This window comes from Vibrio sp. HS-50-1 (assembly GCF_024747315.1).
Taxonomy (GTDB): domain Bacteria; phylum Pseudomonadota; class Gammaproteobacteria; order Enterobacterales; family Vibrionaceae; genus Vibrio; species Vibrio diabolicus.
On the sequence record NZ_JAMPZF010000001.1, the window covers coordinates 346029 to 402330 of the forward strand.

The 56302-nt window shown below is 45.2% G+C and carries 52 protein-coding genes (1 of these 52 running past the window's edge); 12 read left to right on the forward strand and 40 right to left on the reverse strand.

From position 1 onward, the window contains the following. Positions 1 to 1253, reverse strand: partial view of a serine dehydratase subunit alpha family protein gene (locus tag NDJ01_RS01625; protein WP_203343213.1) — the 5' portion only. It extends 25 nt beyond the left edge of the window; the window shows 1253 of its 1278 coding nt (coding positions 1-1253); it begins with the start codon at positions 1251 to 1253; its stop codon lies beyond the left edge, outside the window. Between the two features lie 15 nt (positions 1254 to 1268). Then, positions 1269 to 1649, reverse strand: a complete 381-nt coding sequence (locus NDJ01_RS01630) for a RidA family protein (protein WP_005397224.1) — start codon at positions 1647 to 1649, stop codon at positions 1269 to 1271. 317 nt (positions 1650 to 1966) lie between these two features. Here NDJ01_RS01630 and NDJ01_RS01635 point away from each other — a divergent pair, with 317 nt between their 5' ends. Further along, the gene (locus NDJ01_RS01635) at positions 1967 to 3226 is read left to right on the forward strand and encodes an amino acid permease (protein WP_031780611.1); all 1260 of its coding nucleotides are present in this window, start codon (positions 1967 to 1969) and stop codon (positions 3224 to 3226) included. Positions 3227 to 3432: 206 nt separating this feature from the next. Then, positions 3433 to 4131 carry an aquaporin Z gene (gene aqpZ, locus NDJ01_RS01640; protein ID WP_258586133.1) on the forward strand — a complete coding sequence of 233 codons (699 nt, stop codon included), beginning with the start codon at positions 3433 to 3435 and terminating at the stop codon, positions 4129 to 4131. A 51-nt stretch (positions 4132 to 4182) separates the two neighbouring features. Here aqpZ and recR read toward each other — a convergent pair whose 3' ends face one another. The 7 genes from recR to NDJ01_RS01675 form a co-directional block, all read right to left on the reverse strand. Continuing rightward, positions 4183 to 4782, reverse strand: a complete 600-nt coding sequence (gene recR / locus NDJ01_RS01645; protein WP_031780610.1) for a recombination mediator RecR — start codon at positions 4780 to 4782, stop codon at positions 4183 to 4185. 30 nt (positions 4783 to 4812) lie between these two features. Next, a complete protein-coding gene (locus NDJ01_RS01650; RefSeq protein ID WP_005380618.1) occupies positions 4813 to 5142 on the reverse strand; it encodes a YbaB/EbfC family nucleoid-associated protein in 330 nt (109 codons plus the stop codon). A gap of 82 nt (positions 5143 to 5224) precedes the next feature. After that, positions 5225 to 7330 (reverse strand): DNA polymerase III subunit gamma/tau, encoded by a 2106-nt coding sequence (gene dnaX / locus NDJ01_RS01655; RefSeq protein WP_258586134.1) that lies wholly within the window; start codon positions 7328 to 7330, stop codon positions 5225 to 5227. Positions 7331 to 7338: 8 nt separating this feature from the next. Beyond that, positions 7339 to 7884 (reverse strand): adenine phosphoribosyltransferase, encoded by a 546-nt coding sequence (gene apt, locus NDJ01_RS01660; protein ID WP_005380615.1) that lies wholly within the window; start codon positions 7882 to 7884, stop codon positions 7339 to 7341. Positions 7885 to 8046: 162 nt separating this feature from the next. Continuing rightward, positions 8047 to 8433 carry a YbaN family protein gene (locus NDJ01_RS01665; protein WP_371131105.1) on the reverse strand — a complete coding sequence of 129 codons (387 nt, stop codon included), beginning with the start codon at positions 8431 to 8433 and terminating at the stop codon, positions 8047 to 8049. Between the two features lie 33 nt (positions 8434 to 8466). Further along, positions 8467 to 8598 (reverse strand): hypothetical protein, encoded by a 132-nt coding sequence (locus tag NDJ01_RS01670; RefSeq protein WP_005380608.1) that lies wholly within the window; start codon positions 8596 to 8598, stop codon positions 8467 to 8469. A gap of 225 nt (positions 8599 to 8823) precedes the next feature. Then, a complete protein-coding gene (locus NDJ01_RS01675) occupies positions 8824 to 9930 on the reverse strand; it encodes a response regulator (RefSeq protein WP_005397213.1) in 1107 nt (368 codons plus the stop codon). 288 nt (positions 9931 to 10218) lie between these two features. Here NDJ01_RS01675 and NDJ01_RS01680 point away from each other — a divergent pair, with 288 nt between their 5' ends. Further along, complete coding sequence (locus tag NDJ01_RS01680) at positions 10219 to 11094, forward strand: LysR family transcriptional regulator (RefSeq protein WP_258586135.1); 876 nt, start codon at positions 10219 to 10221, stop codon at positions 11092 to 11094. Between the two features lie 67 nt (positions 11095 to 11161). Here the strand turns inward: NDJ01_RS01680 and purF are convergent, their stop codons facing one another. From purF to fabB, 10 genes are all read right to left on the reverse strand, one after another. Continuing rightward, entirely contained in the window at positions 11162 to 12676 is a 1515-nt protein-coding gene (purF, locus tag NDJ01_RS01685; protein ID WP_258586136.1) for an amidophosphoribosyltransferase, read from the reverse strand. 37 nt (positions 12677 to 12713) lie between these two features. Next, entirely contained in the window at positions 12714 to 13205 is a 492-nt protein-coding gene (locus NDJ01_RS01690; protein ID WP_065645034.1) for a CvpA family protein, read from the reverse strand. A 61-nt stretch (positions 13206 to 13266) separates the two neighbouring features. Beyond that, positions 13267 to 13854 (reverse strand): SPOR domain-containing protein, encoded by a 588-nt coding sequence (locus NDJ01_RS01695; protein WP_150919186.1) that lies wholly within the window; start codon positions 13852 to 13854, stop codon positions 13267 to 13269. Between the two features lie 14 nt (positions 13855 to 13868). Beyond that, positions 13869 to 15131 carry a bifunctional tetrahydrofolate synthase/dihydrofolate synthase gene (folC, locus tag NDJ01_RS01700; RefSeq protein ID WP_258586137.1) on the reverse strand — a complete coding sequence of 421 codons (1263 nt, stop codon included), beginning with the start codon at positions 15129 to 15131 and terminating at the stop codon, positions 13869 to 13871. Between the two features lie 46 nt (positions 15132 to 15177). Continuing rightward, positions 15178 to 16104: an acetyl-CoA carboxylase, carboxyltransferase subunit beta gene (gene accD / locus NDJ01_RS01705; protein ID WP_005397203.1), complete on the reverse strand. Its 927-nt coding sequence runs from the start codon at positions 16102 to 16104 to the stop codon at positions 15178 to 15180. 197 nt (positions 16105 to 16301) lie between these two features. After that, positions 16302 to 17096: a tRNA pseudouridine(38-40) synthase TruA gene (truA, locus tag NDJ01_RS01710; protein WP_047010110.1), complete on the reverse strand. Its 795-nt coding sequence runs from the start codon at positions 17094 to 17096 to the stop codon at positions 16302 to 16304. Positions 17097 to 17234: 138 nt separating this feature from the next. Then, positions 17235 to 21575, reverse strand: coding sequence for a FimV/HubP family polar landmark protein (locus NDJ01_RS01715; protein ID WP_258586138.1), 4341 nt, complete (start codon positions 21573 to 21575; stop codon positions 17235 to 17237). 197 nt (positions 21576 to 21772) lie between these two features. Then, entirely contained in the window at positions 21773 to 22786 is a 1014-nt protein-coding gene (locus NDJ01_RS01720; protein WP_053808783.1) for an aspartate-semialdehyde dehydrogenase, read from the reverse strand. Further along, on the reverse strand, positions 22783 to 23916 hold the full coding sequence (locus NDJ01_RS01725) for a 4-phosphoerythronate dehydrogenase (protein WP_005397938.1): 1134 nt from the start codon (positions 23914 to 23916) through the stop codon (positions 22783 to 22785). Before NDJ01_RS01725 ends, NDJ01_RS01720 begins: the two co-directional genes overlap by 4 nt. Positions 23917 to 24257: 341 nt before the next feature. Then, positions 24258 to 25469, reverse strand: a complete 1212-nt coding sequence (gene fabB / locus NDJ01_RS01730; RefSeq protein ID WP_006741726.1) for a beta-ketoacyl-ACP synthase I — start codon at positions 25467 to 25469, stop codon at positions 24258 to 24260. A gap of 128 nt (positions 25470 to 25597) precedes the next feature. On the opposite strand from fabB, the gene mnmC reads away from it, so the two are divergent. Continuing rightward, positions 25598 to 27616: a bifunctional tRNA (5-methylaminomethyl-2-thiouridine)(34)-methyltransferase MnmD/FAD-dependent 5-carboxymethylaminomethyl-2-thiouridine(34) oxidoreductase MnmC gene (mnmC, locus tag NDJ01_RS01735; protein ID WP_258586139.1), complete on the forward strand. Its 2019-nt coding sequence runs from the start codon at positions 25598 to 25600 to the stop codon at positions 27614 to 27616. A 76-nt stretch (positions 27617 to 27692) separates the two neighbouring features. Here the strand turns inward: mnmC and NDJ01_RS01740 are convergent, their stop codons facing one another. The 3 genes from NDJ01_RS01740 to NDJ01_RS01750 all read right to left on the reverse strand — a co-directional run bounded on the left by NDJ01_RS01740 (position 27693) and on the right by NDJ01_RS01750 (position 29182). After that, entirely contained in the window at positions 27693 to 28217 is a 525-nt protein-coding gene (locus NDJ01_RS01740) for an NADPH-dependent FMN reductase (protein ID WP_258586140.1), read from the reverse strand. 145 nt (positions 28218 to 28362) lie between these two features. Continuing rightward, positions 28363 to 28626: a YfcL family protein gene (locus tag NDJ01_RS01745; protein WP_005380548.1), complete on the reverse strand. Its 264-nt coding sequence runs from the start codon at positions 28624 to 28626 to the stop codon at positions 28363 to 28365. 25 nt (positions 28627 to 28651) lie between these two features. Continuing rightward, on the reverse strand, positions 28652 to 29182 hold the full coding sequence (locus NDJ01_RS01750) for an elongation factor P hydroxylase (protein ID WP_012841543.1): 531 nt from the start codon (positions 29180 to 29182) through the stop codon (positions 28652 to 28654). Positions 29183 to 29515: 333 nt separating this feature from the next. Here NDJ01_RS01750 and NDJ01_RS01755 point away from each other — a divergent pair, with 333 nt between their 5' ends. Further along, positions 29516 to 30139, forward strand: a complete 624-nt coding sequence (locus NDJ01_RS01755; RefSeq protein ID WP_258586141.1) for a trimeric intracellular cation channel family protein — start codon at positions 29516 to 29518, stop codon at positions 30137 to 30139. 223 nt (positions 30140 to 30362) lie between these two features. On the opposite strand, the gene aroC is transcribed toward NDJ01_RS01755, so the two are convergent. Further along, positions 30363 to 31448: a chorismate synthase gene (aroC, locus tag NDJ01_RS01760; RefSeq protein ID WP_005397911.1), complete on the reverse strand. Its 1086-nt coding sequence runs from the start codon at positions 31446 to 31448 to the stop codon at positions 30363 to 30365. 179 nt (positions 31449 to 31627) lie between these two features. After that, positions 31628 to 32560 carry a 50S ribosomal protein L3 N(5)-glutamine methyltransferase gene (prmB, locus tag NDJ01_RS01765; protein WP_258586142.1) on the reverse strand — a complete coding sequence of 311 codons (933 nt, stop codon included), beginning with the start codon at positions 32558 to 32560 and terminating at the stop codon, positions 31628 to 31630. A gap of 63 nt (positions 32561 to 32623) precedes the next feature. On the opposite strand from prmB, the gene smrB reads away from it, so the two are divergent. Beyond that, a complete protein-coding gene (gene smrB / locus NDJ01_RS01770; RefSeq protein WP_012841540.1) occupies positions 32624 to 33154 on the forward strand; it encodes an endonuclease SmrB in 531 nt (176 codons plus the stop codon). A gap of 97 nt (positions 33155 to 33251) precedes the next feature. Here the strand turns inward: smrB and sixA are convergent, their stop codons facing one another. After that, positions 33252 to 33716: a phosphohistidine phosphatase SixA gene (gene sixA / locus NDJ01_RS01775; protein ID WP_005397904.1), complete on the reverse strand. Its 465-nt coding sequence runs from the start codon at positions 33714 to 33716 to the stop codon at positions 33252 to 33254. Between the two features lie 375 nt (positions 33717 to 34091). Here sixA and NDJ01_RS01780 point away from each other — a divergent pair, with 375 nt between their 5' ends. Together NDJ01_RS01780 and NDJ01_RS01785 are read left to right on the forward strand one after the other, a co-directional pair. Then, the gene (locus tag NDJ01_RS01780) at positions 34092 to 36869 is read left to right on the forward strand and encodes an insulinase family protein (protein ID WP_258586143.1); all 2778 of its coding nucleotides are present in this window, start codon (positions 34092 to 34094) and stop codon (positions 36867 to 36869) included. 168 nt (positions 36870 to 37037) lie between these two features. Then, positions 37038 to 37292, forward strand: coding sequence for a hypothetical protein (locus tag NDJ01_RS01785; RefSeq protein ID WP_005397900.1), 255 nt, complete (start codon positions 37038 to 37040; stop codon positions 37290 to 37292). A 62-nt stretch (positions 37293 to 37354) separates the two neighbouring features. Here the strand turns inward: NDJ01_RS01785 and fadJ are convergent, their stop codons facing one another. Continuing rightward, positions 37355 to 39466 carry a fatty acid oxidation complex subunit alpha FadJ gene (fadJ, locus tag NDJ01_RS01790; RefSeq protein WP_258586144.1) on the reverse strand — a complete coding sequence of 704 codons (2112 nt, stop codon included), beginning with the start codon at positions 39464 to 39466 and terminating at the stop codon, positions 37355 to 37357. Beyond that, complete coding sequence (gene fadI / locus NDJ01_RS01795) at positions 39466 to 40773, reverse strand: acetyl-CoA C-acyltransferase FadI (protein ID WP_005394284.1); 1308 nt, start codon at positions 40771 to 40773, stop codon at positions 39466 to 39468. Before fadI ends, fadJ begins: the two co-directional genes overlap by 1 nt. A gap of 718 nt (positions 40774 to 41491) precedes the next feature. Between fadI and NDJ01_RS01800 the strand changes: the two genes are divergently transcribed. From NDJ01_RS01800 to NDJ01_RS01815, 4 genes are all read left to right on the forward strand, one after another. After that, on the forward strand, positions 41492 to 42067 hold the full coding sequence (locus NDJ01_RS01800; protein WP_029836529.1) for a sigma-70 family RNA polymerase sigma factor: 576 nt from the start codon (positions 41492 to 41494) through the stop codon (positions 42065 to 42067). Then, positions 42060 to 42791, forward strand: coding sequence for a DUF3379 domain-containing protein (locus NDJ01_RS01805; RefSeq protein WP_139060708.1), 732 nt, complete (start codon positions 42060 to 42062; stop codon positions 42789 to 42791). Before NDJ01_RS01800 ends, NDJ01_RS01805 begins: the two co-directional genes overlap by 8 nt. A gap of 297 nt (positions 42792 to 43088) precedes the next feature. Continuing rightward, positions 43089 to 44348: an outer membrane protein transport protein gene (locus NDJ01_RS01810; RefSeq protein WP_203347041.1), complete on the forward strand. Its 1260-nt coding sequence runs from the start codon at positions 43089 to 43091 to the stop codon at positions 44346 to 44348. Positions 44349 to 44657: 309 nt separating this feature from the next. Continuing rightward, positions 44658 to 45983, forward strand: a complete 1326-nt coding sequence (locus tag NDJ01_RS01815) for an outer membrane protein transport protein (RefSeq protein WP_258586145.1) — start codon at positions 44658 to 44660, stop codon at positions 45981 to 45983. A gap of 74 nt (positions 45984 to 46057) precedes the next feature. Here the strand turns inward: NDJ01_RS01815 and NDJ01_RS01820 are convergent, their stop codons facing one another. The 13 genes from NDJ01_RS01820 to NDJ01_RS01880 all read right to left on the reverse strand — a co-directional run. After that, positions 46058 to 46831, reverse strand: coding sequence for a VacJ family lipoprotein (locus NDJ01_RS01820; RefSeq protein WP_005394290.1), 774 nt, complete (start codon positions 46829 to 46831; stop codon positions 46058 to 46060). Positions 46832 to 47046: 215 nt separating this feature from the next. Further along, complete coding sequence (gene ccmI, locus NDJ01_RS01825) at positions 47047 to 48261, reverse strand: c-type cytochrome biogenesis protein CcmI (protein WP_258586146.1); 1215 nt, start codon at positions 48259 to 48261, stop codon at positions 47047 to 47049. Further along, positions 48261 to 48746 (reverse strand): cytochrome c-type biogenesis protein, encoded by a 486-nt coding sequence (locus tag NDJ01_RS01830; RefSeq protein ID WP_005380519.1) that lies wholly within the window; start codon positions 48744 to 48746, stop codon positions 48261 to 48263. The genes ccmI and NDJ01_RS01830 overlap by 1 nt, the downstream gene beginning before the upstream one ends. Beyond that, complete coding sequence (locus NDJ01_RS01835; RefSeq protein ID WP_005380518.1) at positions 48743 to 49297, reverse strand: DsbE family thiol:disulfide interchange protein; 555 nt, start codon at positions 49295 to 49297, stop codon at positions 48743 to 48745. The genes NDJ01_RS01830 and NDJ01_RS01835 overlap by 4 nt, the downstream gene beginning before the upstream one ends. A gap of 1 nt (position 49298) precedes the next feature. Beyond that, complete coding sequence (locus NDJ01_RS01840) at positions 49299 to 51275, reverse strand: heme lyase CcmF/NrfE family subunit (RefSeq protein ID WP_257889481.1); 1977 nt, start codon at positions 51273 to 51275, stop codon at positions 49299 to 49301. Further along, positions 51272 to 51757 (reverse strand): cytochrome c maturation protein CcmE, encoded by a 486-nt coding sequence (gene ccmE / locus NDJ01_RS01845; protein WP_145532753.1) that lies wholly within the window; start codon positions 51755 to 51757, stop codon positions 51272 to 51274. The genes NDJ01_RS01840 and ccmE overlap by 4 nt, the downstream gene beginning before the upstream one ends. Then, on the reverse strand, positions 51754 to 51960 hold the full coding sequence (gene ccmD, locus NDJ01_RS01850) for a heme exporter protein CcmD (RefSeq protein ID WP_005380515.1): 207 nt from the start codon (positions 51958 to 51960) through the stop codon (positions 51754 to 51756). Before ccmD ends, ccmE begins: the two co-directional genes overlap by 4 nt. Before the next feature lie 11 nt (positions 51961 to 51971). Continuing rightward, complete coding sequence (locus NDJ01_RS01855) at positions 51972 to 52715, reverse strand: heme ABC transporter permease (protein WP_005394301.1); 744 nt, start codon at positions 52713 to 52715, stop codon at positions 51972 to 51974. 109 nt (positions 52716 to 52824) lie between these two features. After that, complete coding sequence (gene ccmB / locus NDJ01_RS01860; RefSeq protein WP_006741714.1) at positions 52825 to 53493, reverse strand: heme exporter protein CcmB; 669 nt, start codon at positions 53491 to 53493, stop codon at positions 52825 to 52827. Between the two features lies 1 nt (position 53494). Beyond that, the gene (gene ccmA, locus NDJ01_RS01865; RefSeq protein ID WP_258586147.1) at positions 53495 to 54112 is read right to left on the reverse strand and encodes a cytochrome c biogenesis heme-transporting ATPase CcmA; all 618 of its coding nucleotides are present in this window, start codon (positions 54110 to 54112) and stop codon (positions 53495 to 53497) included. A gap of 287 nt (positions 54113 to 54399) precedes the next feature. After that, a complete protein-coding gene (locus NDJ01_RS01870) occupies positions 54400 to 54894 on the reverse strand; it encodes a DUF2802 domain-containing protein (RefSeq protein WP_041853027.1) in 495 nt (164 codons plus the stop codon). Between the two features lie 14 nt (positions 54895 to 54908). Further along, on the reverse strand, positions 54909 to 55403 hold the full coding sequence (locus NDJ01_RS01875) for a chemotaxis protein CheW (protein WP_005380507.1): 495 nt from the start codon (positions 55401 to 55403) through the stop codon (positions 54909 to 54911). Between the two features lie 35 nt (positions 55404 to 55438). Beyond that, positions 55439 to 56302, reverse strand: an 864-nt coding sequence (locus NDJ01_RS01880; protein WP_258586148.1) for a chemotaxis protein CheW, incomplete at its 5' end; no start/stop codon positions are given.

Sequence of the window (56302 nt, forward strand, 5' to 3'; positions counted from 1 at the left end):
GATTTGTCAGTATACGGCATACCGAAACGAACCATTGAGCCAACATTTCTTATCGTTTGCTCAACTTCTTCGCCTACTATACCTTGATTCTTAACACTGTGGTTACCCATCGCCATCAAATATGAGCGCACCGCCGTTGTCGACGAAGTACACACTTTCATCGCACAAGAGGATTTCGCACCATCGCACACCATACCTGAACTATCGCTGATGACGTTTTGAATGGCGTAGCATGATTGCTCAAATGTACCACCAGCTAAATACACCAGCGCCATAGAAGCTGCCGCACTGGTAACAGTGTTGCCACAAAATGCGGATAACGGTGGGTAATAAGATTTGATGTAAATAGCCCCTAAATGACTCATGATCAATGCGCGTGCCAACTGTTCTTCGTCGTTTTGGAATGCTTCAGCCGCAACTACGACTGGCATTGTAGCGGCAATACCTTGGTTCCCACTGCCGAAATTGCTCATGGCTGGCAACGTCGCCCCTCCCATGCGAGCATCAGACGCCGCAGATGTCATCATCTGTATGCGACTCATTAAGTCATTGCCCAATAAGCCTTGCTCGATGTTGCCTTTTAGCGTGCGTCCAATTTCTAGGCCGTAACCTCGGTCGATACCCTCTTGAGCCAACAAGGTATTAAGCTCTGCAGCTTGGAGAATGAACTTGATCTCTTCAAAAGGCGCTTGAGTGGCAAACTCATAGATTTGTTTGATCGAAATATCCACACCTTCACAAACGGAAGCGGTCGCAACGCGTTGCTGTGATGGGGCATCAAAAATCACGTCGCCATTACGCATGATTTGGAGAATGTTGGTGTGACCGCCACTGATCGTGACCGAAACAACATCGTCACCAGAGGTGAGCGTTACGCTGCAATAAATGAATTCTTGCGTATCCACGCGCGCTACAGTTACTCGCTCTTCATCTATCAATTGTTGCGCAGCAGCGACATCCTGCTCATTAATCCGAGCCAACACTTCCAGTTCTGCTGTTGGGTCACCGGCTAATGCACCAACCGAGGCGGCAATTTTGAGGCCTATCTTGCCCGTTCCGGGTACGAAAACACCCATCGAGTTTTTAAATAGGTTGTCTGAAACACGCACCTCTATCGCATCAATATCGGATGTGCCTAACTCTTTTCTTGCAACTGCTGCCGCGTACGCAGCAGCAATGGGTTCTGTACATCCTAATGCAGGTTTCACAACTTGCTTAATGATTTGGATATATTGTGTCCATTGCTGGTTCATGCTCTGTTCTCCGTATTACTTTTTATGAGCAATCGCTTCGACTTCAATTAACACGCCAAGAGGCAAATCTTTCACTGCGAAGCAACTGCGTGCCGGACAATCTTGTTGGAAAAACTCTGCGTAGACCTTGTTAAACTCGGCAAAGTCATTAATATTCGATAGGTAACACGTTGTTTTTAAAACAGTATCGATACTGCCACCACCAGCCTCTAAAACGTGCTTCAAGTTAGTAAGAGATTGATGACTTTGTGCACTGATGCCGCCTTCAACGACTTTTCCTGTTGCCTTATCAACGGGTAATTGGCCAGAAGTAAAAATCAAATCACCATAGCTAGTGCCATGTGAATAAGGTCCGATAGCAGCAGGCGCGTGTTCAGATGAAATCAATTTTTTCATTTTTAAATCCTCACATAAATTTTATTTTTTATTAAGAAGTTTCTAATTCAACTTCCGTATTAGCGTTATTTTTTCAATTAAACATGAATCAAACAACTAGATCAGATCACAAAACTCGTTAAAAACTCCAATTTATTTGAACTTCTTCGCCAAGATCTCAAATTTATCTGAATTTTCCACAAAAAAATTGGTGATATACATTTTCTCAATTAAATTTGAGAAAAATTCATACTAACAAGAGAAACAATAAAATGAGCGTGACAGCACCTACACAAACCTTACCTATCGGTAAAGAGCCACCGCACGTAAAAGCAGGCATGGCCCTAGACGAGTGGAAAGCCGCGATCAAGTTTGATAGCACAGACTGGGGATGGGTGATCATGAGTATCGGCATGGCAATCGGTGCCGGTATTGTCTTTTTACCAGTAAAAGTAGGCGTATTGGGCCTTTGGGTATTCTTGGCCTCTGCCGTGATCGGCTACCCAGCAATGTACTTATTCCAACGCCTTTTCATCAACACTCTCTCAAGTTCACCAAAGTGCCAAGATTACGCTGGCGTCATTTCCGGCTACCTTGGTAACAAATGGGGGGCGTTATTAGGTGTGCTCTACTTCATCATGTTGGTGATTTGGGTCTTTGTTTACTCAACAGCTATCAACAATGACTCGGCATCTTTCCTACATAGTTTTGGCATCACGGAAGGTTTATTGTCTGAAAACCCGCTATATGGTCTGGCTTTAGTGTGCGCGCTGGTCGCTATTGCATCTCGTGGTGAAAAGATTTTATTTAAGGTCAGTACTGGTCTTGTACTGATTAAACTTTGTACCGTTGCATTACTTGGCGTCATGATGATCGAAAAATGGGATGTAGCGAATGTCGGTGCAATTCCAGAAACAGGCGCTGGTTTGAAAGATGCAATTGAGCTACTGCCGTTTACTCTAACGTCTATTCTCTTCATTCAAAGCTTGAGCCCAATGGTGATCTCGTACCGATCAAAAGAAAAATCGATTGAGGTTGCTCGCTTTAAAGCCATGCGCGCAATGAAAATTGCTTTCGGTATCTTGTTTGTGACCGTCTTCTTCTACGCGATTTCCTTTACGCTTGCGATGTCACATGAACAAGCGGTTAAAGCAGCAGAAGAGAACATCTCTGCTCTTGCGATGGTTGCGCAAGGTATGGACGGCACGACGTTAAAACTAATGAGTTTGATGCTGAATATTTTCTCAGTAATGACTGCGTTTTTTGGCGTGTACTTAGGTTTCCGCGATTCTTGCCAAGGTCTAGCGATGCTGGCTCTAAAAAAGGTCATGCCTGAAGATAAGATCAATAAAGACTTAGTCACCAAGGGAATCATTCTCTTTGCGATTCTCATGGCGTGGGGTGCAATTGTATTGAATCTACCAGTTCTGAGCTTCACATCAGTATGTAGCCCTATCTTTGGTTTGATTGGCTGTTTGATTCCAGCTTACCTTGTCTACCAAGTGCCTTCTTTACACAAGTACAAAGGCGCGTCGCTTTACTTGATTATTGCGACTGGTATTTTGTTGTGCGTATCACCTTTCGTCGCATTTAGCTAAAACCTACTTTGCCTTGGCTGTTACTCAGGTAGTGATGGCCAAGGCAAACTTAAAATTCAACCTCTCCTCTCCTTGCTTTTCTCTCATCCTTGAGAACTATTGCCACATACCGTCCTATTTGCAGTCTTTACGAGACCTCCCTCACACTTTATTGACAATTCTCGACTATGTTCAGCGGGTCATTTAAGTAGAAATTAGGAAATAACATGAACAAGTATTTGGCAGAGGCTTTTGGTACGTTCTGGCTAGTATTAGGCGGCTGCGGTAGCGCAGTGTTGGCTGCAGGTTTCCCAGACGTGGGTATTGGTCTGCTAGGCGTTGCTCTGGCCTTTGGTTTAACCGTTTTAACCATGGCATTTGCAATCGGTCATATTTCAGGTTGCCACTTGAACCCGGCAGTGACGGTTGGTCTTTGGGCTGGCGATCGTTTTGAGACAAAAGACGTTGCGCCTTACATCATCGCACAAGTGCTCGGTGGGCTTATCGCTGGTGGCATTCTTTATGTCATCGCGACAGGACAAGCTGGATTCGATGTTGTGGGTTCTGGCTTTGCCGCCAACGGTTATGGTGAACACTCGCCGGGTCAGTACTCCATGCTTGCTGCGCTAGTTTCTGAAGTCGTGATGACGATGATGTTCCTTATCGTGATCATGGGGGCGACAGACAAACGTGCACCTCAAGGTTTTGCACCTATTGCGATTGGTTTGTGTCTGACTCTTATTCACCTGATCAGCATTCCTGTGACAAACACCTCAGTAAACCCGGCTCGTAGTACAGCAGTCGCAATGTATGTGGGTGACTGGGCAGTTTCTCAATTATGGCTGTTCTGGATTGCGCCTATTTTGGGTGGTGTACTTGGTGCAGTTATCTACAAAAACCTTCTTGGTAAAGAATCGAACGATTAATCGTTCCCAACTCCCAAGATCAAAAAAGCCGCTGAATTCAGCGGCTTTTTATTAAATTCTGTGTCGACCTAACAGCGAGTGTGACAACGTCGTGCCATCGACAAGCTCAAGCTCTCCACCGACAGGCACACCATGCGCGATGCGGCTGGCATCAACTTGGTGTTCTTTACATAGCTCTGCGATGTAATGTGCAGTGGCTTCGCCTTCAACCGTCGGGTTTGTTGCCAAAATCACTTCGGCTATATCACCGCGACGTAAGCGGTAATCCAGCACATCCAGCCCAATATCACTTGGACCAATACCGTCTAGTGGTGACAAATGTCCCATAAGAACAAAGTATCGACCAGAATACTGGCCCGTTGCTTCGACTGCAGCAATGTCTGCCGGGCTTTCTACCACACAAATTTGACCATTTTCTTGGCGTTTTGGGTTAGTACAAATATGACAGACTTCTTCTTCGGTGAAGGTTCGACACTCAGTACAATGACCGATTTCTGTCATTGCCTGGCTAAGCGCATCTGCAAGTTGCAAACCGCCTTTTCTATCGCGCTGTAACAAATGAAAGGCCATACGCTGCGCCGACTTGGGGCCAACCCCAGGTAGACAACGTAAGGCCTCCATCAATTGCTCCAGCATATGACTGGTACGCATTAAAAGTCCGCTTAATTAAATATCAGCAGATTAGAATGGCATTTTCATACCTGGTGGTAGTTGCATACCGCCAGTTACAGAAGCCATTTTCTCTTTTTGAGTTTCTTCAACACGACGGGCCGCATCGTTGAACGCCGCAGCGATCAAATCTTCAAGCATTTCTTTGTCGTCTTCCATCAAACTTTCATCGATGTCAACACGACGTACGCTGTGACTACCAGTGATAGTAACTTTTACTAGGCCAGCACCAGACTCGCCAGTTACTTCCATATTCGCGATTTCTTCTTGAAGCTTTTGCATGCGATCTTGCATTTGCTGGGCTTGCTTCATTAGGTTGCCCATACCGCCTTTACCAAACATGTTTATCTCTCTGGTTTAATGAGGTGTTGCATCAATTAATGGGGTTGTAACCTTAGGTTTTCAACCCCATTCCATTCGATTATTAGATAGGGCGCACACTATCTTTATCAAGCTCTGCAGCAAAACGACGTTCAATAAATTGAACATTTGGATCGTTTTCTAAACTATTCAGAGCTTGCTGTAACTTCTCTTGATAGAGCCTATCTCTAAGTTCAAGTGGTGTTTCTCCACTCTCCCCTATTTCGATGCTCATGTGGCACTCTTCACCTAACACGGTATTAAGTGCTTTAAGCAATTCGGCTTGAGCTCTATCAGTATTCAAATGAGCTTGGCTGCTTCTCAATAGTAACGAAACGGTTGTTCCTTCCTTACTATAATGAGAGTTTAGCGCAAGTTGCTCTACCAGCTTAGGGATCTCCATTAAACTGATTAGCTTCGCCCATTCATTATGTTCTAACGATTCATCGATGAGCTTTTGTGCCATTTCAGGCGTTTTCTCATGCTCAAGTGCCTGCTTGAGCTGCGTAGGTGTCAGTTTTGTATTCACTTTTGTCTCAACAGGCTTGCTTGGACGCCAGCGATACGCTTCCTCAACTTGTGGCTCCGTCGACTTCGGAGCTGAGTTTGGCGACACCTGCGCGGAATTGCCATGCAATTGCGCTACTCGGTCGATAACCGATTCTGGTTGTGCAGATGCCGCTTTAGGCTTTTTTGAGCCACCATTTTGAGGAGTGTTCTGTTGTAGGCCTTGACGCTGAGAACGTAATTGGTGACGTAAACCGCTTAGACCGCCGCGCGCCGGTGTTGAAACGCTCTCTTGCACTTGTTGAGGTGGCGTTTCATGCTGCGGTGCAGGGTTTTCGCTCATCGGCGGCGCCATATCATACTGTGGCGGAACCGCCTCATATCCACTCGCGTGATACTCAGGTTGTGAATTGGATGAAGGTTGAGGCGCCACTTGTGGTGTGCTTTGCGCCGGACTCGGCTGCTGAGTTCGAGGAGCAGCTACTGTCTGAGCTGGTGCAGTCTTTGGCTGACTGGCACTTTGAGCTGGGGCTGAAGCTGGTTCGCAGTTACTAGAAACAACATTTGCCCCACTGTTATTTGATGGGCGGAACGCCATCATACGCAGCACAATCATTTCCAAACCGACTCGCCCATTTGGCGAGAGAGTCAAATCTTCACGACCTTTCAATGCAATTTGATAGTAAAGCTGCACATCTTGCGGGCTTAGTGCTTTACTCAATAATTCGATCTTTTCTGCATCTGGCTGCGCTCGGTCTAGCGACGCTGGCAGCGCTTGATACATCGCAATTCGATGAAGCTGTGTTGCGACTTGCTGCAACAAACCATCCCACTCAACACCATTTGCTGCTAATTGCTGGATTTTATCCATGGCTTGTTGAGGTTGCTTGCTGCTGATTGACTCCAGTAAGTGAATCGCTTGGTCGGTATCAATCGTCCCCAACATGTGGCTGACAATATCGGTTTGCACCGCACCGTTACCTAACGCAATTGCTTGATCGGTCAAGCTGAGAGCATCACGCATACTGCCATCTGCAGCATGTGAAATCATACCCAGTGCTTTTGGTTCTGCCGATACTTGCTCTTGACCCAAAATGTAGTCAAGTTGCTGATGAATATCATCAACGCTGATCGGTTTGAGATGGAACTGTAGACAACGCGACAATATAGTAACTGGCAGCTTTTGTGGATCGGTTGTCGCGAGTAAGAACTTCACATACTCTGGCGGCTCTTCCAGGGTTTTCAACAACGCATTGAAAGAGTGACGCGATAGCATGTGCACCTCATCGATGAGGTACACTTTAAACCGTCCACGAGCAGGCTTGTATTGAACGTTGTCTAACAGTTCGCGAGTGTCTTCAACTTTAGTACGTGATGCCGCGTCGATTTCAAGAAGATCGACAAAGCGACCTTCATCAATTTCACGACAAGTATCGCACTTACCACAAGGTGTCGCGGTAATACCGGTTTCGCAGTTCAAGCCTTTGGCAAACAACCTACCGATACTCGTTTTACCCACACCACGAGTCCCGCTGAACAGATAAGCATGGTGTAAACGGTTTTGCGCCAGTGCGTTTTCCAACGCCGTCAGGACATGTTTTTGTCCGACAACTTGGTCAAACTGATTAGGACGCCATTTTCGCGCTAAAGCTAAATAACTCATTGAATGTATTAATGTCCTTCAAAATCGCAAATGCTGTATACGTTTAGACCTAGTGCTTCTAAACGTTTATCACCACCGATTTCTGGTAGGTTGATAACGAACGCAGCGTGCTCAACTTCACCGCCCAGTTGGCGAATCAGCTTAGTCGTCGCTTCAATAGTACCGCCCGTTGCCAATAAATCGTCGACAACCAGTACTTTGTCGCCTTCAACGATGGCATCTGTATGGATTTCTAGTGTATCAACGCCGTATTCAAGCTCGTAAGATTGAGCAACAGTAGGACGTGGTAGCTTGCCTGGTTTACGCACTGGTACAAAACCAACACCTAGCTCAAGCGCTAAAGGCGCACCAAATAAAAAGCCACGAGCTTCCGTACCCACAACCTTGGTAAAGCCCATATCTTTGTAACGTTCAACAAGAAGGTTGATCGTCGCTTGGTATGCTTTTGCGTCTTCAAGAAGGCTCGTCACATCACGAAATAGAATGCCTGGCTTTGGGTAGTCTTGGATGCTTTTGATGCTAGATTTGATCAGTGAAATTGTTTCTGTAGTCATAATACCGATTTACTTAGATTGGCTCATCGCCCTCTCTAATCGCAGTATCACGAGGGCAACGAACAATAGGTTTTCACCACTATGTGCTTATTTTCGTAACAGTCACAGGCGCTGAAAATACAAACGCCCACTCGAAGAGCGGGCACACTATTCTCTACAATCTTAGTGATTTTCTTCTCTGTCAGCAACCAACTCAATCACAGGCAGACGCATAAACCAGCCGAGTAAAACGATTAGCATCACTAAAAGACCAATTTTCACCCAAACAAGGGGAACAACAACGATTGAAACCATGAAACTAAGTGCAATAAAAATGGCGCCACGCTGTTTTACTTTTGAAGTAACAGCCCGGTGCTTATGCCAATTATCGAGAATCGGTCCAAACGTTTTGTGGTTATGTAGCCAATGATGAAATGCGGGGCTACCACGCATAAAACATGCACTAGCAAGTAGAATGAAAGGAGTGGTGGGTAAAAGCGGAAGGGCTATGCCGGCAATGCCGAGCACAATACAGAGTCCACCAACGGTATTGAAAAAGTAACGCTTAATACGAATGGTGAACTCCGGTACAAAATAGCTAGATTAAAAGCCTGCGTAACCATTCATTACACGAAGCCAGGTTAGCGTTGCAGGTAATGTTGGAATTAAAAGTACTGCAATGAAACCTAAAAAGTAAAAAATATTATAAGGCTCTTTAAAATCTTTGTCTGCCATGATGTATCTTCTCACTAGTTGACTTTGCTTCTCCCAAGGCACAGCGTTAAATTATCGTTGCACAAATGGGTCATTATTGTTTTGGGCGTTGACTATACCTTAAACAGCCAAATCTAAACACCAGCAAAAAGTAAGGTTATTGTTCGAGCATTTGTTGTTTTTTTGTGGTTCTAAAAAGACAATAAGCAGCGCCAAGACGCTGCTTATTGTGTTATGAAGTCAGAATTATACCAGTCGTGATTTTCGGGCAATATTTAAGCTAAAACTTGAAGAGCCTAAACAACCGATGGATAACTGACCAGCAACACCTAGCGGTAAATCTCGGGTTATGAAGTTTTTCATACTTCCTGCCCCTAAACAGTTACCTGCCGCGATATGTTGATTAGTATTTCCGTCAGACCAATGGCTATCTAAACCCGCAGGCAGGATAGAAACGGAGGACGAAGCCAGATCAGCGACACCAAATACAGCATTAACCGCACCAGCGCACTCTGAACACTCGATTCCTTTTTCAATGATCCCTACCATATCCTTCAGATCAGCACTGAAACTCTTCAAATTACGCAGGTAATCGTCAAACAAAGCCCTAACAAGCAATGTCGTCGCGACACCATCATTACTCTGGGAAGCAGAGTCAACGAGATAGAACGCAAATTGCCCGTTCATTAACCAACGATAATCGAACACCAGTGGCATAACGTCCGTCGATTGCAATAAACGGTATGAGCAGCGCCAATCACCTTGAGAAGCATCTTTCTCTGGCAATAAAGCATGCAGTAAATCTCTTGCAGCACTCGGGTTCTGCTGCAAATACTCTAGATGCCAGTGAAGCTCTTGCTCATCTGGGATTTCGCCACCGTCATCGACTCGGAACCACTGACTTGAAAAGTCTCGCTGTTCGGAGAAATGGCTATCGGTATCTTCGAGCGTATTGTCTATCGCCTGAGATAGGTGCTCATAATTACCTATCGGTTTAGGAAGAAAATCTTTAATACCAAATCGCAACGCTTTCGCGACATCGGACATTTCATCCGTGCCGGATACCACGATAAGCGGCAAGTATGGATATTCAAGACTGACTTCTTCGACGAATTCAATGCCATCTAATACCGGCATCGATAAATCACACAAGATAAGATCGGGTTGGCATTCCCTGAGTTGTTGAAGCGCCTCTAGGCCGTTTTCAGCTTCTACTACTTTAAAACCCTGACTTTCTAAATAAGCATTGGTTACTTTACGAAATATTGGATCATCATCCACCAACATAATTAGTTTTTGATTAACCACTTCCTGTGCCGAGACCATTGCCGTTTGACTGTGAGTCTTAAACATACCTTTACACCTCACAAAGCTAAGTCAAAAAACAGATTTATTATTAAGTCATTATTTTTGTTGTGTTTACATCCGGCGAAACGTTGCGCAGCAAGACTTGAGGCCGTTCCGCCTTGTTATAAAACGTAGCTTGAAAACGGCGTTTATACAAATATTACGGGGTATAACAGTATTTACTCAAACAGGGTTGCTGTGTTCAAATGATGCAACATGTTGACTTAAAGCAAGCTTTGATCACAAAGTTAATTATAAATTAGCCGTAATCGGTAATTTAATGTGTCTGGAAATATGAAATTAGATGACTTAAACCTGTTTCGACTGGTTGTCGAAAATGGGAGCTACACCGCAACTTCGCGAAAAACCATGATCCCGGTTGCGACCATCACCCGACGCATTCAAGCGCTAGAAGACTCTGTCAATCTTCGACTATTGAACCGTCACGCTCGCAAACTCTCGCTTACAGAAGCCGGGGAACGTTTTTACCATGAGTGCTCTCCTTTGCTGCAAAGGCTAACCACGGCAACAGAGGAAATCACTGACGACTGCCGAGGAGCATCAGGCAAGATTAAGATATCGGCGCCTTATAACTTAACTAAGCGCATGATGATGCCGATGTTCAACAGCTTTATGAAGCAGTATCCGGACATCAATATCGAACTAACGACAGAAAATAATGCAGACAAGCTTGACCCTACTGAATGGGATGTCATTTTTCGAGTGGGGCCCCAACGTGATTCTAGCCTGATCGCACGTAAGATTGGCGAAGTGAAGGATATTCTTGTCGCAAGTCCTGACTACCTTGCCTCGAATCCAGCACCAAACCACGCAGAAGAGCTCTCTAACCATTCATTGCTAAAAGGCTACCCTCTGATCAAGTGGACCTTAATTAATAGTAAAGGCGAGTCTGTCGTAAACGTTGATCGTGGTCGCTTTCAGGCGAATGCACTAAATGTAGTACGCAGTGCTTGTTCCGAAGGTTTAGGCATCACGCTAATGCCAGATGTCATGATCAAAGAATACATCGAAAGCGGCGATTTGGTACGCATACTGCCAGATTGGAGTGCAAACCCGCGCGACATTTATATGCTTTACAACCACAAAGATCACCTGCCAGAGAAAGTTCGTCTCTTTATCGACTTTGTGATCGCTTACAACATTCACTAATTCGATAGCGAATACAAAAAACCAGAGCCGGAGCTCTGGTTTTTTTTACGCCTCAAGAAAACGCCTATTATGCGCCTTCGTTATGCAGCTCTAGGTTTGCTAAATCCTGTTGGATTTCAAGTTGTGTTTTCGCATCATCGTTACGAAGACCATCTAAGAAGTCTAGGTATTGTTGGTCAATATCACCCGTTACGTATTCGCCGTTAAACACGGATGTATCGAACTGAGTAATATCTTGGTTTCCAAGACCGACTGCCTCAACCAAGTCTTCTAGACGTTGATAAATCAATGCATCAGCACCAATCTGCTTACAAATTGTATCGTTGTCACGGCCATGAGCAATAAGCTCGGTAGCACTTGGCATATCAATGCCGTACACGTTCGGGAATCGAACTTCTGGTGCTGCTGATACCATGTACACTTTCTTCGCACCAGAATCACGTGCCATTTCGATGATTTGTTCTGACGTAGTACCACGAACGATAGAGTCATCCACCAGCAACACATTCTTATCTTTGAACTCCGAACGAATTGCATTCAACTTGCGACGTACAGATTTCTTACGTTGTTGCTGACCAGGCATGATAAACGTACGCCCCACGTAACGGTTTTTCACGAAGCCTTGGCGGTAAGGGATATCGATCGCTTGAGCGATTTGAAGTGCGATGTCGCACGATGTTTCAGGGATAGGAATAACGACATCAATATCAAGATTTGCGTAGTCTTCACGAATACGTTCGCCTAGCTTTTTACCCATTTCAACGCGAGCACTGTATACCGAAATTTTATCGATGAACGAGTCTGGACGAGCAAAGTACACGAACTCGAAAATACAAGGGTTCAGCTTAGGATTATCTGCACACTGCTTCGTGTACAGTTCACCATCAAACGTTGCGTAGATTGCCTCACCAGGTGCAACATCACGAACAAAATCAAAACCGACGGCATCCAATGCTACCGATTCAGACGCAACCATGTACTCCGCTCTGCCATTAACTTCACGCTTACCTAAACATAGAGGGCGAATACCGTGTGGGTCACGAAAGGCAATCATACCATGACCAATGATCATGGCAGTTACAGCGTAAGCACCACGAATTGTGCGATGCACATTGATGACTGCGCGGAATACGTCTTCTGTCGTGACATTTCCTTTTACTGAGTCAATTTCGTGCGCCAGTACATTTAGTAATACTTCGGAGTCTGAAGTGGTATTGATATGACGGCGATCTTTTTCAAACAGCTTTTGACGAACTTCGTTAGCGTTGGTCAAGTTGCCATTGTGGGCAAGTGTAATACCGAAAGGAGAGTTTACGTAGAAAGGTTGAGCTTCTGAAGCGCTTGAACTGCCTGCTGTTGGGTAACGAACATGACCAATTCCGACCTCGCCTTGCAGGCGCTGCATATGTCTTGCTTCAAATACATCCTTGACTAAACCGTTCGCCTTGCGCAGACGAAAACGATTGCTTTCTATGGTACAAATACCAGCGGCATCTTGGCCACGATGCTGTAGCACCGTTAACGCGTCGTAAATAGACTGATTTACAGGCGTAGTGCCCACGATTCCAACAATACCACACATGTCCTAATCCTCGATTTGGCGACAGTAGCTGGCACTACTAGATAGTGCCAGACAGAAAACTTGATGTTGCTTGTAAATGCTCAAAGAAGGGAGCGATCACACGTTTGAACTCAGGAACTAACTGTGACGCTTTCCACCAATCTGAGCTTGGGAATGCAGTAAATGCATCCATAAAAAACAGCACCGCAGAAACAATTAAAACTCCGCGTAAACCACCAAATACCATCCCAAGAAGTCGGTCGGTACCTGATAGCCCTGTTTTTTGTACCAGTTGACCAATGACATAATTCACCACTGCACCAACTACCAAGGTCGCGACAAATAAAGCCGCAATCGCCGCTCCGTTACGAAACATGTCATCTTCGATGTTGGTGAAGTACACCGCCAATTTGGCGTAGTAGTTGCTGGAGATAAAAAACGCTCCAAACCAAATCACCAAAGACAAAGCTTCTTTAGCAAAACCGCGAACTAAACTGATCAGAGCTGAAAATCCGATCACACCTAAAATGATAAAATCTATCCAATTCATGTTTTCTTCATCTTAAGTTGGCGCGCATTTTAACAGAAAAAATGCTGACGCAAACGTTTTCTTATGGATTTAATGGCTTAAATTTAAGCAATTGACCTTTTGAGCCTGTAATTTTTTGTAATTCCTTGACTTGTCGTTCAAGTTTACTTTTTGACACATCAGGACCAACAATCACTCTCGTAAACTCGTTTTCTTTCTTTGTATGAGCTTGATAGCCACGCTTTTGCAAATCAGCGACAAGCGCGACCGCATTTTCGTGATTCTTAAGCGCCATCAACTGAATGATCCAAGCAGAATCTTCATATTGATTTTTTTCTTGCACAGGACGAGTGGCCACCTCAACTTGCTCTGGCTGTTTGATGACCTCTGGTTTAGGCGTTGGGTCAGGCTCAGAAGCAGCCACTTGGGCGCCCTCTTGCTCCTGCACCACCGCTTCAACTGGGGAGTCCGGTAACGCTATGTCGTCTTCCACTGGCTCTAATATTTCGAAGTTTTCCACATCACTATCAAGTTCAGGTTTGATAGGAATACTGGCAAATTCTTCTTTGTAGTGCAGTTTCTTACCATCTAGCACATCGGGAAGAACAATCACTCCGACTGCGACTAGAATGATGGTGCCGACTAAACGACTTTGGAATTTACTTGCCATCAAAATACCTTTGCTTATTTATTCTTTGATTGCCAATGTTCCAATACCTCTCCGACAGTATGGAATGAACCAACCACCAGAATGACGTCTTCTTGCTTTGCGTGGCTTCTTGCATTCTCAAAGGCGTCAACAGGGTTTTCAAAATGAACTTGCCCATCAGGTAAGTATTGGCACAACTCTCCAGCAGTCGCCGCTCTCGGTCCGGTTAGCGACGCTGGATACCATTGTGTTGCAATTGGAGTTAGCGCTTCAATGGTTGCTTTAATGTCTTTGTCATGCAGCATCGCGATCACAATATGGATATTCTTACCCAAATATTGGTGCTTCACTTTCTCTACCAAATACTCAGCAGAGTGCGGGTTATGCGCGACATCAAGGATTATCTCTGGCTCGTGATGCAATATCTGCATGCGCCCTGCCAGGCGAGCATTATTCAAGCCATTGACAATGTTTATGTCAGTGATTTGCAATTCCGATGCTCCTAACGCCATCAATGCTGTTGCCGCATTTTGTAGCGGTAACGATGGGACAGGTAAATCCTCTAACGCAAATGCACCACTGCTCCACTTCCAACCATTATTAGTTAGTTGGTAATCATACTGAATACCAACTTGGAAGAACTCAGAGCCAATATCGTCAGCATGAGCCGCCACGGTCGCCGGTGGCGTTGGTTGACCACAAATTGCTGGCTTCCCTGAACGGTAAATGCCTGCCTTTTCAAAACCAATGACATTGATGTCATCACCAAGCCAATCCACATGATCGATAGCTAAGCTCGTAATAACAGAAACATCATGGTCAACAACGTTGGTGGCATCTAGACGGCCGCCAAGTCCTACTTCAAGTAAGATAACGTCAACTTTCTCTACTTGGAAAATACGTAGCGCAGCAAGCGTACCGAATTCAAAGAGGCTAAGGCTGATATCACCACGCTGCCTTTCTACATAGTCGAATGCTTCACAGTGCTTTGCATCTACAACGTCGACGCCATTAATGCGTACACGCTCGTTGTAACGAATCAGGTGCGGAGAGCTGTAAACACCGACTGAATAGCCAGCATCGAGTAAAATAGCTTCCATTAACGCACACGTTGAGCCTTTGCCATTGGTGCCGGCAACAGTGATTACGGTTGGAGCTGGTTTGGTAAGATTGGCTTTGTTTGCTACCGCTTGGACACGGTCTAAGCCTAGATCAATTGCTGAGGAATGAATATTTGCTAAATAATCAAGCCACATCTCTAATGAAGATGTGGCTTGAGGAATTGGGTTTTGGGTCATCTAACTTTAACCATTAAATTCTTTGGTTTTTATGTTAGTTGATACTTTACCCTTTTTCGTCCGCTTCTGGTACAGAATATGGCTCTTCATTTGGAGATTCGTTAACCGAAACCACCAAAGGAGACTTGTGGTTAGTCATCTTAGCGATTAGACCACCCACACGCTGACGCATTTCACGACGGTCAACGATCATATCAATCGCACCGTGATCAAGCAGGAACTCACTACGCTGGAAACCTTCAGGAAGATCTTCACGCACTGTTTGCTCGATAACACGACGACCAGCAAAGCCAATCAGCGCCTTAGGTTCACCGATGTTGATATCACCCAACATAGCCAAACTTGCTGATACACCACCCATTGTAGGGTCAGTGAGAACCGAAATAAACGGCAGACCTTTTTCTGATAGACGCTCAAGCGCAGCACTGGTTTTTGCCATTTGCATAAGAGACATCAATGCCTCTTGCATACGAGCGCCACCACTTGCTGAGAAACAAACAAGTGCACAATTGTTTTCAATTGCTGCATCCACCGCTTTTACGAAGCGAGCACCAACAACTGAACCCATTGAACCGCCCATAAAGGAGAATTCAAACGCACACGCCACAAGGGGTAGACCAAGCAGTTCACCTTGCATCACAACTAGCGCATCTTTCTCTCCGCTGTTTTTTTGTGCTGCAGAGATACGCTCTTTGTATCGCTTAGAATCTTTAAATTTCAGTTTATCCTGTGGCTCAAGTTCGGTACCTAATTCAACTCGATTGCCTTCATCTAAAAACGTTTCCAAACGACGACGCGCTTTCATGCGCATGTGATGGTTACACTTTGGACAAACTTCTAGGTTACGCTCTAGTTCAGCATGGTATAAAACCTGTTCACAAGAGGTACATTTAGTCCACACACCTTCTGGGATAGAAGCTTTGCGTGAACTTACTAGGTTGCTTTTCTCTAAAATCTTTTCAAGCCAACTCATGGAAGACCTTTTCTCTCAACTCTTCCGCTTCATTGCGAAAGATATAAATTCGACATAATACCGACGGATTAAACCATATCTTGCAGCTACTGTAGATAAAAAACTGGTTGTACCTATTTTTGATATCATAAATAGCGTATGTTTTCCGCTCACATTCAATGTAAACACTACCGATATTTTGAAATAAGTTTGTAAAATTAGTTCAAATTATCTGGCAAAAACAGTGGACCGATCGGCACTTCAGGTAACCCAAATTCTTCTGGATAGTCTACATCTACCAGGTACAGACCTTCCGCTTTCGCTGTCGCACCCGCTAGTTTGCGATCTTTAGCCTCTAGCAACCATTTGATCCATTCAGGGCTCTCTTCACCACGTCCAACCTTTATCAAGCTACCCGTGATGTTACGAACCATATGATGCACGAACGCATTGGCTTTAATATCAATAACCACATAGTTCCCATGGCGCGTAACGTTCAGATGCATCAAGTTTCGAAATGGGCTACGAGACTGACAATGCGCCGCACGAAACGACGTAAAATCATTTTCACCAAGCAGATACTGCCCTGCCTCATGCATTTTTTTCTCGTCGAGCTCACCATGATAGTGGCTCACACCAGAGTTTAAGATACCAGGTCGTAAAGCATGATTGAAAATAATGTAACGATAACGGCGCGCTGTCGCTGAGAATCGTGCATGGAAATCATCTGGGACTTCCTTAGCCCAACGAACCGCTATATCACTCGGCATGTTCGCGTTTGCGCCCATAGTCCAAGCTACCATTTTTCGAGTAACGTTGGTATCAAAGTGCACAACTTGTCCTGTGCCATGCACGCCAGCGTCTGTCCGACCAGCACACTGCACTTCAACTGGGTGATTAGCAACAACGGACAATGCTTTCTCTAGCTCTTCTTGGACACTTTTCACTTCTCTTTGGCGCTGCCAACCAAAGTAGTTTGTACCGTTGTACTCGATACCTAATGCGATTCTCATCTTAACCTTCGAACTCTAAAATGGGGCGGGAAGTATATACTCAAGTCACCTCAAGTTGCCAGTTTCAACAAGGATGACGTAGAGGTTGCACCATACTAGCGAGACACAAAAAGGGTAGCTAACGCTACCCTTTTCAATTTATCGGCCATTAATGGCATCAATCAGGCTCTTTGCTTCGCGGCGAATATCATCTTCACCGTAAACAATCGCCTCTTCTAGTAATTTTATCGCCCCTTGAGAATCGTTCATCTCGAGATAGATTTTAGCAAGGTCCAGTTTTCCAGCAGCTTCAGCGTTGCTATCTACGTCAACATCGCCGATCTCACCGATAACATCTGGAAACTCGTTCAATCCGACATCAAGCTTCAGATCTTCCTCTTCGAACTCACCACCTTCTTTATCGACCTGAGCCATCAATTCATCAATCGTCATAAATTGATTTTTCTTTGGGTCGAAGTCATCCAAGTCGCTTTGCTCTGCCCAGTTTTCTTGCGCGATCTCTGGCTGACTTAGTGCATCACTCGAATTCCAAACATCACGCTGGTCCTCAGGCACATCTTCCGTAGAACTTACGCTATCGGCAGCGGGTTTAAAGCCATCCCAATCATCTCCAACATCAAGCATGGTTTCAAAATCCATACCTGCGCTTGCGATGGTGTCACTGTCTAACTGACCTTCAAATACCTCTGAACTTGCGTCTTCAGCAAGAAGGTTAGCCATTGAAGATTCATCATCTAAGTCACTTAGCGACTCACCCTCTGTCGCCGTTGGCTGCACTTCTGGTTCAGTATCAAAACCGTTTTGCTGCGCAAAGACTTCAAACAAAGCATCATGATCGTTATCGGCTTGAAGAGTTGGTCTCGATGTCTCAGTTTCAACATTAGGAGTCTCTGGCGCACTCTCATTCATTGATGCGAGAACATCTTCCTCATTGAACTCAGGAAGATCTTGGTCGTCAAAACTTAGCTCTTCATCCTCACCGGAGATTGGTTCTATATCTGCAGTCTCAGAGCTCGGTAATTCTGGCTCTTCTTCCATAGATGCCAAGGCGTCTTCTTCACTGAACTCTGGTAGATCGAGTTCATCAAAATCGAACTCTTCTTCTGCTTCAGTCGCCGACTCAGCTTCAGAGCGCTCAGGCTCGATAGATTCTGGTTCATCTAACGTAGGTTCGCCTGCCATGGACGCCAATGCATCCTCTTCACTAAACTCTGGCAGTTCTAGTTCATCGAAATCGAACTCTTCTTCTGCTTCAGTCGCCGACTCAGCTTCAGAGCGCTCAGGCTCGACAGATTCTGATTCTGGGTCATCAAACTCAGATTCGTCGGCCATAGACGCCAATGCGTCCTCTTCGCTGAACTCTGGCAGTTCGAGTTCATCGAAATCGAACTCTTCTTCTGCTTCAGTAGCCGACTCAGCTTCAGAGCGCTCAGGCTCGATAGACTCTGATTCATCTAACGTAGGTTCGCCTGCCATGGACGCCAATGCGTCTTCTTCTGCTTCAGTCGCCGAATCAGCTTCAGAGCTCTCAGGCTCGATAGACTCTGGGTCATCAAACGTAGGTTCGCCTGCCATGGACGCCAATGCGTCCTCTTCACTAAACTCTGGCAGTTCGAGTTCATCGAAATCGAACTCTTCTTCTGCTTCAGTCGCCGACTCAGCTTCAGAGCGCTCAGGCTCGATAGACTCTGGGTCATCAAACGCAGGTTCGTCCGCCATGGACGCCAGTGCGTCTTCTTCACTGAACTCTGGTAGATCGAGTTCATCAAAATCGAACTCTTCTTCTGCATTGGTTGCCGACTCAGTTTCTGATGCTAGTTCTGAACTTTCTGGCTCACTTTTGTTACCCGAGTTTTGTTCTTGTTCTGGTTGAGTTTCACTTTCTAGTTCAGGCTCATCCAGTAGCCAATCTTCTTCTTGTGGCACACCAAATTCATTTTCTACTGTATTTGGTGTCGGAGTGAACGCTGGAGCGTCTTCTACTGTCTCAACTTGAGGCGGCACTTTAGCATCAGGCTCTACTGATGCATCTTGCGTTGACTTAGAATTGGCATCCTCTTCTTGTTGTGGCGAAGATTCCTCTATCTCAGCTTGCGGCTCTTCAACTTGTTGTTGCGCTAAATCATCTTCAGTATCAAATAGCGCATCCAGTTCAGCAGAAAAGTCCGCGTTTTCTTGCTCTGTAGGCTGAAGCTCTTCACTGTCTGACTCAAACAAGTCGTCTAGCTCGCTCATTAAAGGATCGTTCTCTGGTGAGAGGTCCTCTAAATCACCCAGAAACTCATCGCTGCTAAATGACTCTGAATCAGTTTCTGGCTCGGTTAATGGTTGCTCTGGCGCTGTTTGTTGCGGATCTGGTTGACTGTCACTTAATAAAGCATCGATGTCCAAACCAGACTCAATTTCCGGCTCTTCATGAGCAGGCTCTGACTCGGCTATTGAAGATGGTTTTTCGTCGCCGTCTGGTTCGCCAAAACCAAGTGAAGCGAGTAACTCTTCCTCTTCCGATTTAGTCTGTGCAGGGCTTTCGTCCTCTCGAATCAGATCATCAAACGGGTCTAACTCAGTCTCAGTTCCTGTCTCTTCATCAAGTTCTGGTGTGACGTCATCAATGATTTCATCCAGTAAATCTGTGCTATCTGCATCTAACTCTTCAATCGAGTCATCACCTTCAAAACCAGAGAGTGCTTCTAGCTCATTCAGTGGGTCAAACTCGTCGTCTGTTTCATCTTCGTCAAAATCGATCAGTTCATCGAGTAAGTCCGTACTGTTTTCATCTAGAACGGCGTCTTCGCTGGCGTCACCTTCAACTTCTGTCGACTCAGTAACAGGCTGCTCGTATTGAGCTAATAGCTTATCGATATCGTCATCAGATGCCTCTCCTGCGCTGAAATCATCATCCGATACGGGCTGTTTTAGTTCAGGTTCATCGGTATCTAGGTCGAAGTCGTCATTGCCAAGTTCCGCAAACAAGTCATCAAGCATATCCTGATCGACAGTGTCACTTGGTAACTCTTCTGACGGCTCATCTGCTGCAAGTAGTTCCGCAAATGCGTCATCTGAGAGCGAATCTGCTTTCTCGTTCGTATCATCTGAAAGATCGAAGCCAGCCTCATCGTCATCGAGCACTTCTAGTTCTGGAGCAACCTCATCTAAGGCTCGCTCCATCTCTTCTAAACCAAGCGCTTTTTCTTCGCCGTTAACTTGGATACCATTGTTTGATGACTCAAGCTCATCCAGACCAACATCCAGGTCGCCGTCATCACCGATACCCGCAAATGGGTCATCGTCCCCTTCTAGGTTGAAATCCAGTTCTTCATCGTCAAGGTTGGCAAAGACGTCTTCTTCTAAATCTGGCTTCTCTTCTTGTGTAGCCTGAGTATTTATATCTTCATCTGCGAACAACTCATCATCAAGTGTGAGTTCTTCATCCAGCTCGTCCGTCGCCGCTAAACCAATTGGCGCAGCTAATGGATCGGTTTCCTGCGGCGATTGCGCAGCAGGCTCTTCCTCTTTGTTTTTAGAACGGCGACCAAGCAACATCACAACCAACAGTGCCAGCAATGCACCTGGAATAAGCGCCGCTAAGCCGACAAGCCAACCATTAGACAAAATCTTGTCAATCGTACTTGGCTGCATGCGTTGTTGCTCAGCAAGGCGCTGGCGCTCTTCAGCAAGCAGTTTCTCGACTTCCGAGCGAATGCGTTCTTCGTCATTCAGCTCATTTTTCAAGGTTTCAACTTCGCTTTGCACTTCTGACAACATTAAGCGAAGACGATGGTTCTTCTCTTCCAATGACTCTAATTCACTTTGTGAGCCTTGAAGTTTGTCTTTTAACGCACTGACCTGCTTTTCACCCTGCGGAGAGGTGTTCACAGGTGGCGCAGGAATAACTGGTATTGTTTTTTGAACCGGTTTTGGTTCCGCAGCTACAGTGGTTTCTGGTTTAGGAGCAACAGGCTTGGGTTCTACTTTTATTTGTGGCTTTGGTTGCTCGGCGACGCGTTGCGCTGGCGTGGCTCTATTTGTCGGCTTCGGCTGTTTTAACTTAGCCTCGTGCGCCTTCATAATCGCAACAGCTTGCTCTGTAGTCGCGCTTTGCACTTGCTCTAGAGACGGTACTCGCAGTCGACTCCCTGGGATCAACTCATGAATGTTTTGGTTCTCAAACGCTTGAGGGTTAATTCGATAAATGGCAAGAAGCGTTTGTTGAACGGTAACACCGCGTGAAGGTCTTAATTCTGAAGCGATCGACCATAGTGTTTGATTTTCACCAGTCGGACCAAAGAAACGTGACGGCTGAGTATTTGCAGGAGGAGCAGGTAATGCTCGCTCAATATCTTCAGCATAGCTCGGAGATGATTGCACTTCACCAGACGGTCCAACAAGACGAATTCCTTCGGCTTGAACCACTGATGATGTCTGAGTCGCGCTCATCAACACAAGGGCTGCTAACAAACGCTTATAATTTTGACGCATAGAAGGCTCAGTTTTGTGCTAAATACAATTTGAAATGGTGATCGGTTAAATATATCGGATATCACATGCAAAACTATAGCGTTGAGAATAAAAAATGTGTGGCTCTCGCCATATTCGTACTAATCTCACACTATTTTGTTCCGTTCGTACAAAAAAGCCTCGCACAGTGCGAGGCTTTGAAATGAACTGTAAGTGACTTAGTAGTAATCGCGGATCAGAACTTCAGCGATTTGTACCGCGTTAGTTGCTGCGCCTTTACGCACGTTATCCGCCACAACCCACAAGTTTACCCCACTGTGGTGGCTGATATCGTTGCGGATACGACCAACCATAACATGATCTTTACCGCCCGCATCACGCACTTGTGTCGGGAAGTCATCACCGTGGAAGACTTCAATGCCTTCTGTTTGCTCAAGTAGATTAATGACTTCTTGTGCATCAATTGGAGAGCGAGTCTCAATGTGAAGCGCTTCAGCATGACCATAGAATACCGGCACACGCACACACGTTGGGTTTACTGTGATTGATGGATCGTTAAAGATCTTCTGTGTTTCCCACACCATTTTCATTTCTTCTTTGGTGTAGCCATTTTCCATCATCTGATCGATTTGTGGAATACAGTTAAACGCAATCTGTTGAGAGAATTGCTTCTTATCCGCGGGCAGACCGTTTAGAAGCTTAGCCGTTTGACCTGCTAGTTCGTCAATGCCCGCTTTACCCGCACCAGATACGGATTGGTATGTAGATACGTTAATACGCTCAATACCCACTGCATCGTGAATTGGTTTTAGTGCCACCAGCATTTGAATGGTCGAACAGTTTGGGTTCGCGATGATGTTACGGTTACGAAACTCTGCAATCGCTTCTGGGTTTACTTCTGGCACAACAAGAGGAATGTCGTACTCGTAACGGAAGTGTGAAGTGTTGTCGATAACGATAACACCTTCATCTGCCGCGATTGGGGCCCATTTTTCAGATAGTTCACCACCAGCAGAGAACAACGCAATATGAGCTTGAGACCAATCAAACTCTTCAACGTTCTGTACACGAACCGTTTTGCCATTAAAGCGATAAGTCTTGCCTTCGCTACGCTCACTTGCCAATAAGTGAATGTCACCCACTGGGAATTTACGTTCTTGAAGCACTTCTAAAATTGTTTCACCGACCGCACCGGTCGCACCTAAAATGGCAACATTATATTGCTGGCTCATTGACTTACCTCAATCTGAAAACCTAGTTCTGCTAATGGAGCAAGGTTACATGTTTTGTTACCCACTAGCGTGACAGCGCTGTATTCACGGCGATCCCAGTAGTTTTTACGCATCAGGTCAAAAGCACCTGGCTTACTGATCTCACGACGGAAAAGAGCGTCATCTCTACGCACATCATAGATTAACTGCGTGATGTTATGCAGTGTTGCTTCATCCCAAGCTCTGTCCAATACCATAGTAGGAACAGGCGCGGTTGGCAGTAAATCGCTGGCATGCGCACGTAATTCGTTATTTAAGAACTCACAGTAGCTGTTGAAAATCATCGTCGTACCGCGAGCTTTCCCTTCCAAGCCGTAGCCTGCAACGTGAGGGGTTGCGAATGCTAGCAGAGGCAGAAGCTCCATATCAACCTCTGGTTCAAATTCAAATACGTCAAGCGCTGCGGTAAAACCGTCGTTTTTCAAAAGACGTTGCTTCAATGCCTCGTTATCAACGATTGGACCTCGCGCGGCGTTAATCAAAATCTGATCACCACGAAGCGAGTTTAAAACCGTTTCATCAATTAAATGATGAGTTGGATATAGGCCATCTTTGGTGATTGGCGTATGTAGTGTAATGATGTCTGAGCTTTCAATCAGTTCTGTCAACGGAGTAAAGCTACGAGGATCACCAGCCTCTTGTTTGAATGGGTCATTGATGAGAACTTTAATCCCCATGCCTTTCAAACATTTCTCTAGGTAGCTACCTACTTGGCCTGCACCAATAATACCTACCGTCTTGTCAAATACCGAGAAGCCTTGTTGCTGAGCGAGCACCATCATTACGCTGAACGCATACTCCGCCACACCCACTTTGTTACAACCCGGCGCAGCGGTGAAGAATATACCTTTCTCTTTTAAAAGCGCTTGGTCGACATGATCCATACCTGCTGTTGCGGTACCAACAAACTTTAGCTTGTTTGCTTTGCTGATTAGATCGGCATTCACTTTGGTTACCGAGCGAATCATTAGGGCATCAACATCCACTAAATCATCAGCCGTCAGTGTACGACCTGGTTTTAGAATCACTTCACCGAGTTGGCTGAATAGCTCTTCAGCGTACGGCATATTTTCATCAACAATAATTTTCATAGCGCCAGCGTTTTAACATCCATTTGTATGAGTTCGTTTATTCGCAAGATGCGAAACTAAAACGATTGTGCCCTTTTCCCGAAAAATCTCAAGAAATAACCCTAATAAACCTCAAGGAGATTGGCTCCAAAGAAATCGTTTAACGGGAAGCAACGTAATAAGCAGAAATTGAGAAAAGAAAAAGCCCGGCTAAATAGCCGGGCAAAGTTCCAGAACAAAAGGATCCTATCCCGCTCTCCATGGGATAGAGTCTGCGTCTGTTCGATCAGTGTGACTGATCAAGCTCTGGAAACTGGATTGTTGGCGCTGTTCTCACTCACGTGGCGCGCCAACAAATTCAGTTAACCTTGGTACTTTTTAATAACCAAAGTTGCGTTTGTGCCGCCAAAGCCAAAGCTGTTTGACATTACGGTTGTTAACTCTGCATCACGTGCTTCTGTCACGATGTCCAGACCTTGAGCTGCTTCGTCCAAGTTTTCAATATTGATGCTTGGAGCAATGAAGTTTTTGTCTAGCATAAGTGTTGAGTAAATCGCTTCGTGCACACCAGCGGCGCCTAGTGCGTGACCAGTCATTGCTTTTGTTGCAGAGATTGCTGGGCTGTTCTCACCAAACAATTGTTGGATCGCACCAAGCTCTTTCACGTCACCAACTGGTGTCGACGTGCCGTGCGTGTTGATGTAATCCACACCGTCAACGTCTTGCATCGCCATCTTCATACAACGGATCGCGCCTTCACCTGATGGTGCTACCATGTCGTAGCCATCTGAAGTCGCACCGTAACCTACGATCTCACCGTAGATTTTCGCGCCACGTGCTAGAGCGTGCTCAAGTTCTTCGATAACCAGCATGCCGCCACCGCCAGAGATAACGAAACCATCACGGTCCGCATCATACGTACGAGATGCTTTGTCTGGAGTATCGTTGTATTTCGTTGACAGCGCACCCATGGCGTCAAACATCATGGTTTGAGACCAATCAAGCTCTTCACCGCCACCAGCAAAAACAATGTCTTGTTTACCAAGTTGAATAAGCTCCATCGCGTGACCGATACAGTGTGCAGAAGTAGCACATGCAGAGCTCATTGAGTAGTTCACACCACGAATCTTAAATGGCGTAGCAAGACAAGCGGAAACCGTAGAAGACATAGTACGAGGAACCATGTAAGGGCCAACTCGTTTTACGCCTTTTGCGCGCATCGTGTCTGTCGCTACCGTTTGGTTGTATGCAGAAGCACCGCCAGAACCCGCAACGATACCGGTACGATCGTTTGAAACCTGATCCTCTGTAAGACCAGCGTCTGCGATTGCCTGCTCCATTGATAGGTATGCATAAGCAGCCGCATCACCCATAAAGCGCATCTGCTTACGGTCGATGTGTTCCGCCGGGTTGATTTTTAGGTCACCCCATACTTGCGAACGAAGACCGTGTTCTTTGAACTGCTCAGATGCAGTGATGCCAGATTTGCCCGCTTTAAGAGACGCTAGAACTTCTTCGACGTTGTTACCGATACTTGAAACAATACCCATACCGGTGATTACGACTCGTTTCATTATGACATTCCTATAATTCAAAAATCCGCTAGATGATAACTAAGATAGTCAACAAAAGTGGTCAGCTTTCCCATAAATTCGTACAATCGCCCCATTCTTACCGCGCCAAATCACAAATTTGCACCATTATGACTTCAATAAAAAACGCAGAACTTGGTTGGAACGAAGCTGGTACTCCGGTTTCAGACCAATTTGATGATGTTTACTTCTCTAACGTAAACGGTCTTGAAGAGACACGCTACGTTTTCTTAAAACAAAATCATCTCCCAGAAAGATGGCAGGAATTTGACCAAAGACGTTTTGTCATTGGTGAAACAGGATTTGGCACGGGATTAAACTTCTTAGCAGTATGCCAGTGGTTTAGTGAGTTTCGTCGTCAGCATCCAGACGCAGCATTGAAAGAGCTGCATTTTATTAGCTTTGAAAAATACCCGCTAAGCCAAGCAGATTTAAAGAAGGCGCATGAAGCTTGGCCTGAGCTAGCTGAGTACGCGGAAAAGTTACAAAAGCACTACCCTGTCGCCGTACCTGAGTGTCACCGCATTGTGCTTGAAGATGGCGCAATTACACTCGACCTTTGGTTTGGCGACATCAAAGACTGCATGCCGCAAGTCCCATACAACGAACAAGGTTTGATTGACGCTTGGTTTTTAGATGGATTCGCGCCAAGTAAAAACCCAGAAATGTGGAACCAAAATCTGTTCAACAACATGGCTAAGTTAGCCAAGCAAGACTGTACAGTTGCCACTTTTACCGCAGCGGGCTTTGTGCGTCGAGGATTGAACGAAGCAGGCTTTGCAATGAAAAAAGTCAAAGGCTTTGGCACCAAGCGAGAAATGATCGCAGGTTCGATGGAACAACGTGAAAAGCAGTCGAACCACCTTCCGTGGTTCAATCGCACGGCGTCCAGCAATCTTGATTCGATTGCCATAATCGGAGGTGGTATTGCCAGTGCAGCGTTGGCAAAAACGTTGGTTCGTCGTGGCCAAAACGTCACGCTTTACTGCAAAGACACTCAACCAGCCGAAGGAGCGTCGGGGAATCGTCAAGGGGCCGTGTATCCCTTGTTGAACGGTCCTCATACTGGTGTTTCGCGTGTGTTTGCGCCTGCATTTTTGTTTGCAAGACAATTTATTGAACAAGCTGCGGAGTCGGTTACATTCGATCACGATTGGTGTGGTGTAACTCAGCTAATGTGGGATGAAAAATCTGCTGATAAGCTGGAAAAGATGCTTGCGGGTAATTTTCCTTCTGAATTGATTCAAAAACTGTCCGCCGAGGAAACTGCGAATACTATCGGATTACCTATCGATATGTCGTCTGTGCACTACCCAATGGGAGGGTGGTTGTGCCCTGCCGAGCTAACTCGTGGGTTAATCAAACAGTTAGAACAGACATCGTTACTCTCAACGAAGTTTGAACATCACGTTGAAGCATTAAATTGGGATGAAGAGCATCAGCTTTGGACACTAACGGTCAATGGTCAAACATTTGAGCACTCAACCGTTGTGATTGCGAATGGCCATGAGCTCCAGACATTGAGCCAAACCGCTTCCCTGCCGATGGGACAGGTGAAAGGGCAAGTCAGTCATGCTCCGGCAACCGAAACGCTGAGTCAATTGAAAACGGTATTGTGTTACGACGGCTACATGACGCCTGTTAACCCAAACAATCAGCACCTGTGCATAGGCGCAAGCTACGATCGCAGTCACCTAGACTACGAATTTGATGAAAACGCTCAGAAGGATAACGCAGAAAAATTAGTTAAGTGCGTACCGAACCAAGAATGGCCAAAAGAGGTAGATATCAGTGGCAATCGATCTCGCCAAGGTATTCGCTGCGTGAGCCGAGATCACTTACCATTTGTCGGAAATGTGGGTGACTTTGAGACGATAAAAACGCAATACGCCAACTTACAAAATCAAAAAGCAGAAGAGGTAGAAACCGTTCATCAGTTCACTAACCTATTCTGCTTCTTAGGTTTAGGATCTCGTGGGCTGAGCTCTGCACCATTGTTAGCTGAAGTGTTGGCCTCGCAAATCTGTGGGGACCCGCTGCCATTACCTGTTGATGTATTGACCGAACTTCATCCAAGTCGAATGTGGGTTCGTAAACTAAGAAAAGGCAAAGCCATTACTGAGCTGTAAGAGTATTCTCTCGTTTACATTCCCGACGCAAATATGTGTCGGGAATCACTAACTCATTAAGTCACTCGTGTTGAAATTACTTCAGCTGTGCAATTGCCTGTTTCACTTGTTCTGCCACTTCCGGATTTACCGCCTCACCAGACTCCACGTCAAAGTTCTCGTAGTAGCTCGGCACAGATAGCGATGCTTTCACATCTGCTCCGAAAAATTGCGCGGAACCTGTTGCCGCCGCAAGAACGCTCTGTGCGCCACCCGGGCCAGGAGAAGTTGCTAAGTAAACGACCGGCTTGTTTTGAAATACGTTGCGCTCAATGCGCGTCGCCCAATCAAACAGGTTTTTATACGCTGCTGGGTATGAGCCGTTATGCTCTGCGAAGGAAACAACAATAGCGTCAGCCTCAGCCAAATCACGTAAAAATGCGACAGCACCTTCAGCTTGACCAATTTCTTTCTCTTTGTCTTCGCTAAACATCGGTACTTGATAATTGTTTAAGTCTAAAACGTTCACTTGAGCGTCTTCGACTTGGTTTGCTGCGTATGTAGCAAGTAGTTTATTGATTGAGGTAGAGCTGGTAGAAGCACCAAATGCGACAATTTTCATGGTTGTAATCCTTTGTTCACGTTTTATGCTAACCAGCATAAAAGTTGAACAGTTTCGCTACAACCACAAAAATTTTATGGAGAGGTTCGAATTTTTCGAAGTAGTAAATGACTTGGACTAATAAATGGAGAACGACGTTCAGAGATTAAGCCTGAGCCTGCAGTTCTTGCCACAAGTCACTGACAATCACGCGATCGGCCGGGCTTAATTCGGTACGAGCGTCTTCCAAACTGCTCTCAATGCGTGACTTCAGTTCAGTAATATCGCTAATGCCTTCTTCTTCACAAGATGCCGCAGACAAAGAGATGTGACCACGTAGATAACCACCAGCAAACAATTCATCGTCAGATGCTGTTTCAATTCGAGCATCAATCAGTTCCAGTAGTTTTTCTTCAAATTCAATAATCATGGTGTATCTCTGAGGTTATTTGAGGTTATTTAACGCAAAAGTCAGACGCTTCCAGAGGCTTGGTTTGGTAAAACGCACGCAGAGCATCCGAAAGCATTTTCACTCGCAAAGGCAAGCCAGCTTCCAAAATACCCAACACTTCTTTATGCACTTTCTGCATAAAGCCGAGCCTATCTGGTTCAAAATCGCCGTGTAGATTGTCACAACTCACCGTAAAAGGGAAGCCAGCACTTTGTGCCAGAATCCATTCATAAGCTTGCGGACGCACTTCAACTTTCTCAAACTCCGCTTGAACTTCTGCCGTGCGCCCATCAGGTTCATACCAATAGCCAAAATCTTCCAGCAAACGACGCTCTGGCCCTGCCACACACCAATGCGAGATTTCGTGTAATGCGGAGGCATAAAAACCCCGAGCAAAAATAATCCGATGATGAGGATGCTCATCATCAGCAGGAAGATAAATAGGCTCATCACCACCTAACTCCAATTTCGTATTAAATTGGTCTAAAAAGGTGTCATTGAAAATGGTGATAAGGTCTTGGTATTCGTGGGTCATCGTCGAGTTTGTACTTCAGTTTGACATGCGCTGCGTATTGTCGCTGTTTTTATCTATAAGGTAAAGGTGCTCCCACAGTTTTGGTTATTAGTTGAATTTATCTGAACATCGCTTTCTCCATATAATTTCTCATTCGTCAGCGTACTCATTTGCTACTACACTCTCGCCTTATTTTGATGCTGCTCAAACTGCTGTTTTTTAAGCGGTTTGATTACAGGCATGTTGCTGGTTTTAATCACTTTTTAAGAATGATAAAACCTTTTGTAAGTGTTGTTGCTGCGCCTACGATGATTCACGTAGAACGTAGTGACTTTTTACGTTGAGTGTCTCCCTATGTTGCTAAGTGTGTTGTATATCATTGGTATCACGGCTGAAGCCATGACAGGTGCGTTGAGCGCTGGTAGAAGAAAAATGGACTGGTTTGGTGTTATGTTGGTGGCCAGTGCAACGGCCATTGGTGGTGGCACCGTACGTGACATTTTACTGGGACACTACCCTCTTGGTTGGGTAAAAAACCCAGAGTTCCTAGCAATCACGTGTGTTGCGGGTGTACTTACCACAGGCTTAGCGAAATGGGTGATTAAGCTAAAAGGTCTATTCATCCGCCTTGATGCGTTAGGTCTAATCGTATTCAGCATCATCGGAACTAAGATTGCGATGGGCATGGGCTTACACCCTGGGATCTGTATGGTTTCAGCGCTAGTAACGGGTGTATTCGGTGGGCTACTCCGCGACTTAATCTGTCGCCAAACACCGTTGGTACTGCATGAAGAACTTTACGCTTCTGTCGCTCTTATCGCATCAGGAATGTACTTAGCGCTATTAGAATTCAATGTTCCCGATGTCACTGCCACTATTGTTACACTGGTTACTGGTTACATGTTGCGTATGGCTGCGGTACGCTTTAAGTGGCGTCTCCCTTCTTTCAATTTGGAAACGGAAGGCTCACTCCATTAAGCAAAAACTACTTAAACAAAAAAGGTTACCTGATAAAATTGTGCCACCCGCGATTAAGTGAGTGGCATAATTTTATATTCAGTCATCCTGAACAGCGACGAAGGAGCATGATTCAGGATCTATTATCCGAGCACTCTGTTGTCAGAGATGTTTCTTTCTCTTTTCATCGCGCTGAAATTAGATTCCTAGTCTCGCTATAGCTCGCTGGAATGACACAAAGCTCTTAAATCTTCGGTGTTTCAGTTGTTACGCCATGGTTTTGACCACGATGACGCAGCAAATGATCCATCACCACAATCGCTAGCATCGCTTCAGCAATTGGTACGGCACGAATACCCACACAAGGATCATGACGGCCTTTGGTGATCAACTGAGTTGGCTCACCTTCTTTTGTGATGGTCTCACCCGGAACGGTGATGCTTGATGTTGGCTTAAGCGCAATGTTAGCCACAATGTCTTGACCAGTTGAGATACCGCCAAGAATACCGCCCGCGTGATTACTGCCAAAACCTTCAGGAGCAAGCGTATCACGGTGTTGACTGCCTTTTTGGTTTACCACATCAAAGCCATCACCGATCTCAACGCCTTTCACCGCATTAATGCTCATTAGCGCGTGCGCGATGTCTGCATCCAGACGATCAAATACAGGTTCACCAAGACCAACAGGTACGTTAGTTGCCACAACCTGAATTTTCGCGCCAATTGAGTCGCCTTCTTTTTTCAGGTCACGGATAAGTTGGTCAAACGCTTCTACTTTGTCCACATCTGGGCAAAAGAACGCATTGTTTTCGATTTCGTTCCAATCTACCTTGTCGATAGAAACATCACCCATTTGTGACAAGTACGCGCGAATCTCAACACCAAACTCATCTTTCAAGTATTTCTTCGCGATTGCACCCGCCGCCACTCGCATTGCGGTTTCACGAGCAGACGAACGGCCGCCACCTCGATAGTCACGGATGCCATACTTTTGGTGGTAAGTATAATCAGCATGACCCGGACGGAATTTATCTTTGATGTCCGAGTAATCTTTTGAGCGCTGATCGGTGTTTTCAATTAGCAAACCGATCGATGTGCCTGTGGTTTTGCCTTCAAAAACACCAGAAAGAATTTTAACTTCATCCGGTTCACGACGTTGTGTGGTGTAACGTGATGTGCCTGGACGACGGCGGTCGAGATCGATTTGCAGATCTGCTTCTGTAATTTCTAACCCCGGAGGACATCCGTCTACGATACATCCCAGTGCGATACCGTGACTTTCCCCGAATGTCGTCACTCGGAAATGTTGTCCGATACTGTTTCCTGCCATTACTTCCTCAAGTTTTTATCGCTACGCCCTCTCAAACCAGAGCGCAACTGCTTTCCAATTCTTCGTGGATTCATAGTGGCTTTATTACGTTTTGATGTAAAGAGTTAATCTCGGCGAGTTATGCATAAAAAAACACCGAGCATAAAGCTCGGTGTTTTGACGTTTAGTGCAAGACCCTATTAGTCTTTGTACAGTTTGAACTCTTCTGCACACTCAACCAGCTGGTCACGCGTTAGCATGAATACGCCGTGACCGCCGTTCTCGAACTCAATCCAAGTGAACGGAATCTGTGGGTACTGTTCCATCATGTGAATCATTGAGTTGCCGACTTCACAGATAAGAATACCGTTATCTGTTAGGTAGTCTGGTGCATTTGCAAGAATACGACGCACAAGTTTTAGGCCATCCGTACCGGCTGCTAAACCAAGCTCTGGTTCGTGAGTGAACTCGTCTGGCAGGCTGTTCATGTCTTCTTCATCCACATATGGTGGGTTAGACACGATCAGGTTGTACTTCTCTTTTGGTAGGTCGCGGAACAAGTCAGAGCGAATTGGGAACACTTGCTGCTCCATGCCGTGATCTTGTACGTTTTGCTCCGCGACTTGTAGAGCGTCTGTAGAGATATCAATCGCATCCACTTCAGCTTCAGGGAATGCGTGTGCACATGCAATTGCGATACAGCCGCTGCCTGTGCATAGGTCCATGATGCGCACTGGCTCTTCCACCAACCAAGGTTGGAATTCTGCTTGAATCAACTCACCGATTGGAGAACGTGGCACAAGTACGCGCTCATCAACGAAGAATTCAAGACCGCAGAACCAAGCTTTGTTGGTTAGGTATGCAGTTGGTGTACGCTCGTTGATGCGTTTTACTACACGCTCAACAATACGCAGACGCTCGCTGGTCGTTAGGCGAGAGTTTAATACGTGCGGAGGCACATCAATCGGCAAGTATAAGGTTGGCAGGATAAGCTGAACCGCTTCATCCCACGCATTATCAGTACCATGACCGTAAAACAGGTTCGCTGCGTTAAAGCGGCTTACCGTCCAACGAATCATATCTTGAAGGGTATGCAGCTCCGATACCGCTTCTTCTACAAAAATCTTATCCAAAATTGCCTCCGAAAAGCGCTACAATACTGCCAATAAAAGTTTATTAATGAAATTGTTTACCTAATGAGCAAAAAAGACACCGAACACGATGACGATTTCGCCTTGTTTCAGGAAGCAGTACAGGGCGTAAAAAAGTTGCGACAGGATACCATAATCCAGCAACCAAAAAAAAATACTAAGCAAAAAGAAATCAAGCGCTCCAACCGTGAAGCGAGTGATTCTGAATTTTACTTCTCCGACGAGTTTGTCCCTCTCTTAAATGAAGAAGGCCCAACTCGTTATGCACGTGACGACGTCTCCACTTATGAAGTTAAACGTCTACGTCGCGGCGTGTATGTACCGGACGTATTCCTCGATATGCACGGCATGACACAACAAGAAGCTAAGCGTGAACTTGGTGCGATGATCGCCTACTGCGTCAAAAACGAGATTCATTGTGCGTGTGTGCAACATGGCATTGGTAAACACATCCTGAAACAGAAAGCGCCACTTTGGTTAGCACAACACCCAGACGTAATGGCTTTCCACCAAGCGCCGCTAGAATTTGGCGGTGATGGTGCGTTGTTAGTTTTGCTATCGATTCCAGAAAAGTAACTAGCTCACTGTAGAAGCAATTAAACAAAAAGGCAGGAAATTTCCTGCCTTTCTTCACTCTATATCTAATGTTTAAATGCTTATTTGGTTTCGACGCTTATGGCGTAATATGCCACAGCACTTCACCGTTTTGCGTTTGTAGATCGTATTCAATACACACTAGACCTGATGTAGGAAACATCGGTGGTGCCATGTCTTTTACAAACTCTGAAGTGAGATAGCCAACCAAAGGCAAGTGAGAGACAAGCAGAAGCGAGTCTAGTTTTTCCACTTCAATCAATGCACTTGCAAAATCAAATACATGCTCAGATTGACCGTAAGGTGTAATATCTTCACAAGTTTCGATGCTTTTTGCAGCAAAATACTCGCTGATCTCTTGCCAAGTTTGTTGAGCTCTAATGTACGGACTCACCAACACTTTATCGAATTGCGCAAAGCCTTGTTCTTTACAGGCTCTCGCAACCGCTTCTGATTCGACTCTGCCTCTTGGGGTTAATTGTCGTGCTGCGTCTGAATCTGCAAAATGCTCGGCTTCGCCGTGACGCATGATGAATATTTTCATGTTATTTCCTAGGGATAGCTAACGCTACCAAAAGGTTGACTGCTATCTTTATTAGATAGACGGGGCTAACTTTAATAATGACGAAACAAAAATACTGATATAATTATCTGTTCATTATACCAATTCGCTTGCTAAAGATAGCGACTTTCTTAACAATCTATTAAAAAGAATGTACTCAGTTCATCACAGTATTTAACTGTGCTATGAGTTCAGAGCATTCATTCAAACAGTTCTTCCCCATACGCAAACGCGATGGGCCTGTGCAGAAGTCTACGAATAACAAAAATACGGCAAGCAGTATTTGTCGAAACGCAAACTTTGCGCCCCCTAGCTAGGGGTTCATAATTACTGTAATGCGAAATCTGGAGACGCATCGTGCATCTAAGTCCTAACGATTCAAATCAATACCGCTACATTACCTTGAGCAATGATCTGCGTGTACTGCTGATTCATTCCGAGACAGCTCAACAGTCAGCAGCTGCTCTAGCAGTGAACGTTGGACACTTCGACGACCCAAACGATCGCCAAGGTCTGGCACACTATTTAGAACATATGCTTTTTTTGGGTACGGAAAAATACCCTAAAGTGGGCGAGTTTCAAAGCTATATTAGCCAGCATGGAGGAACAAATAACGCTTGGACGGGTACTGAGCACACTTGTTTCTTTTTTGATGTTACTCCGAATGCCTTTGAAAATGCCTTAGATCGATTTAGCCAATTCTTTACCGCACCATTGTTTAACGAAGAAGCTTTAGACAAAGAACGCCAGGCTGTCGACTCCGAATACAAACTCAAACTTAATGACGATTCTCGCCGCCTGTATCAAGTCAACAAAGAAGTCATCAATCCAGATCACCCTTTCTCTAAGTTCTCAGTCGGCAACCTAGATACATTAGGTGACCGAGATGGTAAATCCATCCGCGACGAAATTGTCGAGTTTCACCACTATCAATACTCTGCCGATCTCATGACGTTGACGCTCTTTGGGCCGCAGTCGCTCGATGAACAGCAAGCGTGGGTAGAAGCCATGTTTGCCAATATCCCAAACCACCACCTTCGTGGAAAATCGATTGATGTCCCCATTAGCACCAAAGAAAGTACCGGGGTTTTAGTTCAAGTTGAACCAATCAAAGAATTTCGAAAACTCATTCTCACCTTCCCAATGCCAGGGATGGATAAGCACTACGGCGTTAAACCACTCTCTTACTTCGCGCATTTACTCGGCTATGAAGGCGAAGGCAGCTTAATGCTCCAGCTAAAAAATGAAGGCTGGATTACTTCACTTTCTGCAGGAGGCGGCGCTAGTGGTAGCAACTATCGAGATTTTACGGTTAGCTGCACACTCACCCCACAGGGTCTCAACCACGTTGACGACATCATCCAAGCGGTTTTTCAATACCTCTCGATGATCAAACAAGACGGCCTAGATGAATGGCGCTATCTCGAAAAACAAGCGGTGCTTGAGTCGGCGTTTCGTTTCCAGGAACCATCTCGACCAATGGATTTGGTTAGCCATCTTGTTATCAATATGCAGCATTATCAGCCAGACGATACCATTTATGGCGACTACAAAATGGCGGGCTATGATGAACAACTGCAGCGTTCGTTGCTGCAATACTTAACCATCGATAATGTTCGCGTAACCCTGATTGCAAAAGGACTGGAATACAACCGTACTGCCGAATGGTACTTTACTCCGTATTCCGTCACGCCTTTTAGTGATGAACAACGCCGCTTCTATCAACAAATCGATCCAAGCTGGCAGTTCGTCTTACCAGAAAAGAACCCTTATATTTGCTACGATCTCGATCCCATGCCGTTCGAAAATGGTGGTTCACTACCAGAGTTAATTGAAGATCTCGAAGGCTTCCGGCTTTGGCATTTACAAGATGATGAATTTCGCGTGCCAAAAGGCGTTGTATATGTCGCTATCGACAGCTCTCATGCTGTTGCATCACCGAAGAACATTGTCAAAACTCGCCTATGTGTCGAGATGTTCCTCGATTCGCTAGCAAAAGAAACCTATCAAGCGGAAATCGCAGGGATGGGTTACAACATGTATGCTCACCAAGGCGGGGTTACCTTAACCCTCTCAGGGTTCAGCCAAAAACTGCCTCAATTGTTGGAAATGATCCTGCACCGTTTTGCTTCTCGAGATTTCAGCCCTGCACGCTTTGAAACCATCAAGCAGCAACTGTTACGTAACTGGAGAAATGCTTCACAAGATCGTCCTATTTCGCAGCTGTTTAACGCACTTACAGGGCTACTTCAACCCAATAACCCGCCTTTCGCAACCTTAGTCGAAGCGCTAGAAGAAATCGAAGTCGATGAACTCTCGGTATTCGTAGAATCAATTCTTGCAGAACTGCACGTTGAAATGTTTGTTTACGGAGATTGGCAGCGTCAACAAGCGCATGACATGGCGACGACCTTAAAAGATGCCCTAAGAGTAAAAGAGCAGCGTTATGAAGAGGCGCTCCGCCCACTCATCATGCTGGGAAAAAACGGCAGTTTTCAACGTGAAGTACATTGTAACCAGCAAGATTCGGCGGTCGTTATTTACCACCAGTGTGAGGATATTGAGCCTCGTAGCATTGCTCTATACTCATTGGCGAACCATCTCATGTCGGCAACATTTTTCCACGAGATCCGCACAAAACAGCAATTAGGTTACATGGTGGGCACTGGCAATATGCCACTTAACCGTCATCCGGGTATTGTGCTTTATGTGCAGTCACCCAATGCAGCGCCTGCCGAGCTGGTTACCTCAATCGATGAGTTCTTAAATGCCTTTTATATGGTGCTGTTAGAACTGAACGATTACCAGTGGCATAGCAGTAAGCGCGGCTTGTGGAATCAAATAGCGACGCCGGACACCACACTGCGAGGTCGTGCTCAGCGTCTTTGGGTTGCAATAGGAAACAAAGACACCGAGTTTAACCAACGTGACAAGGTACTTGCTGAACTGAAGAAATTGACCCGAGCAGACATGATTCGCTTTGTCGTTAATGAGTTGAAACCTCGCACGGCAAACCGATTGGTCATGCACTCTCAAGGGCAATCGCATTCGGACGCTCCGCGCATCCACTTAGGGCAAGAAATTGGATCGATTGAAGAGTTCCAACTTAGGCCAAAAGATTGCGGCTTAGGATGATCTAATTGCGCAGTAATAAAATTATCGATTAATAACTATATACCTACAAACCAATGAGATTGTGGGTCTCATAAATAGAATCGACACCATAATTGGCAGAAAATTGAAATTACGCCATTGCGGCTTATGCTCTAATTACCACACTAAAAATAAATTAATGAGGTAATCATGAAAAAAGCACTACTACTTGCGGCTATTTTACTGCCACTGGCATCTGCACACGCTGAAATCTCGGTGAAAGGTGATGGCTTTGAGCTAAGTAACGACTGTGTCCGCCTAAGCGGAGACAATGTTTCTATCAAATCAGATGATTGCTCTTCAAAACAGTGGAAAGATAAAGACAACAAAGGCAACAGCAGCGTTCACGGGGACGACAACCCAGGTAAAGGCCACAATAAAGATAAGAAAGACAAGAAGAAGTAACTATTTCTTATTTATGAAAAAGGCTTGCCACTGGCAAGCCTTTTTCTTTACCGAAGCAACGTTTAATAGAATGTGGTTCCTTCTCCAGCTCGAGTAAGCAAACCATCACACGGTGCGTAACGATCGCCATACTTCGATGCAAACTCATTCATTTTCTCAACCAGTTCTTTAATGCCAAACTGATCCATATAACGGAATGGACCGCCCAAGAATGGAGGGAAACCAATGCCAAATATTGCACCAATATCACCATCACGTGGCGAGCGAATGATGCCGTCATCCAAACAACGTACCGCTTCATTCAGCATTGGTAGTACACAGCGCAACGCAATATCGTTATCGCTCAGCTTAGATTCAGGATCGAGCTTAAGCAGCTTGTAGATGGATTTATCGACATCTTTCTTCTTACCTTTGTAAGTGTAGAAACCTTTCCCGCTCTTACGTCCTTTGCGACCGTCATTCAATAAGATATCGAACACGTCAGGGCCTTTGAATCGCTCACCTAACTCGTTGACTAGAATCGGCATGATCTTCGCGCCAATGTCGACACCGACTTCATCCAGTAAGGTAATCGGGCCGACAGGGAAACCAAAATCAAGCAACGCCGTATCAATCTTTTCGATCGGTTCGTTAGCCAGCAGAATATGCGCCGCTTCGTTCATGTATGGCGCAAGAATGCGGTTCACGTAAAAGCCCGCTTTGTCTTTCACTACGATCGGGGTTTTACCTTGCTTTTTAGCAAGTGCAACGACTGTTGAAATGGTTTCATCTGATGTCGTTTCATGCGGAATCACTTCCACCAACGGCATTTTTTCTACCGGGCTGAAGTAATGCAAACCCACTACGTTTTCTGGACGCTCCGCTTTTTCTGCAATTTTGTGGATTGGTAACGAAGAAGTATTGGTCGCAAAGATGGTTTCCGGCTTGGCATTCGCTTCAATATCCGCCACCATTTTTTGTTTAAGATCTAAGTCTTCAAAAACGGCTTCAATTACGACATCAATATGATTAAAGCTGGTAAAATCGACACCGCCAGACAGTTGCAACATTTTCGCTTGCAGATCGGCTTTTGATAGAATGCGACGTTTACGCTGTTTCTCGAATAACTTGTAGTTGTAGTTGAGTGCGTTTAGAACGCCATCGTTGCTGACGTCTTTGATGCGAACAGGTACCTTCGCTTTTGCAACAGACACATGGCTGATTCCTGCGCCCATCAAGCCACCGCCAAGCACGCCAACTTTATGAACTGGCGCGGGTTTCGCATCCGTACCATTTTCTTTCTTCATTTCCGTTGTCGCAAAGAAGATAGAACGAAGCGCTTTTGACTCTGAGCTCATAACAAGCTCACCGAAGCGTTTCGCTTCAAGCTCTTGTCCTTGGGCGAAACCTTTCTCTAAACCATGCTGAATAACGTCTAAAATCGCGACCGTTGCAGGATAGTTACCACGGGTTTTCTGATTGGTTTTCTTCGCTGCCTGTTCAAACACAAACTTGCGCCCTAACCCGCTACCCGACATCACTTTTTCTTTCGTCGATAGCTTTTTCGTACCCTTGTTTTTACCTTTGTCGATAAACTGTTTTGCTACGTCGAGCAAAATGGTGTCAGGGACACAGGCGTCAACCACACCCAGCTTTTTAGCTTTCTTTGCGCGAAGCTGTTTACCCGTCAGGATCAAGTCCAGTGAAGGTAACAGGCCAATCAAACGCGGTAGACGCTGAGTACCACCAGAACCAGGCAATAAACCAAGTTGTACTTCTGGCAGACCTAAACGCGTTTTATCTGAATCCGTACAAATACGATAATCACATGCAAGAGCAAGCTCTAAACCACCGCCCAAACATGGACCGTGAATAGCGGCAACCACAGGATATGGTAAGTCCGATAGCTGCTGGAATAGCTCTTGACCTTGCCTCGCTAATGCTTCTGCTTCACTTGCGGTCGTGCACGCTTCTAGCATGCGAACATCGGCCCCCGCGACAAAGTTGTCCGGTTTTAGGGAATGAATGATCATCCCTTTGATGCCACTGGCGTCTTTTAGCTGAGCAAAGATTTCTTTCATTTCATCAGCAAAAGCCGCCTGTAGCGTATTCATTTTTTCATTAGGTACGTCAATCGCTAACCAAGCAATATTCTGCTCATCAACTTTTAGACTAAATGCTTTTTGCTCGCTCATTACTCAACCTCCAGAATCATTGCTGCACCAAGACCGCCAGCTGCACATGCGGTATTCAATGCAATACCGCCACCACGGCGTTTCAGTTCACGTAGGGTTTGCGTCATCATTCGTGCACCTGTCGCCGCGAATGGGTGACCGTAAGCGATTGAGCCACCAAGCACGTTAAACTTATCCATGTCGATTTCACCGATCGCTTTCGAACGACCTAGATTTTCTTGAGCAAACTTATCTGAAGCAAACATCTTCACATTCGCCAATGCTTGCGCAGCAAACGCTTCGTGCATGTCGATCAACGTCAGATCAGACAATTCCAAGCCTGTATTTTCTAGCACTTTCGCTGTGGCATAAGTCGGTCCCATCAGCATGTCCTTTTCCACACCGATCGCTGAAAATGCGTAGCCACGTATGTAGCCAAGAATCTCCATGCCAAGCTCTTTCGCTTTACCTTCGCGCATCAACATCACTGCCGCACCACCATCAGTCAGTGGCGTACTGTTAGCTGCCGTAACACTGCCATACTGGCGATCAAAGGCAGGTCGAAGTTTCGCGTACCCTTCTACGGTTGAGTCGTGACGGACATTGTTGTCTTCCGAAATCCATTTTTTGTATGGTTCTGGAAAAGCCGTCATCACTTCACCTTGGATCTTACCTTCTTTCCAAGCTTGGGAAGCCAGCGTATGAGAGCGATGTGCAAGCGCATCCTGCTCTGCACGAGAAATACCATGCGTCTTTGCCATTTGCTCCGCAGTTTGTCCCATCGACAAGCCCGTCGAGTATTCGGCTACTGCAGGAGGCACTGGCATAAGGTCTTTAAAGCTCAAGTTTTTGAGGATGCTAAGCTTCTGACCCATTGTTTTTGTCTTACTTAGAGCAAGCAGATTAGCGGCCAGTTTCTTAGATACGCCAATAGGCAGGACGGAAGAAGAGTCTGCACCACCAGCAATACCGATATCGATGGTTCCCGCCATGATGCTTTCTGCGACATTGACCGCCGCTTGAAAACTCGTTGCACACGCACGAGTCACACTGTAAGCATCAGTATGGATGTTCATACCGGTGCCTAACACAATTTCTCGTGCGATGTTTGGCGCTTCAGGCATTTGTACTACTTGTCCAAATACCACTTGTTCGATTAACTTCGGATCAATATCTGTTCGAGCAAGCATTTCGCTTACTACCATTTTCCCTAAATCGACCGCTGGCACTTGGCTAAATTCCGTGCTTTGACGAGCAAAGGGAGTTCGAAGCCCCGCGACAATAGCGACACGCTCACCATTGCGTGTTTTTACTTCCTGCTTGCCCATTGTTTCTCCTTAAATACAAGAGGTCTGACCTGATGCATTGTAATGAATTTGTTAAATTTATCAAACATGCGTTTAAATAAACGTGAAGCAAGTAGATCAATTACTCTACTTCTTTGATTCTTATGCGATTAATAATGATTAACTATAGAGAGTTAAAACGGTAAGAGGTATATGGAAGGTAAAATCGAAGCAAAAAAAAACCACACATAACTGTGTGGTCGGAATATCTATAAAACAATTAACTTACGCCAATTGAAAATTAATCAGTTTCCTGATTAGGAGAAAGTAAAGTCAGCCTTCAAAAGGAAGTGTCATCTTGCTCAACATGTTAGTCGCAATGACTAACGAGATGACAAGATGTACTATAACCCCTTCACTGCTTGATATTTTGAAATAGATCAATTTTATAGTGATTTTACGAGCTTTAAGCACATCTAAAAGGCTCAGCGATGCAAACCTATTCAAAAATTCACCGCTAGCAGTCTCTTTTTATGTCCCATCGAATGAACTTATCCAAACCATTGATTACTAATGATGATATTGTTAACAATCTTTACCAATTCATGTTCGATGATATTTGGCATTTGCGTATACACTTTTAAGTAACCACATAGCTTATTGTGTCAGAGATTATCTACGACACACGCTCAACCGAAACCGCGAGGCTATTGAAAAGTAAAGTCATGCTCAGAACAAATAAGAAACTCACAGAGCGAGGATGGAGGCTCCTGTGGCCATATTAAAAATGTTTGGAAAGAAAAATTCCAACAGTCCGGTCAACTCTGATATGGACAAGCAAAGAAAATACGAAGCGCTCGTCCGAGGGTACCATCGTGACTTATATCGCTACGCATACTGGTTGTGCAAAGATAAAGCGATAGCGGAAGATCTAGTTCAGGAAACCTGTCTTAGAGCTTGGAAGTCACTCGATAGTCTCCAGGATGAAAAAGCAGCCAAGTCTTGGCTCATCACCATATTGAGACGAGAAAATGCGCGCCGCTTCGAACGTAAACAATTTGATTTAGTTGATATCGATGATTACGGCAATGATGCTAAAGTCAGCGATGACCCACATCATCAGCAAGAATGGCTGCAAGCGCAGATCATGAAACTCGATGTTGAATACCGCGAGCCTTTATTTCTCCAAGTTGTCGGTGGTTTCAGCGGAGAAGAGATTGGCGACATTCTTGATTTAAATAAAAATACAGTGATGACTCGATTATTTCGCGCTCGTAATCAACTCAAAGAGATGTTGGATTCTCAAGATACTAAGAGAGGACAAAAGAATGGATGATTTAGAATTTCGTCGTCGTATTTTGTCGGATCCAAAACAAAAGGATGAAGAGATTCTGCAAGCTTTAGCTGGTAGCGACACCAACAATAAGTTTGTTGATGACGTTTTGGATCTCGACGTAAAAATTAAACAAGCCATGAATGTGGATGTACCTGAAGATCTCGCTGATAAGATTTTATTTAGTCAGACGTCGAGTGCACTTGATGAAGAGAAGGTCGTCAGACCAAACTTTGTGCGCAAAGCAATGGCACTTGCCGCTTCTATTGCGTTCACCGCAGGATTATTAGTTGGTCAAGTAAACTGGGGAAATGTTTTGGTTTCTCCAGCACAAGCCAGTTTAGCTGATACCGCGATGAAACACGTTATTCATGAAGAACCTTTTGTTCGTCATCTTGATGAGGATGTACCGAGCTCGCAAATTAATGCGAAAATGTCGCCATTTCATTACCAGTTTAGTGAAAGCTTTCCATATCACGTTTACTACCTAAACCACTGCGGTTTTGGCGAATCCAATGCGGTGCATATGGTATTCCAAGGTCCAAAAGGTAAAGTAACGTTATTTATTACTGGTATTCCTAGCGAACAAAGTACCGACTTTAATAAGGATGGCATGACCGGAATCGTTCAGCCCGTCGGGAGTTCAAGCCTGATTTTAGTCGGAGAAGAAGGTGAAAATATTGATGCTATCGCTACGACTCTTGCATCAATGATTAAACCGATGTAATAACTTCGACGATTTCCAGCATTCAAAAGGTTAAATGCCGCTAAATGATCTTATTTAGCGGCATTTTTGTATAAATAGAACACAAAACATTCACCACCGATATGGCATTTAGAGCTTAAACTCTAAATTATGCATTTTAAGTGCAATTTCCCGTCTTTTAGACATCATTTCTGCAATTTTTATTCAATTTTATCCAATGGTCGGATTTGTCCAAGCAACTATTGATACTACTATCTGCGCCACTGAGCAAAAGCTCAATTTATCGTCCAAAGAGACGAATCTAATAAGGAAAAACAAATGACTCAGAACACGCGTCTGTTTAAAAAGACTCTCCTAGCAGTAACGGTAGCTTTTGCCTCAGGTCAATCGATGGCAGCGGGTTTCCAAATCAACGCTCAATCAGCAACTGGCATCGGCCGTGCATTTGCTGGTGATGCAGTAATCGCAGATAACGCCGCAGTAATGGCTCGTAACCCAGCAGCAATGGCTCTATTTGACAAAATGGAGCTTTCGTTAGGTTTCGAAAGCATTACTTCAATGATTGAAGTGAAAGATGCGAAATATAACGTTAATACTCCTTTGGGTTCCAGTACTGTAAATGTTGCTGACACTGATGATGTGGGTGATACGTCAATAGCTCCAAACATTCACCTAATCGTTCCAGTAAATGACAAGTTTGCATGGGGCGTAAACGCATACTCTAATTTCGGCACTAAAACTGAATTTTCAGATAACTACACCGCAACCGAGTACGGTGGTCTTACGGATGTAAAAAGCTTCAACTTTGGCTTTGCGGGTTCTTACCGTTTAAACGAACAATGGAGCTTTGGTGCTGGTTTAGATTTAATCTACGGCCAAGGCACAATGAAGCGTACAACTAGCTCTTCAGTCCCAGGGGTTGGCGGTCAAAAAATTCTGGACGTAGATAAAGCTGATGGTTGGGCTGTTGGTTTCAACGTTGGTACTGTGTACGAACTAGATGAAAACAACCGTTTTGGTCTAGCGTATCGTTACAGCCCTGAATTTACGGCGAAAGACGACAAAGGTCAGGAAATCACGCTACCTCTACCAGATATGGCCGAGTTTTCTGGTTTCCACAAAATCCAAGACACTAAGTTTGCTGTACACTACAGCATCCAATACATCGGCTGGAAAGATTTCGACCAAATTGATTTTGAGAACCTAAATCAGGGTTTACTTAAAGGTGGTTACTCGAAAGACTATCAATGGCAAGATGGCTGGCACTACGCAATTGGTGGTACTTACTACCTAAACAACAACTGGACACTTCGTGCTGGTTACATGTACGATACAAGCGCTCAAGATAAAGTAACGTCTATCTCGGTACCAGACTCAGATCGCCAGTGGTTCTCCACAGGTTTCTCTTACCATATTGATAATAGCTCAAACATCGATTTTGGCTTCACGTACTTGTTAGGTGAAGATGTAAAAGTTAATGAGAATACTCAATTAGCTCCTAGTCTTTCTACCGGTGTAACAGCAACAACTCATGCTGACGCAATTCTATTCGGCTTACAATACAGCCGTAGCTTCTAAACGCTTCGCTGTTAGTTAGTAGAAAAATACTTTATATAAAAGGCTGGATTTCCAGCCTTTTTTCATATCTGCGATTTATTGCCCACTCAATTTGAGTGAACACGTGTATCTAAATCTCACAATTAGGACGCACAGCTGTTCGCTGAATTCCATTTACAAGCCCTTCACAGTTAGATTATTAGGCCACCAAATCAACACTTGAAAGCATAATATTCCAAATGACTACTTGTGCTGGATTTTCATTTCTAAAGTAAAAACTCTACCTTTAAACTTTCGTCCCACGTTATAAACAAATCAGCGAACATTCGAATGAAAACCAACAAGACTCTTCTATCAACAACAGTGGCATTAAGCCTACTTGGCACAACGGGCATGGCTAACGCAGCAGGTTTCCAACTTGCTGAATATTCTGCAACAGGCCTAGGTCGAGCATATGCTGGTGAAGCAGCAATGGCTGACAACGCAAGTGCACAATGGCGTAACCCAGCAATGCTAACTTATTTGGAAGGCACTCAAGTGTCCGTTGGTGCAATCTATGTGAACCCAAATATTGATATTGAAGGTGATGTAAACTTCCACGGTAGTACTTCTTCTGCATCTTCAGATGATTTCGCCCATGATGCAATCATTCCAAACTTCTACCTATCACACCAATACAATGAGAAATTCGCGATTGGTTTGGCATTTGGCACCAACTACGGCATGGAAACCGATTTAGGTAAAGGCTTTGGTGCATCACACTTCGGTAACGAAGCAAGCGTAACGACAATGGAAGCGAACTTAAACGCAGCTTACAAAGTCAATGAATCAATCAGCGTTGGTGGTGGTATCCGTTACATCATCGGCGAAGGCAGCTTTGGCGCAGCAGCACCTAAGAATAATGTTGTAGGACAGCACCCTGTCACTGGCGATCCTATCAGTGTTCCTCAAGGTACCGCTCTAAAATACATGGAAGGTGACGATACCGCTTGGGGCTGGCAAGTTGGTACTGCATGGCAGATCAATGAAAATAACCGTATCGGCTTCGCGTACAAATCTGAAGTTGAACTGAAGCTTGAAGGCCATGCTGAAGGTCTAGGTTTTGGCTTCGGTACTAAGCTTTCACAACTACGTGACAACGGCTACATGTACCTAAACCTGCCTGCAACGGCTGAGTTGGCAAGCTTCCACCAAGTAACAGACCAACTTGCGTTACACACAAGCTTTAACTGGACGGATTGGAGCTCTTTCGAGAAATTGGAAGCACGTCTAGATACTGCTGGCACGCATATGGTTAAAGTAGAAAACTGGGAAGACAACTACCGCTTTGCTGTTGGTGCTACTTACCAGCTTGATCCTAAGCTAGCGCTACGTACTGGTATTGCGTACGATACTTCAGCGGTAAGCGATAAAAACCGTACGATCACTATTCCAGAAACTGACCGTACGTGGCTAAGTATTGGCGCAACGTACGATTGGACGAAAGACTTCAGCCTAGACGCTGGCTTCACCTATATTTTCGCGAAAGACGCACCAATCGTTGAGTCTCGTGGTTACAAGTCAGACGACGCTGCAGAACAAGTCGGCGGCCAATTCGTAGGCGAAACTACGGGCAATGTTTGGCTAATCGGTGTTCAAGCAAACTACCGTTTCTAACCAAACAGCAAAAATACAAAAAAGGCTTAGCATCAGCTAAGCCTTTTTTATTTGTATATTGTAAAGAACAGCGCTTAAAAGTCTTCTAGGTATTCGTCTAAATACTCTTCTTCTTCGATGTTCACTTCTTCAACGGTTTCAACTTCTGCTTTAAAGTTTTGACGCTGAATATAAACATCGCGAGTAAGAATGTATGGATCCGGCGACGAGTCTAACTGTGCTTCTTGCGGTACTAACAAAGCACGCTTCTCCATGCCTTCAAACGCCCACTTACCCAAACTCGCCCAGAAGTTGAGGTAAGAGAGGGGTAAATACGTACTATCTACGGTATCTGTCACTTCACGTAAGGTATACGGGCCATAACCTGGAATCATGAAGTAAGGGCCATTTCCAACACCATAGTGGCCTACTGCATCACTGAACGCTTTCTCGTCGTATTTCGTAATACCCGCGGCACTTGCAATATCGAATAAACCGAAAATACCAAACGTCGAGTTAATCCAAAAACGGTTAAAGTGGTCCACGGCTTTCGTGCCGTTACCCATGACTAAGTTATTAACCATGCTGGCTGGCTCATCTAAGTTCGACAAGAAGTTAGCGATACCGGAACGAATAGGAACTGGCGTGTATTCCACATACGCAAGTGATACAGGACGAACCAAATACGGATCTAAATATTCGTAGTTGATTTCCCACATGGTTCGGTTAAAGCCTTCCAACGGGTCATACACATCAGAAGTCGTTTGATTTGTTTCTTGTCCTGTTACTGCTTCATCAGGCGCACTTGAACAGCCAACCAGTCCAACTGCAAGCAGTAACAAGAAGGTAGATTTACCCTTGTTATACATTTTATTTTCCATAACGACTATTAATGTACCTAAGTCACCCAATGAACAGTTGTACGTATGTTGAGCAGTATACGTAGTAAAGATGACTCAGATATGGGAATAAATAAAGGCCAGCAGTCGCTGGCCTTCGGTATTCTACTCGATCGTTTAAAGTCATACCACTAAAGGCAACAGACTCTACCCCGTTGTCATATTTCAGAGACAGACGCTAACGATTAATATTGCTGGTCAATGGTCACTTCAACCGGCGTGCCAAATTCAACGACGTCACTCTCTCCGTGCCAATCTTGGTCACGCGTTGCTACGTTACCGTCAGAGTCCACACGCACACGGACGATTAACTTGTCGAGTGAAGATAGTTTTTGCCCCTGCATCATGGCATTACCATCATCTAATACGACTGTACGAGGGAAAGTACCCAGCGGATAGCGAGCTGCCGCAACAGGCATTGGTGAGCCATCTGCACGATGTACAGATACAATCAGAACTGCGTTTGGATCCAACTGAGCATTTGGTGCCACATTAATTGTCACAGCGACACTCTTATCCGGTGAAACCGCTTCGCCCATTTGCTTACGAGCACTCTCAATACTGCGTGACAACATCTCGTAGCGGCTATCTTCTGGACCAATCATTTGCTGCATGATTCCCCAGTACTTGATCGCTGCCGGAAAGTCTTGACGCTCAAACGCATCGAACGCTAACAAAGAAAACACACGCAGATCGACATAGTCTTGCTGCATCAGCTTGCCAAGTAATGAGCGAGCCGTCGCTTGATCCATTTCCTCTTGAGACAGCATCAGAGCTTGTGCATAACCCAACATCACATCAGGATCTTTGGGCTCTAGGCGATATGACTTTTCCATCGCATCGATAGCAGTCGTGACATCACGATTTGCTAACGCAATACGACCTAGCAGTAACCAACCTGTCGAGTCTTCCGGCTGGTAATGTAAGCGAGTTCGGAGGGCAAGGGTCAAATCCGCCATTTCATCGTCACTCAACGGCTCAGAAGAAGCCGACATCAGCTTTTTCGATAACTCAGGTAGATTTGTAGACACTTCTTGCCATTGAACAATATCGTCTGACGCGCCAAATTTATAATACAAACCATAGCTCAGCACCACCGTCAGAATTACCGATGGAACTAAAACCGCGATTGGAGAAACCTTGGTTTCTTTTTGCGCTTTATCACCAGGGATATCGTCAAGCAGTGATTGCTTTAGATCAGAAATCAGTTCGTCTTCACTTTCAACTAGACCTTCGTCAGTTTCTTCTGCAAGCTCAGATAGTCGGTCTTTATAAAATGCCTTGTTAAGCTCATCGCGTAACACATCATCATTGTTCGCTTTTTGTTTAAGCAGCGGCAAAGCCACCAGCGCACAAGCAATAAGCGTGAGAACAACGGTGGAAATCCAAAATAGTGTCATTACTTCTTATCTCCGTTGTTCTCTTCTTCAAGCAATGCTTTTAAACGAGCTTCTTTTTGCTCATCCCATTGCTCGTCACTGCTCGCTTTTGCCTTAACTTTAGATTTACGGCTACGCAGTACAATCAAACCAAAACCACCCAGTACTACAGCGAGTGGCCCTAGCCACAAAATCGCAGTCGCGACCGTAAATGGTGGGTTGTAAGTCACGAAGTTACCGTAACGGGCGATCATGTAATCAACAATCTCATCTTTGGACTTACCTTCTTTGGTCATTTCGTACACCTTATGGCGTAAGTCCTGAGCAAGTTCAGCGTTAGAATCCGAGATCGTGTTGTTCTGACATTTAGGGCAACGGAGCGTATGGCTTAACTCTTTGAACTGCTGTTCTTGTTCCAAATTATCAAACTCGTACACTTCAATGGCCGCATGAGCAGCAAGAGATAATGTCATCGCAGCAAAAACGGCAAGAATTAGCTTTCTCATTGCTTCGCCTCCTCAACCAATTTGTTGTAAAGCGGCTCCAGTGTTTCTGACCAATTACGTGGGTTTACATCCCCTACATGGCGATAGCGAATCACACCATTTGCATCAATAATGAATGTTTCTGGAGCACCATAAACGCCAAGGTCAAGGCCAAGCATACCACTGCCATCAAATAGGCTGATCAAGTACGGGTTGCCGAGATCATTCAGCCAACCTATTGCTTTATTACGATCATCTTTGTAATTCATACCGATGATCTTAACGCCCTTACCCGCCAATTCGTTTAGGTATTTATGCTCTGCATAACACGTTGGGCACCACGTTGCCCAAACGTTCAAGAGCAACGGTTCACCTTTAAAAATTGATTGGTCGTACTGTTTTCCAGGCTCAGCCAGATCTTCTAAGTGAAATTCAGGAACAGGCTTACCAACCAAAACCGACTCCAATTTAGTTGGATCATCGCCCTCTTGGTTACGCATTAATTGGGTTGCGAAAATGCCCGCTAGAATCATGAAAGCGACAAGCGGAATAAATAAGATTTTCTTATTCATGTTATGCCTCCTGCTCTTTTGACTTCGCGTTTTTCTTCGGCGATTTACGGAAGCGGTAGCGTTTATCAGAAATCGCTAGTGCGCCGCCTAATGCCATAATCAAAGAGCCAGCCCAAATCCAACGAACGAACGGTTTATAGTAAATACGAACAGCCCAAGATCGGTTGTCGTCTAAACGTTCACCCATTGCAATGTATAAATCACGACTAATTCCACGGTCAATGGCAGCTTCGGTCATCATAGACTTAGCCGTACGGTAGAAGCGCTTCTCAGCGTGAAGCGTATTCACGTATTTACCATCATGTGTGATCTCAAAATCCGCGATGTAGCCATCGTAGTTTGGACCATCTTTATCACGCAGGCCTGAGAAGTAGAAATCATAACCTTGAATTTGGAAGTGTTCGCCAGGTGCTAAACGTACATCACGCTCGATGCTGTAGTTCTGTACCATCGCAATACCGATAACAGATACCGCCAGACCAACATGACCCAACATCATCGCCCAATGGCTACGCTGCAGCTTGCGAACGCCTTCACTAAAGCTATGACGGTGCGTTGCACGCTCATATAGTTCAAAGCCATGCATTGCAATAATCCAAATCGCCATTACCCAGCCAATGTAAGCCATAGTTGAGAAGAAGTCGGCAAACAGGTATACGCATACCGCGGCCAAAGCAAAAGCAAGCACACCTGAAACGAGCATTGGTTTCACAAGTTTAGATAAATTGTCTCGCTTCCAACGGATAAGTGGACCAATACCAAGTAGGAAAGCAAATGGCATCATCAACCACGCAAACAGCATGTCGAAGAATGGCGCACCGATAGAAACCGACCCCAAACCAAGCTGCTTATGTACGAGCGGCAATAATGTCCCCACTAACACCACAACAAGTGCTGCGATAAGTAATACGTTATTGGCTAGGAGCGCGTTTTCACGAGAGACTAAGTCGAAGTTACCTCGCACACGCACTGCCGCCCCTTTCACGGCAAACAGCAATAAAGAGCCGCCGATAACGAAAACGAGGAAGCCTAGAATAAACATACCGCGCGACGGGTCAGACGCGAACGCGTGCACCGATACTAAAATACCGGAACGGACTAAGAATGTGCCCAACAAACTCAACGAAAATGCAGAGATTGCCAATAGTACCGTCCACGCTTTAAATGTGCCGCGTTTTTCTGTCACGGCAAGAGAGTGCATTAATGCGGTACCCGCTAACCAAGGCATGAATGATGCGTTTTCTACTGGATCCCAGAACCACCAGCCACCCCAGCCAAGTTCGTAGTAAGCCCACCAAGAGCCTAGTGCGATACCGAGTGTTAAAAATACCCATGCAGCGGTAGTCCAAGGACGAGACCAACGGGCCCAAGCCGTATCAAGGCGTCCGGTCATTAGGGATGCGATCGCAAAAGAGAAGGCAACCGAGAAACCAACGTAGCCCATGTAAAGCATTGGCGGGTGAACAATCAAACCGGGGTCTTGAAGCAGAGGGTTCAAGTCACGCCCGTCAACCGGGAAGAAAGGCAACGTACGTAAGAATGGGTTTGACGTTAAGATGATAAACAGTAGAAAACCCACTGAGATCATGCCCATTACGGCAAGTACACGTGCAACCGACTCTTGCGGCATACCACGACTAAACGTCGCTACAGCGACAGTCCAAGCTGCTTGGATTAAAACCCATAGTAACAGTGAACCTTCGTGTGCACCCCATACTGCGGTTAAACGGTAGTACCAAGGAAGCTGACTATTCGAGTTGCTCGCTACATACTGTAACGTGAAGTCGTTGGTATAAAATCCCCAACATAAAATGGCGAAAGAGAACAACAGCATCAGGAACATAGACCAAGATAGCGGTCGCGCTGTGTTCATGAGCATGGTGTTATTATTCGATGCTCCCCACAATGGCAATACGCTCAGCAGCACAGCCATTGCAAGCGAAAGAATGAGAGCAAAGTGACCGATTTCAGCAATCATTGGCCGCTTCCTTGTTTCTGTTCTGTGCTGTATTGAAGCGGTTCATGCGTTTTCTTCATCGCTTCCGCAATTTCTGGTGGCATGTATTCTTCATCGTGCTTCGCTAGGACCTCAAATGCCTCAACTGTCGTGGCATCTTTCAGTACACCTTGAGCCACAATACCCTGCCCTTCACGGAACAAGTCAGGAAGAATACCGTTATAAGTAATCGTCACTTTAGGACCGACATCGTGCAGGTCAAAACTCACTTTCAAAGAATTAGGATCTCGACGAACCGAGCCCACAACCACCATACCACCAATACGCAGACGCTGGCCTACTTCTGGCTTGGTGCCATCTGGCTTACCATTAACCAATTCCGTTGGAGTGTAGAAAAGGTCCATATTTTGGTTAAGCGCATAAAGTATCAAACCAATGGTGGCACTAATACCGATAAAGATCGCTAGTACGATACCTAGCCTCTTTTTACGTCTCGGGTTCATAAGGTGTTCTCCATGTTCTTCGCTGCGTCGATACGAGCTTGACGGTCAATTTTTGCTTTCACTTCTTTCAATAATGCATCACCGCGGCGAAGGCTAGTGATCAGAAGAATCAGCATGGATAAGAAAGTAATACCAAACGCACTCCATACGTATGATGCGTAGCCACCCATGGCAAAAAAGTCGCTCAGAGATTCAAAATGCATAATCAATTACCTCACTGAGTTTGTTCTGTTGCGAGTTTGCGCACCCAAGGGCGGTGACTTTCTTTACTGATGATTTCGTTACGAAAACGTACCATCGTCACTGCACCAAAGAAGAACGCAAAGCCAAAGATGTTTAGCAATAACGGCCAAAGCATGTCGGATGAAATAGAAGGTTGTTCAAATTTCGTGATCGTCGCGCCTTGGTGAAGCGTGTTCCACCATTCTACGGAAAAGTGAATGATAGGTAGGTTCACGACGCCTACGATCGCTAAAATACCCGCCGCTTTTGCGGCTGTTTTCTGATCGTCAAACGCGTGATAAAGCGCAATAACACCAAGGTAGAGAAATAGAAGAATCAATTCTGAAGTAAGACGGGCGTCCCATACCCACCAAGTGCCCCACATTGGCTTACCCCAAACGGCACCAGTAAGTAGAGCAATAAAGGTAAATACCGCACCAATCGGCGCCATCGCAAGCGCCGCCATATCAGATAGACGTACTTGCCATACTAAGCCAATAAATGCCGCAATCGCCATCGACATATAAACGCCCATAGACCAAATAGCTGATGGGACATGAATGTAGATGATTCGGAAACTGTCACCTTGTTGGTAATCTGAAGGCGCAAATGCAAGCCCCCAAACCGTACCAACCGATAAGCATACGAGGGCCAATACAGAAAACCAAGGCAGAAACTTACCACTCAAACGGTAAGCGGTTTCTGGCTTGGCATAAGGATGTAGCCATTTCCACATGTTTTGTTCTCACTCTTACTTCAGGGACACTGTCTAAAGGGTTGAGACCGTAGCAGTGCTTTAATAATAATTCTTTGATCAAGCGCCGCTTCATTGGCACTTTATTGAGTTAGTTAACACTAACTCTCAATGCGGCACTAATGGCAAAAGGCGTTAACGTCATCGCTCCCATTAGCATCGCACCTAAAATTGCTAGTTGACCGTTATACGCCATACCAAGCGCGGCGGCATCAATTGCTGATGTTGCGAAAATCAAAATTGGGATGTAGAGCGGAAGAATAAGCAAACTCAAAAGAACGCCACCCTTTTGCAACCCAACCGTCAAAGCCACGCCAATAGCTCCAATAAAACTTAGTGTCGGTGTACCGATCATCAAGGTTAGTACAACAGATAACCAAGTATTGAAATCAAGCGAAAGTAAAACCGCCAATAATGGGCTAATTAGGATCAGAGGTAACCCTGTTAACAACCAATGTGCTATGACCTTTGAAACCACTACAAGTTGCAATGGAATCGGCATTAGCATCATTTGTTCCAATGCACCGTCTTGAAAATCATCACGAAATAGACGCTCTAATGATAATAAGGCGGATAGCAATGCGGCAACCCAAACAATGCCCGCTGCAATACGTGCTAACAAATTTGGTTCAGGCCCGATACTAAGAGGAAACAGAGTAATAACAATAATAAAGAACCAAAGCGGGTTCAGAATGTCTGCCTGACGGCGAAATGCTATCAATAGCTCGCGGCGAATGATGGTGGTCATAGATGGAATCATATCAATCACCCAACTTTATTTTTCTAAGTTTCGGGCTGTCCGAAAACATATCTTGATGCGTCGTCAACACGACAATACCGCCATTATCAGCGTGACTTGCGAACAAAGATTCAAGCACTTTGACGCCTTGCTTATCGATGGCGGTCAACGGTTCATCTAAAATCCATAAAATTTGCTTACTGAGCCATAACCTCGCTAGTGCTACTCGTCGTTGCTGACCTGCGGAAAGCTGTGCTACAAGCACATCTTCTCGACCGGCTAAACCAACTTGAGTTAAAGCAGTGAAGATTTCTTCGTCAGAAGAGCGGTTATTTTGAATAGATTGGTAAAAACGTAAGTTTTCTAGTGCGGTAAGCTCTCGTTTCACTCCAGTTTGATGCCCTAAGAACAGCAGATCTTGATGGAAAACATCACGAGATTTTTCAACCTCTTCTCCTTTCCACTTAATGATGCCTTCTTCTCTATCACCTAAACCTGTCACAATACGTAGTAACGTAGTTTTGCCAGTACCATTGCGCCCTTCTATCTGGACCAATTCACCAGGCTTAATTTCAAACTGCAGGTTTTCAAACAGGACCCTCTCATCACGGATCGCTGTCAGGTTAGATACTTCTAACATAGAGCTTCAACTAAAAAATGAACGAAGCGCTATATTAGCACAGCTTAGTTATGACAAAACAGGATAAGAGGGCTGGGATGTATGTAAGTTCATGTATTTTTGTTAATTAATCGTCACACTTTAATAAAATTAACTATAAGTAGTTATAAGCTCTCATTTTAACTTGGGGAGCGAGTGCTAAGAATGTAGAGAGCTTAAGGTAATCTAGGGCTGTATTGCAAAAAAGATAATTAGTAACCAAACACAAAAAAAGAGGCTTATCGCCTCTTTTTATCGCTTTAAAACCTTTAGCGTCGACGACGTCCACGCGCCGGGTATTCTGCATCATCTGATGGCTGACCGCTTAGTGGTGGAATTTTCTCTTTTCCCGCCAGTTTTTTCTGTAGTGAAAGCATCAATTCCGCTTCAGCTTTTGGCAGTTCACACTCTTCAATGAGCTCATTGATATCTGCACCAAGCTGTACCATTTTAGAAGCTCGACTGTACAAGCGACCATCAGTATCAGCGTGTTCGAGTTCACGAATTCTCTCGTTTAGGTGCTGAATAATGTCTTGTTGTTCCGTTACTTTTTGTCCAAGACCAACGACAACCGAACGCACTTCGAGTAACTGCTTACTCAACTTTTGTACTTCTTTATCTACATGTCGAGACTGTGCTCGTTGCTGGTCTACTTGCTTTTGCAACCCCGAGCGAATGCGCAGTTGCAAAACAACCAACACCAACACGATAAAAGCGACGCCACCCGCAAGGAATGGAACAGATAAAAGAGTCTCTTCAGCCATCATTATTCAGCCCATTATAGGTGAGCCATCTCGTCCCATTCGTCATCCGTTAGGAGCTTGTTCAAATCCACAAGGATAAGAAGTTTGCCGTCACGGTTGCTCACACCTTGGATGAACTTCGCGCTTTCATCAGTACCAACAGAAGGCGTCGTGTCAATTTCAGAAGAACGTAGGTAAACCACTTCTGCCACACTATCTACCAAAATACCAATCACTTGACGCTCTGACTCGATCACAATAATACGAGTATTATCTGTAACTTCGCCTTCCATCAGGCCGAAACGCGAACGCGTGTCGATAACAGTAACCACGTTACCACGCAGGTTGATGATACCCAGAACATAATCTGGCGCACCTGGAACGGGTGCAATTTCAGTATAACGAAGTACTTCACGAACTTGCATTACGTTGATGCCGTACGTTTCTTCTTCTAGCTGGAACGTCACCCACTGAAGAACTTCGTCATTCGATGCATCTTTCTTCACTTCTACTTCAAAAGCTTGAGACATAGTTAATCCTCGTTAATGTCGTTCCCGACTTAAATCTAATTCAGTGATTTGACATCTAAACCGGCGTTTAGCATGTCAATGAGCGCCTGGACATGAATTAAGGCGCACATTTTTTCTTTTACCATGCCCGCTAGCCAAGGGCGCTTACCCGCCTGTTCACGCCAGCGAACCTTGTCGATATTGAGCGTTTCCGTCCCCATTAGTTGGTTACTGGCCAGCCCCCACATGCTCTCTCCAAGCATGACAACGTATTGGTAATTATCTTTGTAACTGTCATCGCGAAGCTTATCTGCCATCACCCATTTCGCGGTATCGACGACATCAAACTGTTGCTCACGATTTGTTTGTAGCCCCAAATACCAGGCGGGCTTCCCTATCAAATGGTTAAGCTCGCTGATGCGATGAATACCACCTAACTCATCAAGCGGTACGGCAAACGTGACATCATTCACATCAAAGTAAAGCACTTGAAAATCTTCACTTCGCTTCGTGCTTTCCCAGTCAGTTGGTATTTCGGAACCTGTTTGTGTCTCGAGCTCGGTATCAACGTTCGATTCTATATTGACATCATGCTCAATCACCGATTGAGGTTCAACCAGTTCTGGCTGAGTTTCCTCAAAAACTGGCGCATCAATCACCCAGTCTTGTATCTCTTCAACTGTTTGTAACTCGGGCGCCTCACTAACGGTTTGTACGTCTGGCTCAGCCGCTTTTATTTCTGCTGCAATATCAATCGTATTTTGTTCAAGAATACTATCAATATCTAACTCGGCTACAGGGTTGCTTGCTTCAAGCTGACTTAATAACCTTTGCACATCTTCCAGATTTGGGGCTTCCAATTCTGGCGGGTACGTTTCTTGAAACTGGTAAGTTTCCGGCTCCGAGTATTGAAACTGCAA

Bases quoted from the DNA above. Each gene is read 5' to 3' on its own strand.
- NDJ01_RS01630 (WP_005397224.1), bottom strand. From the start codon at position 1,649: ATGAAAAAATTGATTTCATCTGAACACGCGCCTGCTGCTATCGGACCT.
- NDJ01_RS01635 (WP_031780611.1), top strand. From the start codon at position 1,967: ATGGCCCTAGACGAGTGGAAAGCCGCGATCAAGTTTGATAGCACAGAC.
- aqpZ (WP_258586133.1), top strand. From the start codon at position 3,433: ATGAACAAGTATTTGGCAGAGGCTTTTGGTACGTTCTGGCTAGTATTA.
- recR (WP_031780610.1), bottom strand. From the start codon at position 4,782: ATGCGTACCAGTCATATGCTGGAGCAATTGATGGAGGCCTTACGTTGT.
- NDJ01_RS01650 (WP_005380618.1), bottom strand. From the start codon at position 5,142: ATGTTTGGTAAAGGCGGTATGGGCAACCTAATGAAGCAAGCCCAGCAA.
- dnaX (WP_258586134.1), bottom strand. From the start codon at position 7,330: ATGAGTTATTTAGCTTTAGCGCGAAAATGGCGTCCTAATCAGTTTGAC.
- apt (WP_005380615.1), bottom strand. From the start codon at position 7,884: ATGACTACAGAAACAATTTCACTGATCAAATCTAGCATCAAAAGCATC.
- NDJ01_RS01670 (WP_005380608.1), bottom strand. From the start codon at position 8,598: ATGGCAGACAAAGATTTTAAAGAGCCTTATAATATTTTTTACTTTTTA.
- NDJ01_RS01675 (WP_005397213.1), bottom strand. From the start codon at position 9,930: ATGTTTAAGACTCACAGTCAAACGGCAATGGTCTCGGCACAGGAAGTG.
- NDJ01_RS01680 (WP_258586135.1), top strand. From the start codon at position 10,219: ATGAAATTAGATGACTTAAACCTGTTTCGACTGGTTGTCGAAAATGGG.
- purF (WP_258586136.1), bottom strand. From the start codon at position 12,676: ATGTGTGGTATTGTTGGAATCGTGGGCACTACGCCTGTAAATCAGTCT.
- NDJ01_RS01690 (WP_065645034.1), bottom strand. From the start codon at position 13,205: ATGAATTGGATAGATTTTATCATTTTAGGTGTGATCGGATTTTCAGCT.
- NDJ01_RS01695 (WP_150919186.1), bottom strand. From the start codon at position 13,854: ATGGCAAGTAAATTCCAAAGTCGTTTAGTCGGCACCATCATTCTAGTC.
- folC (WP_258586137.1), bottom strand. From the start codon at position 15,131: ATGACCCAAAACCCAATTCCTCAAGCCACATCTTCATTAGAGATGTGG.
- accD (WP_005397203.1), bottom strand. From the start codon at position 16,104: ATGAGTTGGCTTGAAAAGATTTTAGAGAAAAGCAACCTAGTAAGTTCA.
- truA (WP_047010110.1), bottom strand. From the start codon at position 17,096: ATGAGAATCGCATTAGGTATCGAGTACAACGGTACAAACTACTTTGGT.
- NDJ01_RS01715 (WP_258586138.1), bottom strand. From the start codon at position 21,575: ATGCGTCAAAATTATAAGCGTTTGTTAGCAGCCCTTGTGTTGATGAGC.
- NDJ01_RS01720 (WP_053808783.1), bottom strand. From the start codon at position 22,786: ATGAGCCAGCAATATAATGTTGCCATTTTAGGTGCGACCGGTGCGGTC.
- NDJ01_RS01725 (WP_005397938.1), bottom strand. From the start codon at position 23,916: ATGAAAATTATTGTTGATGAAAATATGCCGTACGCTGAAGAGCTATTC.
- fabB (WP_006741726.1), bottom strand. From the start codon at position 25,469: ATGAAACGAGTCGTAATCACCGGTATGGGTATTGTTTCAAGTATCGGT.
- mnmC (WP_258586139.1), top strand. From the start codon at position 25,598: ATGACTTCAATAAAAAACGCAGAACTTGGTTGGAACGAAGCTGGTACT.
- NDJ01_RS01740 (WP_258586140.1), bottom strand. From the start codon at position 28,217: ATGAAAATTGTCGCATTTGGTGCTTCTACCAGCTCTACCTCAATCAAT.
- NDJ01_RS01745 (WP_005380548.1), bottom strand. From the start codon at position 28,626: ATGATTATTGAATTTGAAGAAAAACTACTGGAACTGATTGATGCTCGA.
- NDJ01_RS01750 (WP_012841543.1), bottom strand. From the start codon at position 29,182: ATGACCCACGAATACCAAGACCTTATCACCATTTTCAATGACACCTTT.
- NDJ01_RS01755 (WP_258586141.1), top strand. From the start codon at position 29,516: ATGTTGCTAAGTGTGTTGTATATCATTGGTATCACGGCTGAAGCCATG.
- aroC (WP_005397911.1), bottom strand. From the start codon at position 31,448: ATGGCAGGAAACAGTATCGGACAACATTTCCGAGTGACGACATTCGGG.
- smrB (WP_012841540.1), top strand. From the start codon at position 32,624: ATGAGCAAAAAAGACACCGAACACGATGACGATTTCGCCTTGTTTCAG.
- sixA (WP_005397904.1), bottom strand. From the start codon at position 33,716: ATGAAAATATTCATCATGCGTCACGGCGAAGCCGAGCATTTTGCAGAT.
- NDJ01_RS01785 (WP_005397900.1), top strand. From the start codon at position 37,038: ATGAAAAAAGCACTACTACTTGCGGCTATTTTACTGCCACTGGCATCT.
- fadJ (WP_258586144.1), bottom strand. From the start codon at position 39,466: ATGAGCGAGCAAAAAGCATTTAGTCTAAAAGTTGATGAGCAGAATATT.
- fadI (WP_005394284.1), bottom strand. From the start codon at position 40,773: ATGGGCAAGCAGGAAGTAAAAACACGCAATGGTGAGCGTGTCGCTATT.
- NDJ01_RS01800 (WP_029836529.1), top strand. From the start codon at position 41,492: ATGGAGGCTCCTGTGGCCATATTAAAAATGTTTGGAAAGAAAAATTCC.
- NDJ01_RS01805 (WP_139060708.1), top strand. From the start codon at position 42,060: ATGGATGATTTAGAATTTCGTCGTCGTATTTTGTCGGATCCAAAACAA.
- NDJ01_RS01810 (WP_203347041.1), top strand. From the start codon at position 43,089: ATGACTCAGAACACGCGTCTGTTTAAAAAGACTCTCCTAGCAGTAACG.
- NDJ01_RS01815 (WP_258586145.1), top strand. From the start codon at position 44,658: ATGAAAACCAACAAGACTCTTCTATCAACAACAGTGGCATTAAGCCTA.
- NDJ01_RS01820 (WP_005394290.1), bottom strand. From the start codon at position 46,831: ATGTATAACAAGGGTAAATCTACCTTCTTGTTACTGCTTGCAGTTGGA.
- ccmI (WP_258586146.1), bottom strand. From the start codon at position 48,261: ATGACACTATTTTGGATTTCCACCGTTGTTCTCACGCTTATTGCTTGT.
- NDJ01_RS01830 (WP_005380519.1), bottom strand. From the start codon at position 48,746: ATGAGAAAGCTAATTCTTGCCGTTTTTGCTGCGATGACATTATCTCTT.
- NDJ01_RS01835 (WP_005380518.1), bottom strand. From the start codon at position 49,297: ATGAATAAGAAAATCTTATTTATTCCGCTTGTCGCTTTCATGATTCTA.
- NDJ01_RS01840 (WP_257889481.1), bottom strand. From the start codon at position 51,275: ATGATTGCTGAAATCGGTCACTTTGCTCTCATTCTTTCGCTTGCAATG.
- ccmE (WP_145532753.1), bottom strand. From the start codon at position 51,757: ATGAACCCGAGACGTAAAAAGAGGCTAGGTATCGTACTAGCGATCTTT.
- ccmD (WP_005380515.1), bottom strand. From the start codon at position 51,960: ATGCATTTTGAATCTCTGAGCGACTTTTTTGCCATGGGTGGCTACGCA.
- NDJ01_RS01855 (WP_005394301.1), bottom strand. From the start codon at position 52,715: ATGTGGAAATGGCTACATCCTTATGCCAAGCCAGAAACCGCTTACCGT.
- ccmB (WP_006741714.1), bottom strand. From the start codon at position 53,493: ATGATTCCATCTATGACCACCATCATTCGCCGCGAGCTATTGATAGCA.
- ccmA (WP_258586147.1), bottom strand. From the start codon at position 54,112: ATGTTAGAAGTATCTAACCTGACAGCGATCCGTGATGAGAGGGTCCTG.
- NDJ01_RS01870 (WP_041853027.1), bottom strand. From the start codon at position 54,894: ATGGCTGAAGAGACTCTTTTATCTGTTCCATTCCTTGCGGGTGGCGTC.
- NDJ01_RS01875 (WP_005380507.1), bottom strand. From the start codon at position 55,403: ATGTCTCAAGCTTTTGAAGTAGAAGTGAAGAAAGATGCATCGAATGAC.